The sequence below is a fragment of the Pantoea sp. MBD-2R genome (assembly GCF_039134845.1).
Taxonomy (GTDB): domain Bacteria; phylum Pseudomonadota; class Gammaproteobacteria; order Enterobacterales; family Enterobacteriaceae; genus Erwinia.
In genome coordinates, this window is sequence record NZ_CP152417.1 from 1717514 (window position 1) to 1773479 (window position 55966).

The 55966-nt window shown below is 51.6% G+C and carries 57 protein-coding genes and 7 pseudogenes (2 of these 64 cut by a window edge); 33 read left to right on the top strand and 31 right to left on the bottom strand.

The genetic code is table 11. The features are described from left to right. A protein-coding gene (locus tag AAGQ96_RS07975; RefSeq protein WP_147196960.1) for a hypothetical protein crosses the window boundary here: on the bottom strand, positions 1–96 show its 5' end (the start). Its footprint begins 114 nt before the window's first position; the window shows 96 of its 210 coding nt (coding positions 1–96); it begins with the start codon at positions 94–96; the stop codon falls past the left edge of the window. Positions 97–361: 265 nt separating this feature from the next. Here AAGQ96_RS07975 and lolC point away from each other — a divergent pair, with 265 nt between their 5' ends. From lolC to cobB, 5 genes are read left to right on the top strand one after another with little or no spacing between them, the layout of a single operon-like run. Continuing rightward, positions 362–1561, top strand: coding sequence for a lipoprotein-releasing ABC transporter permease subunit LolC (lolC, locus tag AAGQ96_RS07980; RefSeq protein ID WP_342755216.1), 1200 nt, complete (start codon positions 362–364; stop codon positions 1559–1561). Next, positions 1554–2258: a lipoprotein-releasing ABC transporter ATP-binding protein LolD gene (lolD, locus tag AAGQ96_RS07985; protein ID WP_147196965.1), complete on the top strand. Its 705-nt coding sequence runs from the start codon at positions 1554–1556 to the stop codon at positions 2256–2258. The genes lolC and lolD overlap by 8 nt, the downstream gene beginning before the upstream one ends. Next, positions 2258–3502: a lipoprotein-releasing ABC transporter permease subunit LolE gene (gene lolE / locus AAGQ96_RS07990; protein WP_342755217.1), complete on the top strand. Its 1245-nt coding sequence runs from the start codon at positions 2258–2260 to the stop codon at positions 3500–3502. Before lolD ends, lolE begins: the two co-directional genes overlap by 1 nt. 12 nt (positions 3503–3514) lie before the next feature. Next, the gene (gene nagK / locus AAGQ96_RS07995; RefSeq protein ID WP_342755218.1) at positions 3515–4426 is read left to right on the top strand and encodes an N-acetylglucosamine kinase; all 912 of its coding nucleotides are present in this window, start codon (positions 3515–3517) and stop codon (positions 4424–4426) included. Positions 4427–4429: 3 nt separating this feature from the next. Next, the gene (cobB, locus tag AAGQ96_RS08000) at positions 4430–5266 is read left to right on the top strand and encodes a Sir2 family NAD+-dependent deacetylase (RefSeq protein WP_147196971.1); all 837 of its coding nucleotides are present in this window, start codon (positions 4430–4432) and stop codon (positions 5264–5266) included. Positions 5267–5328: 62 nt separating this feature from the next. Here cobB and AAGQ96_RS08005 read toward each other — a convergent pair whose 3' ends face one another. Then, on the bottom strand, positions 5329–6543 hold the full coding sequence (locus AAGQ96_RS08005; RefSeq protein WP_342755219.1) for a benzoate/H(+) symporter BenE family transporter: 1215 nt from the start codon (positions 6541–6543) through the stop codon (positions 5329–5331). Between the two features lie 90 nt (positions 6544–6633). Here AAGQ96_RS08005 and AAGQ96_RS08010 point away from each other — a divergent pair, with 90 nt between their 5' ends. Together AAGQ96_RS08010 and pepT are read left to right on the top strand one after the other, a co-directional pair. Next, positions 6634–7206, top strand: a complete 573-nt coding sequence (locus AAGQ96_RS08010) for an XRE family transcriptional regulator (protein WP_342755220.1) — start codon at positions 6634–6636, stop codon at positions 7204–7206. A 98-nt stretch (positions 7207–7304) separates the two neighbouring features. After that, positions 7305–8537: a peptidase T gene (pepT, locus tag AAGQ96_RS08015; protein WP_342755221.1), complete on the top strand. Its 1233-nt coding sequence runs from the start codon at positions 7305–7307 to the stop codon at positions 8535–8537. A gap of 208 nt (positions 8538–8745) precedes the next feature. Here pepT and AAGQ96_RS08020 read toward each other — a convergent pair whose 3' ends face one another. From AAGQ96_RS08020 to rluE, 8 genes are all read right to left on the bottom strand, one after another. Beyond that, on the bottom strand, positions 8746–9873 hold the full coding sequence (locus tag AAGQ96_RS08020; protein ID WP_342755222.1) for a cupin domain-containing protein: 1128 nt from the start codon (positions 9871–9873) through the stop codon (positions 8746–8748). Positions 9874–9977: 104 nt separating this feature from the next. Next, positions 9978–11438: a two-component system sensor histidine kinase PhoQ gene (gene phoQ / locus AAGQ96_RS08025; protein WP_342755223.1), complete on the bottom strand. Its 1461-nt coding sequence runs from the start codon at positions 11436–11438 to the stop codon at positions 9978–9980. 3 nt (positions 11439–11441) lie between these two features. Continuing rightward, positions 11442–12110 (bottom strand): two-component system response regulator PhoP, encoded by a 669-nt coding sequence (phoP, locus tag AAGQ96_RS08030; RefSeq protein WP_147196983.1) that lies wholly within the window; start codon positions 12108–12110, stop codon positions 11442–11444. A gap of 122 nt (positions 12111–12232) precedes the next feature. After that, positions 12233–13603, bottom strand: coding sequence for an adenylosuccinate lyase (purB, locus tag AAGQ96_RS08035; RefSeq protein ID WP_342755224.1), 1371 nt, complete (start codon positions 13601–13603; stop codon positions 12233–12235). Between the two features lie 19 nt (positions 13604–13622). Beyond that, the gene (hflD, locus tag AAGQ96_RS08040; RefSeq protein ID WP_147196987.1) at positions 13623–14264 is read right to left on the bottom strand and encodes a high frequency lysogenization protein HflD; all 642 of its coding nucleotides are present in this window, start codon (positions 14262–14264) and stop codon (positions 13623–13625) included. Positions 14265–14324: 60 nt separating this feature from the next. Next, positions 14325–15428 carry a tRNA 2-thiouridine(34) synthase MnmA gene (gene mnmA / locus AAGQ96_RS08045; protein WP_342755225.1) on the bottom strand — a complete coding sequence of 368 codons (1104 nt, stop codon included), beginning with the start codon at positions 15426–15428 and terminating at the stop codon, positions 14325–14327. 58 nt (positions 15429–15486) lie between these two features. Then, positions 15487–15963, bottom strand: a complete 477-nt coding sequence (locus AAGQ96_RS08050; protein ID WP_147196991.1) for an NUDIX hydrolase — start codon at positions 15961–15963, stop codon at positions 15487–15489. A gap of 31 nt (positions 15964–15994) precedes the next feature. Continuing rightward, positions 15995–16627 carry a 23S rRNA pseudouridine(2457) synthase RluE gene (gene rluE, locus AAGQ96_RS08055; protein ID WP_147196993.1) on the bottom strand — a complete coding sequence of 211 codons (633 nt, stop codon included), beginning with the start codon at positions 16625–16627 and terminating at the stop codon, positions 15995–15997. 131 nt (positions 16628–16758) lie between these two features. On the opposite strand from rluE, the gene icd reads away from it, so the two are divergent. Continuing rightward, complete coding sequence (gene icd, locus AAGQ96_RS08060) at positions 16759–18009, top strand: NADP-dependent isocitrate dehydrogenase (RefSeq protein ID WP_147196995.1); 1251 nt, start codon at positions 16759–16761, stop codon at positions 18007–18009. A gap of 121 nt (positions 18010–18130) precedes the next feature. Here the strand turns inward: icd and AAGQ96_RS08065 are convergent. From AAGQ96_RS08065 to AAGQ96_RS08075, 3 genes and pseudogenes are all read right to left on the bottom strand, one after another. Next, positions 18131–18592 (bottom strand): annotated as a pseudogene (locus AAGQ96_RS08065) (integrase); the annotation flags it as partial. A 643-nt stretch (positions 18593–19235) separates the two neighbouring features. Then, positions 19236–19577, bottom strand: coding sequence for a hypothetical protein (locus AAGQ96_RS08070; protein WP_342755226.1), 342 nt, complete (start codon positions 19575–19577; stop codon positions 19236–19238). Next, on the bottom strand, positions 19578–19952 hold the full coding sequence (locus tag AAGQ96_RS08075; protein WP_342755532.1) for a glycoside hydrolase family 19 protein: 375 nt from the start codon (positions 19950–19952) through the stop codon (positions 19578–19580). It abuts the gene before it with no gap. 171 nt (positions 19953–20123) lie between these two features. On the opposite strand from AAGQ96_RS08075, the pseudogene AAGQ96_RS08080 reads away from it, so the two are divergent. Beyond that, positions 20124–20396, top strand: a pseudogene (locus AAGQ96_RS08080) (DNA methyltransferase); the annotation flags it as partial. On the opposite strand, the gene AAGQ96_RS08085 reads toward AAGQ96_RS08080, so the two are convergent. Next, on the bottom strand, positions 20354–20872 hold the full coding sequence (locus AAGQ96_RS08085; RefSeq protein ID WP_342755611.1) for a hypothetical protein: 519 nt from the start codon (positions 20870–20872) through the stop codon (positions 20354–20356). The pseudogene AAGQ96_RS08080 and the gene AAGQ96_RS08085 overlap by 43 nt on opposite strands. On the opposite strand from AAGQ96_RS08085, the gene fos reads away from it, so the two are divergent. The 3 genes from fos to AAGQ96_RS08100 all read left to right on the top strand — a co-directional run bounded on the left by fos (position 20865) and on the right by AAGQ96_RS08100 (position 22841). Further along, positions 20865–21266 carry a fosfomycin resistance glutathione transferase gene (fos, locus tag AAGQ96_RS08090; RefSeq protein ID WP_342755227.1) on the top strand — a complete coding sequence of 134 codons (402 nt, stop codon included), beginning with the start codon at positions 20865–20867 and terminating at the stop codon, positions 21264–21266. The genes AAGQ96_RS08085 and fos overlap by 8 nt on opposite strands. A gap of 67 nt (positions 21267–21333) precedes the next feature. Next, positions 21334–21576: a DNA polymerase V gene (locus AAGQ96_RS08095; RefSeq protein ID WP_342755228.1), complete on the top strand. Its 243-nt coding sequence runs from the start codon at positions 21334–21336 to the stop codon at positions 21574–21576. A 117-nt stretch (positions 21577–21693) separates the two neighbouring features. Next, a protein-coding gene (locus tag AAGQ96_RS08100; protein WP_342755229.1) for an IS3 family transposase occupies positions 21694–22841 on the top strand; the annotation gives its coding sequence in 2 pieces (ribosomal slippage) (positions 21694–21931 and positions 21931–22841; 1149 coding nt in all). A 188-nt stretch (positions 22842–23029) separates the two neighbouring features. Here the strand turns inward: AAGQ96_RS08100 and AAGQ96_RS08105 are convergent. After that, positions 23030–23266, bottom strand: a pseudogene (locus tag AAGQ96_RS08105) (transposase); the annotation flags it as partial. A 465-nt stretch (positions 23267–23731) separates the two neighbouring features. Here AAGQ96_RS08105 and AAGQ96_RS08110 point away from each other — a divergent pair. The 6 genes and pseudogenes from AAGQ96_RS08110 to AAGQ96_RS08135 all read left to right on the top strand — a co-directional run bounded on the left by AAGQ96_RS08110 (position 23732) and on the right by AAGQ96_RS08135 (position 27928). After that, positions 23732–24028, top strand: coding sequence for a hypothetical protein (locus AAGQ96_RS08110; protein ID WP_342755230.1), 297 nt, complete (start codon positions 23732–23734; stop codon positions 24026–24028). Positions 24029–24463: 435 nt separating this feature from the next. Further along, positions 24464–24649 (top strand): annotated as a pseudogene (locus AAGQ96_RS08115) (helix-turn-helix domain-containing protein); the annotation flags it as partial. A gap of 180 nt (positions 24650–24829) precedes the next feature. After that, positions 24830–25924, top strand: a complete 1095-nt coding sequence (locus tag AAGQ96_RS08120) for a DUF6883 domain-containing protein (RefSeq protein WP_342755231.1) — start codon at positions 24830–24832, stop codon at positions 25922–25924. A gap of 10 nt (positions 25925–25934) precedes the next feature. Beyond that, the gene (locus AAGQ96_RS08125; protein ID WP_147197005.1) at positions 25935–26141 is read left to right on the top strand and encodes a DUF4926 domain-containing protein; all 207 of its coding nucleotides are present in this window, start codon (positions 25935–25937) and stop codon (positions 26139–26141) included. Positions 26142–26229: 88 nt separating this feature from the next. After that, positions 26230–27441 (top strand): annotated as a pseudogene (locus AAGQ96_RS08130) (IS3 family transposase). Between the two features lie 58 nt (positions 27442–27499). Continuing rightward, positions 27500–27928, top strand: coding sequence for a hypothetical protein (locus AAGQ96_RS08135; protein ID WP_342755232.1), 429 nt, complete (start codon positions 27500–27502; stop codon positions 27926–27928). Here AAGQ96_RS08135 and AAGQ96_RS08140 read toward each other — a convergent pair. Beyond that, the gene (locus AAGQ96_RS08140) at positions 27912–28460 is read right to left on the bottom strand and encodes an RNA 2'-phosphotransferase (RefSeq protein ID WP_342755533.1); all 549 of its coding nucleotides are present in this window, start codon (positions 28458–28460) and stop codon (positions 27912–27914) included. The two genes, AAGQ96_RS08135 and AAGQ96_RS08140, sit on opposite strands and share 17 nt — an antisense overlap. Before the next feature lie 117 nt (positions 28461–28577). Next, a complete protein-coding gene (locus tag AAGQ96_RS08145; RefSeq protein ID WP_342755233.1) occupies positions 28578–28934 on the bottom strand; it encodes a helix-turn-helix domain-containing protein in 357 nt (118 codons plus the stop codon). 31 nt (positions 28935–28965) lie between these two features. Between AAGQ96_RS08145 and AAGQ96_RS08150 the strand changes: the two are divergent. From AAGQ96_RS08150 to AAGQ96_RS08160, 3 genes and pseudogenes are all read left to right on the top strand, one after another. Then, positions 28966–29055, top strand: a pseudogene (locus AAGQ96_RS08150) (integrase); the annotation flags it as partial. A gap of 115 nt (positions 29056–29170) precedes the next feature. After that, positions 29171–29878 (top strand): YoaK family protein, encoded by a 708-nt coding sequence (locus AAGQ96_RS08155; RefSeq protein ID WP_147197007.1) that lies wholly within the window; start codon positions 29171–29173, stop codon positions 29876–29878. Positions 29879–30172: 294 nt separating this feature from the next. Next, positions 30173–30358, top strand: coding sequence for a hypothetical protein (locus AAGQ96_RS08160; protein ID WP_147197009.1), 186 nt, complete (start codon positions 30173–30175; stop codon positions 30356–30358). A gap of 167 nt (positions 30359–30525) precedes the next feature. Here the strand turns inward: AAGQ96_RS08160 and AAGQ96_RS08165 are convergent, their stop codons facing one another. Then, positions 30526–30771, bottom strand: coding sequence for a YmjA family protein (locus AAGQ96_RS08165; protein WP_147197011.1), 246 nt, complete (start codon positions 30769–30771; stop codon positions 30526–30528). A gap of 424 nt (positions 30772–31195) precedes the next feature. On the opposite strand from AAGQ96_RS08165, the gene AAGQ96_RS08170 reads away from it, so the two are divergent. Next, on the top strand, positions 31196–31336 hold the full coding sequence (locus tag AAGQ96_RS08170) for a YnfU family zinc-binding protein (RefSeq protein ID WP_342755534.1): 141 nt from the start codon (positions 31196–31198) through the stop codon (positions 31334–31336). A gap of 76 nt (positions 31337–31412) precedes the next feature. Here the strand turns inward: AAGQ96_RS08170 and AAGQ96_RS08175 are convergent, their stop codons facing one another. Beyond that, a complete protein-coding gene (locus tag AAGQ96_RS08175; RefSeq protein ID WP_342755234.1) occupies positions 31413–31772 on the bottom strand; it encodes a DUF6404 family protein in 360 nt (119 codons plus the stop codon). A gap of 247 nt (positions 31773–32019) precedes the next feature. Here AAGQ96_RS08175 and AAGQ96_RS08180 point away from each other — a divergent pair, with 247 nt between their 5' ends. Both AAGQ96_RS08180 and AAGQ96_RS08185 read left to right on the top strand, forming a co-directional pair. Next, positions 32020–33264 carry an aromatic amino acid transporter gene (locus AAGQ96_RS08180; RefSeq protein ID WP_147197013.1) on the top strand — a complete coding sequence of 415 codons (1245 nt, stop codon included), beginning with the start codon at positions 32020–32022 and terminating at the stop codon, positions 33262–33264. A gap of 268 nt (positions 33265–33532) precedes the next feature. After that, the gene (locus AAGQ96_RS08185) at positions 33533–34318 is read left to right on the top strand and encodes a YoaK family protein (RefSeq protein WP_147197015.1); all 786 of its coding nucleotides are present in this window, start codon (positions 33533–33535) and stop codon (positions 34316–34318) included. Here the strand turns inward: AAGQ96_RS08185 and araC are convergent. The 7 genes from araC to AAGQ96_RS08220 all read right to left on the bottom strand — a co-directional run bounded on the left by araC (position 34290) and on the right by AAGQ96_RS08220 (position 41506). Continuing rightward, positions 34290–35147, bottom strand: coding sequence for an arabinose operon transcriptional regulator AraC (gene araC / locus AAGQ96_RS08190; RefSeq protein ID WP_147197017.1), 858 nt, complete (start codon positions 35145–35147; stop codon positions 34290–34292). The two genes, AAGQ96_RS08185 and araC, sit on opposite strands and share 29 nt — an antisense overlap. 92 nt (positions 35148–35239) lie before the next feature. Continuing rightward, complete coding sequence (locus AAGQ96_RS08195; RefSeq protein ID WP_147197019.1) at positions 35240–36649, bottom strand: glycoside-pentoside-hexuronide (GPH):cation symporter; 1410 nt, start codon at positions 36647–36649, stop codon at positions 35240–35242. Then, positions 36646–38673 carry a beta-galactosidase gene (locus AAGQ96_RS08200; RefSeq protein ID WP_342755235.1) on the bottom strand — a complete coding sequence of 676 codons (2028 nt, stop codon included), beginning with the start codon at positions 38671–38673 and terminating at the stop codon, positions 36646–36648. Before AAGQ96_RS08200 ends, AAGQ96_RS08195 begins: the two co-directional genes overlap by 4 nt. Positions 38674–38803: 130 nt before the next feature. After that, entirely contained in the window at positions 38804–39589 is a 786-nt protein-coding gene (gene map, locus AAGQ96_RS08205) for a type I methionyl aminopeptidase (RefSeq protein ID WP_342755236.1), read from the bottom strand. Further along, positions 39586–39828, bottom strand: a complete 243-nt coding sequence (locus AAGQ96_RS08210; RefSeq protein ID WP_147197025.1) for a ParD-like family protein — start codon at positions 39826–39828, stop codon at positions 39586–39588. The genes map and AAGQ96_RS08210 overlap by 4 nt, the downstream gene beginning before the upstream one ends. 71 nt (positions 39829–39899) lie before the next feature. After that, a complete protein-coding gene (locus AAGQ96_RS08215) occupies positions 39900–40964 on the bottom strand; it encodes a hypothetical protein (protein WP_342755237.1) in 1065 nt (354 codons plus the stop codon). Between the two features lie 182 nt (positions 40965–41146). After that, positions 41147–41506: a helix-turn-helix domain-containing protein gene (locus AAGQ96_RS08220; RefSeq protein WP_147197029.1), complete on the bottom strand. Its 360-nt coding sequence runs from the start codon at positions 41504–41506 to the stop codon at positions 41147–41149. Between the two features lie 139 nt (positions 41507–41645). Between AAGQ96_RS08220 and AAGQ96_RS08225 the strand changes: the two genes are divergently transcribed. Continuing rightward, positions 41646–43079, top strand: coding sequence for an MFS transporter (locus AAGQ96_RS08225; protein ID WP_342755238.1), 1434 nt, complete (start codon positions 41646–41648; stop codon positions 43077–43079). Positions 43080–43619: 540 nt separating this feature from the next. Then, positions 43620–43979, top strand: a pseudogene (locus AAGQ96_RS08230) (N-acetyltransferase family protein); the annotation flags it as partial. A gap of 258 nt (positions 43980–44237) precedes the next feature. Here the strand turns inward: AAGQ96_RS08230 and AAGQ96_RS08235 are convergent. Continuing rightward, a complete protein-coding gene (locus tag AAGQ96_RS08235) occupies positions 44238–44798 on the bottom strand; it encodes a hypothetical protein (RefSeq protein ID WP_342755239.1) in 561 nt (186 codons plus the stop codon). A gap of 309 nt (positions 44799–45107) precedes the next feature. Here AAGQ96_RS08235 and AAGQ96_RS08240 point away from each other — a divergent pair, with 309 nt between their 5' ends. The 3 genes from AAGQ96_RS08240 (at position 45108) to AAGQ96_RS08250 (ending at position 48631) form a co-directional block, all read left to right on the top strand. After that, positions 45108–45560 (top strand): GNAT family N-acetyltransferase, encoded by a 453-nt coding sequence (locus tag AAGQ96_RS08240; protein ID WP_342755240.1) that lies wholly within the window; start codon positions 45108–45110, stop codon positions 45558–45560. Between the two features lie 187 nt (positions 45561–45747). After that, the gene (locus AAGQ96_RS08245; RefSeq protein WP_342755241.1) at positions 45748–46167 is read left to right on the top strand and encodes an alpha/beta hydrolase; all 420 of its coding nucleotides are present in this window, start codon (positions 45748–45750) and stop codon (positions 46165–46167) included. 400 nt (positions 46168–46567) lie between these two features. After that, positions 46568–48631 (top strand): FUSC family protein, encoded by a 2064-nt coding sequence (locus AAGQ96_RS08250; protein ID WP_342755242.1) that lies wholly within the window; start codon positions 46568–46570, stop codon positions 48629–48631. Between the two features lie 44 nt (positions 48632–48675). Here the strand turns inward: AAGQ96_RS08250 and AAGQ96_RS08255 are convergent, their stop codons facing one another. Continuing rightward, positions 48676–49761 carry a hypothetical protein gene (locus AAGQ96_RS08255; RefSeq protein WP_342755243.1) on the bottom strand — a complete coding sequence of 362 codons (1086 nt, stop codon included), beginning with the start codon at positions 49759–49761 and terminating at the stop codon, positions 48676–48678. 373 nt (positions 49762–50134) lie between these two features. On the opposite strand from AAGQ96_RS08255, the gene fhuE reads away from it, so the two are divergent. After that, positions 50135–52312: a ferric-rhodotorulic acid/ferric-coprogen receptor FhuE gene (gene fhuE / locus AAGQ96_RS08260; RefSeq protein WP_342755244.1), complete on the top strand. Its 2178-nt coding sequence runs from the start codon at positions 50135–50137 to the stop codon at positions 52310–52312. A 40-nt stretch (positions 52313–52352) separates the two neighbouring features. Here fhuE and AAGQ96_RS08265 read toward each other — a convergent pair whose 3' ends face one another. After that, entirely contained in the window at positions 52353–53102 is a 750-nt protein-coding gene (locus AAGQ96_RS08265; RefSeq protein WP_147197044.1) for an SDR family oxidoreductase, read from the bottom strand. 166 nt (positions 53103–53268) lie between these two features. On the opposite strand from AAGQ96_RS08265, the gene AAGQ96_RS08270 reads away from it, so the two are divergent. After that, positions 53269–54183, top strand: coding sequence for a LysR family transcriptional regulator (locus AAGQ96_RS08270; RefSeq protein ID WP_342755245.1), 915 nt, complete (start codon positions 53269–53271; stop codon positions 54181–54183). Between the two features lie 194 nt (positions 54184–54377). Next, the gene (locus AAGQ96_RS08275; RefSeq protein ID WP_147197048.1) at positions 54378–54737 is read left to right on the top strand and encodes a hypothetical protein; all 360 of its coding nucleotides are present in this window, start codon (positions 54378–54380) and stop codon (positions 54735–54737) included. A 106-nt stretch (positions 54738–54843) separates the two neighbouring features. Here AAGQ96_RS08275 and AAGQ96_RS08280 read toward each other — a convergent pair whose 3' ends face one another. Continuing rightward, the gene (locus AAGQ96_RS08280; RefSeq protein WP_168199605.1) at positions 54844–55014 is read right to left on the bottom strand and encodes a hypothetical protein; all 171 of its coding nucleotides are present in this window, start codon (positions 55012–55014) and stop codon (positions 54844–54846) included. A 197-nt stretch (positions 55015–55211) separates the two neighbouring features. Here AAGQ96_RS08280 and AAGQ96_RS08285 point away from each other — a divergent pair, with 197 nt between their 5' ends. Beyond that, positions 55212–55517, top strand: a complete 306-nt coding sequence (locus AAGQ96_RS08285) for a hypothetical protein (RefSeq protein WP_147197050.1) — start codon at positions 55212–55214, stop codon at positions 55515–55517. A gap of 77 nt (positions 55518–55594) precedes the next feature. Here the strand turns inward: AAGQ96_RS08285 and AAGQ96_RS08290 are convergent, their stop codons facing one another. Continuing rightward, on the bottom strand, positions 55595–55966 hold the 3' portion of the coding sequence (locus AAGQ96_RS08290) for an SDR family oxidoreductase (protein ID WP_147197052.1). It continues 393 nt past the right edge of the window; the window shows 372 of its 765 coding nt (coding positions 394–765); its start codon lies beyond the right edge, outside the window; it ends in the stop codon at positions 55595–55597.

The window sequence follows — 55966 nt, forward strand, 5'->3', positions numbered from 1 at the left end:
CGCAGAGGAATCACCCTGTTCAAACACGTTTACCACCAGTCCTTTGATATGGCCTGTTTTGTGCCTGACAATACTGCCTTTAGGATATTTTGCCATAACCCTTTCTCCCGCCTGAATGCGATAACGCTTTTCGCTTTCCCCTCTTATCAGAAGGATTAATGTTCAGTTTACGCTTATTTCCGCGTAACAATCGGGTGATTAACAGACGTTTTTTGTCTGTTTTATCCACAATCGTGCGGGCTGACGCGATTGCTGACAAAACAAAGCAAAAGAGTCATTGGCTTAGAGGTTCCATAACGCCGGGCTAACCTTTATCATCTTTGGCAACTTTTTGCCTTATTACCGCCAGAAGACGGAATATATGTATCAACCTGTCGCGTTATTTATCGGCCTGCGTTATATGCGTGGGCGAGCATCAGACCGCTTCGGGCGGTTTGTTTCCTGGCTCTCCGCTATCGGCATTACGCTTGGCGTGCTGGCGCTGGTCACCGTGCTGTCGGTGATGAACGGCTTTGAGCACGAGCTGGAAAAAAATACCCTCAACCTGATGCCGCAGGCGCTGATCACCAGCGACAAAGGCTCAATCAATCCACAGCAGACGCCCGCCGACTCGCTAACCCTAAAAGGGATCAATCGCGTCACGCCGCTTACGACTGGCGACGTGGTGCTGCAAAGCGCGCGTAGCGTCGGCGTCGGCGTGATGCTGGGCATCAATCCTGATGAGCCCGATCCGCTGACGCCTTATCTGAGCAACGTGAAGCAGAGCGATCTGCAATCGGGTCAATATAACGTCATTCTTGGGGAACAGCTTGCTGAACAGCTTGGGCTGAAGCGCGGCGACCCGCTGCGCCTGATGGTGCCTTCAGCCAGCCAGTTCACGCCGATGGGGCGGCTGCCGAGCCAGCGCCTGTTTACCGTTATCGGCACCTTTGCCGCCAACAGCGAAGTGGATGGCTATCAGATCCTGGTGAACCAGCAGGATGCGTCGCGCCTGATGCGCTACCCGGCCGGCAACATCACCGGCTGGCGGCTCTGGCTGGATAAGCCGCTCCAGGTGGATACGCTTAGCGAGCAAAAACTGCCCGCCGGGCTGGTGTGGAAAGACTGGCGCGAGCGCAAGGGCGAGCTGTTCCAGGCCGTCAGGATGGAAAAGAACATGATGGGGCTGCTGCTCAGCCTGATCGTCGCCGTGGCGGCATTTAATATCATCACCTCGCTTGGCCTGCTGATTATGGAAAAGCAGGGCGAGGTGGCGATCCTGCAAACTCAGGGACTGACGCGCCGTCAAATTGTGCTGGTCTTTATGGTGCAGGGCGCGACGGCCGGTATAGTCGGCTCGGTGCTGGGCGCACTGCTCGGCGTACTGCTGGCCAGCCAGCTGAATAACCTGATGCCGCTGATTGGCGCTTTCCTGGATGGCGCCGCGCTGCCGGTAGAAATTTCTGTTCCGCAGGTACTGACCATTGTCATTACCGCGATGGTCGTGGCGCTGCTTTCCACGCTTTATCCTTCCTGGCGCGCGGCCGCCGTTCAACCCGCTGAGGCTTTACGTTATGAGTAATCCGATTTTGTTGCAGTGCGACAACCTGTGCAAACGCTATCAGGAAGGCAGCGTCCAGACTGATGTGCTGCGTAACGTCTCTTTCAGCGTGGCGCCAGGCGAAATGATGGCGATCGTCGGCAGCTCCGGCTCCGGCAAAAGTACCCTGATGCATCTGCTGGGCGGGCTGGATACGCCAACTTCCGGCGACGTGGTGTTTAACGGTAAATCGCTGAACGGCATGTCTTCGGCGGCCAAAGCCGAGCTGCGTAACCGCGAGCTGGGCTTTATCTATCAGTTCCACCATCTGCTGCCTGATTTCAGCGCGCTGGAAAACGTCGCGATGCCGTTACTGATTGGTAAAGCCAGCAAAGCAGAAGCCGAAGCAAAAGCGCTTGAGTTGCTCAATGCGGTCGGGCTGGCTAAGCGTGCCGCTCATCGCCCCTCCGAGCTGTCCGGCGGCGAGCGTCAGCGTGTGGCCATCGCTCGCGCGTTGGTCAACAACCCTCGCCTGGTATTGGCAGATGAACCGACCGGTAATCTGGATGCCCGCAATGCCGATGCGATTTTCGATCTGCTGGGCGAACTCAACGTTCGTCAGGGCACTGCGTTTCTGGTTGTCACGCACGATCTGCATCTGGCGAAGCGCATGAAGCGGCAGATGGAAATGCGCGACGGCGTGCTCAGTGAGGAACTGACGCTGGCAGGGATGGCGTAATGGCAGGCTCTCTCTCTTTTCTCCTTGGCCTGCGTTTTAGTCGCGGGCGTCGTCGCGGCGGGATGGTCTCGCTGATTTCAGTCATCTCTACCGTGGGCATCGCGCTGGGCGTGGCGGTACTGATTGTTGGTCTGAGCGCCATGAACGGTTTTGAGCGCGAGCTGAATGACCGCATTCTTGCCGTGGTACCGCACGGCGAAATAGAGCCAGTTAATCAGCCGTTCACCGGCTGGCAGCAGCTGCTGCCTAAAATTGAACAGGTGCAGGGCATTGCGGCGGCGGCACCTTACATCAACTTTACCGGCCTGATTGAAAGCGGAGCAAAGCTGCAAGCGATTCAGGTCAAAGGCGTGGATCCTCAGCAGGAAACGAAGCTCAGCGCGCTGCCTGCTTATGTACAGAACAACGCCTGGCAAAGCTTCAGCGCCGGCAAGCAGCAGATCGTGTTAGGGCAGGGCGTCGCCAACACGCTGAAGGTGAAGCAGGGCGACTGGCTGACGATCATGATCCCCAACAGCGATCCGGAACATAAGCTGTTGCAGCCTAAGCGCGTGCGCCTTCAGGTCAGCGGTATTCTGGCGCTAAGCGGGATGCTGGATCACAGCCTGGCGCTGGTGCCGCTCGCGGATGCGCAACAGTACCTGGCAATGGGTGACAACGTCACGGGCATCGCGATGAAGATGACCAATCCGTTTGCCGCACAAAAGCTGGTGCATGATGCCGGTGAGGTGACGAATTCTTACGTCTACGTTCGCAGCTGGATTGGCACTTACGGCTATATGTATCGCGATATTCAGATGATCCGCGCCATTATGTATCTGGCCATGGTGCTGGTGATTGGCGTCGCCTGTTTCAATATTGTTTCCACGCTGGTGATGGCCGTGAAAGATAAAAGCGGCGATATTGCGGTTTTACGCACGCTCGGTGCGAAAGACAGGCTAATCCGCGCTATCTTTGTCTGGTATGGCCTGATGGCCGGGCTGGTGGGCAGCGTTAGCGGCGTAATTGTCGGCGTGCTGGCGGCGTTTAATCTCACCCCGATCATTCGCGGAATTGAAACCTTAACCGGCTATCACTTCCTTTCAGGCGATATCTATTTTATCGACTTCCTGCCTTCGGAAGTGCACTGGCTGGATGTGGGCATCGTGCTGATCACCTCGCTGATATTGAGCCTGATTGCCAGCTGGTATCCGGCCAGACGAGCCAGCCGTATCGATCCGGCTCGCGTTCTTAGCGGTCAGTAAACGGGAACGGCGATGTATTACGGTTTTGACGTTGGCGGCAGCAAGATCGCGCTGGGCGTTTACGACGCGCAGCGCAAGCAGGTATGGACTAAACGCGTGGCGACGCCGAAGCACGATTATGCCGGGTTGCTGAATCAGCTGGTGATGCTAACTCACGAAGCCGATGCCTTTTGCGGTGAACAGGGTAGCGTGGGGGTTGGCGTGCCGGGATTGCCGGTACCGGATGACGGCACGGTCTTCACCGCCAATATTCCGGCAGCGCAGGGACAGCGGCTTCAGGCCGATCTTAGCGCGCGTTTAGGACGCGAAGTCCGCATCGATAACGATGCGAACTGCTTTGCGCTATCAGAAGCCTGGGACGATGAGTTTATGGCGTATCCGGTGGTGCTGGGACTGATTTTAGGAACCGGCGTCGGCGGCGGCCTGATCGTGAACGGTAAGCCAGTAACCGGGCGCAACTATATCGTTGGCGAATATGGTCACACGCGTCTGCCGATCGACGCGCTGGATGTGCTGGGTAAAGAGGTTGAACAGCCGCTTTGCGGCTGTGGCAAACGGGGCTGTATTGAGTCATGGCTCGCAGGACCCGGATTTTCCCGCCTTTTTCAACTGCATTATCAGCAGGTTCTCAGTGCTCCCGACATCATCACCCGTTATTATCAGGGAGATGCCGAAGCCGTTGCCCATACCGAACGTTATCAGGCGTTGCTGGCCGTTTGTTTTGGCAGCTTGTTAACGCTACTTGATCCTCATCTGGTGGTGCTGGGTGGCGGATTGTCTAATTTCGACGCGCTCTATGACGGACTCTCACTGCGGGTAGCGCAACACCTGCTGCCGGTGGCGAAGCCGCCCCGCTTTGTCAAAGCGCGTCACGGAGACGCAGGTGGAATGCGCGGCGCCGCATTCCTGCACGTTAAGGATTAAATTATGATGCGTACACCCCGTCGCCGATTAAGGCTGGCCCGTTACAAGAAAACCCGACGCCAGGTGCATCAGCGTTTTCGCCAGCGCATTTTTGAGCGCGACCGCAATATTGAGATTGCCCGCCATCCGCTGCCTCGCGTGGTGGTGCTAACCGGCGCAGGCATTTCTGCCGAGTCGGGTATTCGGACCTTCCGTGCGGCAGATGGTCTGTGGGAAGAGCATAAAGTTGAAGACGTGGCGACGCCGGAAGGCTTTGCCCGCGACCCGCAAAAGGTGCAGGCATTTTATAACGCCCGCCGTCGTCAGCTCCAGGACGCTGCGATCCAGCCCAATGCCGCTCACGACGCGCTGGCCGAGCTGGAAGCGGCACTGGGCGACCATTTTCTGCTGGTCACGCAGAATATCGACAACCTTCACGAGCGCGCAGGCAACCGAAACATTATTCATATGCACGGCGAGCTGCTAAAAGTGCGCTGTGTCAGCAGCGGTCAGGTGCTGTACTGGCAGGAAGATCTGAAAGAAGACGACCGCTGCCACTGCTGTCAGTTTCCTTCCGTGCTGCGGCCGCATATCGTCTGGTTTGGCGAAATGCCGCTGCAAATGGATGAAATTTACCAGGCAATCAGCGAAGCCGATTACTTTATTGCTATCGGGACATCTGGCCACGTCTACCCGGCGGCGGGCTTTGTGCATGAAGCCAAACTCCAGGGCGCACATACCGTTGAGCTGAATCTTGAGCCGAGCCAGGTGGGCAGCGAGTTCGAAGAGAAAGAATACGGGCTGGCCAGCGAGGTGGTGCCGAAATTTGTCCATCAGCTGCTGGAGAAAGTGGGTAAATAAGGCTGGCAGGGCGACAGCGTGTCGCCCTTAAACCTCTGATTACCGATCTAAAGGGCGTACTGTTAACGCGTTTTCGGTGGTGAAGCGGCGGAGGCAGACGCCTTACGCGATGGCAGACTCAACATCAGATGCGCCACAATTCCGCCCACCAGCCCCCAGAACGCCGCGCCAATGCCCAGCAAGGACAGACCCGAAGCGGTGATCAAAAAGGTTATCACCGCCGCTTCCCGCTGTTGCTCTTCAGCCAGCGAACGTTGCAGGCTGCCAGCAAGGGTTCCCAGCAGCGCCAGTCCGGCAATCGTATGGATCAATGCTGGTGGCAACGCGCTGAACAGTTGTCCAATCGCACCGCCAAATAAACCCGCAATCAGATAGAAAAACCCCGCACAGGCCGCGCCCCAATAGCGTCGTTGTGGATTGGGGTGCACATCCGATCCCATACAGATCGCGGCGGTAATGGCTGCGATACATACAGAAAACCCGCCGAAAGGCGAAAGCAGCAGCGAAGTGAAGCCGGTCCAGCTCATCAGCGGCGAAACGGGTACCTGATAACCGGCGGCTTTTAGCGTGGCAATGCCGGGCGCGTTTTGTGAGGCCATGGTCACCAGGAAAAAAGGCATGCCGATACCAAGTAAACTCGAAAGCGAAAAGTGCGGCGCGATAAACTCCGGCAGCGTGAACGCCAGCGGCTGGCGCGCCAAATGGATTTCGCCTTTCAGTGCCGCCACCAGCAGTCCGGTGAGCAGGGTGACCACAATGGCGTAACGCGGCAGATAGCGACGCATCAGCAGGTAAGCCAGGCACATGCTGGCGGTAAGCGCAAAATCCAGCTTAAACGCGCCGAACGCATCAAGGCCAAAGCGCAGCAAAATGCCCGCCAGCATGGCAGCAGAAATCGCCTGAGGGAGATAGTTCATCACACGGGCAAACAGCCCGGTTACGCCGCACAAAAAAATCAGCGCCGAAGCAAAGATAAATACCCCAATCGTCTCAGGCATGGAGGTGCCAGGCAGACTGGTGACCAGCAGCGCCGCACCAGGCGTTGACCAGGCGGTAAGGATCGGCGCACGATACCAGAGCGACAACCCCAGAGAAGTGATCCCCATTGCCAGGCCCAGCATGCTCAGCCAGCCGCCAATTTGCGACGGTGTTGCGCCCGCTGCCGCCGCGGCCTGAAAAATAATCGCCGCAGAGCTGGTATAGCCTACCAGGACGGCCACGAAACCGGCCACCACGGCAGGGAACGTCAGGTGTCGGAATGAAAAATTCGGGCGCATGGCTTGTCTCTTATTGACCGTTATAACGCACAAACTAGCACTGTGCGTTATAACGCACAAGCGCTATACTGCCTTTTTCAAGGAGAATTTATGAGCGAAACTCGCCCTGCGCCCGGCAGGATATTAAAATCGCTGAGGCTGGCCCGTGAATGGAGCCTGAGTCAGGCCGCGCTGGAGACCGGCGTCAGTAAAGCAATGCTGGGTCAGATCGAACGGGAAGAGTCCAGCCCCACCATTGCGCTGCTGTGGAAAATCGCGACCGGTTTTAACGTCCCTTTTTCCCTTTTTCTCAACGACCCCGAGCCGGATCAAACAACCTTACGCCGTGGCGAAGCGCTACGTTTTCGTCAGTCGAATGCGGCGATGCAGGTCAGTTCACTTTTTCCTTTTGACAGTCAGTTAGGATTCGACATGCTACAAGTCGAACTGGCTGCGGGTGCACTAAGTGAATCTTCTGCGCATGAACCGGGCGTGATTGAGCATGTGGTGGTCATTGATGGCGTATTAAGGCTGGCGATCGGGGCAGAATGGCATACGCTGAAGGCGGGAGAAGGTTTACGTTTTCAGGCTGACTGTGCGCACAGCTACCAAAACCCGGGAAAGGTAAGCGCAAAATTTCACAGTCTCATCCACTATCCGCTAAGCCGCACAGCAAGGCGTTAGCCAGGATGGCAGGAAGACTGGACGTTGAACTGACCTGACGCAATAAACTCCCCGGTAAAGTTATTAATAATAAACGTTCGCATTCAGAGGGAAGGCAGATGACTAATTTACTCGATCGCTTCTTGCACTATGTATCAATCGATACGCAATCCAAAGCCCATGCGCGGCAGGTTCCCAGTACGGAAGGGCAGTGGCAGCTGGCGCGGGTGCTGAAGGAAGAGTTAGAAACGCTGGGCCTGAGCGATATCACGCTCAGCGAACACGGGATCGTTATGGCGACGCTGCCAGCGACGGTTCCCTGGCCGGTACCGACCATCGGTTTTATTGCCCACGTAGACACTTCGCCGGATTTCACGGGAAAAAACGTTAATCCACAAATCGTGGAAAATTATCGCGGTGGAGACATTGCGCTGGGAATGGGCGATGAAATCCTTTCGCCGGTAATGTTCCCTGTCCTGCACAGCCTGACCGGTCACACGCTGATCACCACCGACGGCAAAACGCTGTTAGGTGCCGATGATAAAGCGGGCGTTGCGGAAATCATGACGGCAATCGCGCGGTTGAAAAGCGAAAATATTCCCCACGGCGACATTCGCATTGCCTTCACGCCCGACGAAGAGATTGGTAAAGGCACCAGCTGTTTTGACGTTACAGCATTTGGCGCGCAGTGGGGCTATACCATTGACGGCAGCGGCGTGGGTGAATTCGAATATGAAAACTTCAATGCCGCCTCGGCGACGGTAAAAATCACCGGCAACAATGTGCATCCAGGCACGGCGAAAGGCGTGATGGTTAACGCGCTCGATTTGGCGATGCGTTTTCACGCGGCCATGCCGGAAAAAGAGGTGCCGGAACAGACGGCCGGCTTTGAAGGTTTTTACCATCTGCATGGTATTAAGGGCAGCGTGGATAAAGCCGAACTGCATTACATCATTCGCGATTTTGACCCTGATAATTTTGCCGCGCGTAAGCAGGTCATGCGTGATATCGCCGCTTCTCTTGCCAGTAACCAACAGGCGGGCGTGGCGATCGAAGTGACTGTCGAAGACAGCTATTACAATATGCGCGAAAAAGTGATGGCGCATCCTCACATTATCGATCTTGCGCTACAGGCGATGCGGGACTGCGGTATCGAGCCGGAAGTGAAGCCGATAAGAGGGGGAACGGATGGGGCGGCGCTGTCGTTTAAGGGCCTGCCTTGTCCAAACATTTTCACCGGCGGCTACAACTATCACGGCAAGCACGAGTTTGCTTCGCTGGATAATATGGAAAAAGCGGTGACGGTGATTATGCGTATTGCGGCCCTGACGGCTGAACAGGCCAGAAAATAGCGTGCCCGAACGGGGCTGAGACACGCAAAGCAGGGGAACACGTTTCTTCAGGAAAGCGTCCTGGGCCACAGAAGGCCCAGGTCCAACAGGTATGAACGCGGCTTTCGCCTCTTTCCGGACGGCTTATGTCGCGCCTGCTGGCATCCCCACAACCCCCTCATGGGCGCGTCCCAATTTTACGGCTGGGCGGGATGCGCAGACTTTGCGATTATTCTTCTTCGCTAAAATACCAGTAGCCGCAGTTTACCAGCGCTGCCAGCTGTGCGAGGAAGGATGGGTCGTCCAGCGCGGTTGTCAGATCTTCTGCGCTAATAGCATGCTGATTAGCCAGAACGGTCAATGCGTGACGATGTGGCGACTCAATCTGCTCGCCGTTCACAAACACGGCATCACCGACCGACAGCACACGCAGCCCGCCCAGACGCAGTAACTTATCGCCCTGTTGCAGCGCATCGTAAATTTCATCCGGCTGATAAGGCGGCTCCGGCGGCGCGACATCCAGCTCGTGGCGTGACTGAGAGATAAACTCGCCAAACCACTGAGTGAAGTGTTCCGGCTGATTAATCACATCCAGCATCATGGCGCGAATACCGTCGAGTTCCTGCGGCAGGATTTCCGCCGTGTTTTCACGAGCAGGCACGTCCGGATCGGTAAAGCGATAGCTGCCCAGCTCGCGGGAGAGCACATAGTCGGCAAAGCTGCTGATCAGCTCACGGCCGCTTGGCGCACGGAAGCCCACGGAATAGTTGATGGCGCTTTCCAGCGAATACCCTTCGTGCGGGAACCCTGGTGGAATATAGAGAATATCGCCCGGTTCCATCTCTTCATCGATGATGGCATCGAAAGGTTCGACCTGAAGCAGGTCCGGATGCGGACAATGCTGTTTCATCGCCACTTTCTCGCCCACGCGCCAGCGACGGCGGCCCGTGCCCTGAATGATAAACACATCATACTGATCCAGATGAGGGCCAACGCCGCCGCCTGGCACAGAGAAAGAGATCATCAGATCGTCGGTACGCCAGTCAGGCAAAAAGCGGAAAGGGCGCATCAGCGCGGCGGAAGGTTCATGCCAGTGATCGACGGCCTGAACCAGTAGCGACCAGTTGTTCTCACCAAGGTGATCGTAGCTTTCAAACGGGCCGTGAGCGACCTGCCATTTGCCCTCTTCATGGCTCACTAAGCGGCTGTCGACTTCGTTTTCCATTGCCAGACCCGCCAGCTCATCAGGTGAGATCGGGTCGACAAAGTTTTTAAAGCCGCGCTTAAGCACCACGGGCCGTTTCTGCCAGTAGCGCTGGATAAAATCGGGCCAGTTAAGATCGAGCTGATAGTCCATGATGAGAGTTCCTGAGACGCTGAATTTACCCGATTATAACAGCGCTGGCGGCGTCCCGGGTAAAGCATTTAGCGTTCGGCTGCTTAAGCTTGCAGCGGTCGTAATTATTCTTCGCCATGCAGCATTTCCTGGCGCTTAAAAATCACTTCCATTTTCGCGCCGCCCAGCTCGCTGGTGGAGGCGATAATATCGCCAGTGTATTGCTCCAGAATGTCTCTGGCGACCGCCAGCCCCAGTCCCTGACCGGGACGGAGCGTATCGGCGCGCTGACCACGGATAAAGACCAAATCGCGTTTGCTCTCCGGAATGCCGGGCCCATCATCTTCAACAATCAAATGCAGTTCGTTATCGGTTTGCCGTGCGGTAATTTCCACAAACTCCAGACAATATTTGCAGGCGTTATCCAGCACGTTACCCATCACTTCCATAAAGTCGTTTTGCTCACCGATAAAGCTCAGTTCCGGCGAAATATCCAGCGTCAGCACCACGCCTTTGCGCTGATACACTTTGTTCAGCGCCGAGCAGAGTTTATCCAGCAGGCCGGATACGGAATGCAGCTCGCGTTTCAGCACATTATGATCGGCCTGCATGCTGGCGCGATGCAGATAATAGCCAATCTGCTGCGAAATACGGCCAATCTGCTCCAGCATGATCGGCTCTGCTTCTTCCACCGACAGATTTTGCCCGCCACGCAGCGACCGCAGCGTGCTTTGCAGCACCGCCAGCGGCGTTTTCAGGCTATGAGTCAAATCACTCAGCGTGGTGCGATAGCGGGTGTAACGCTGGCGCTCGTTATCCAGCAGCAAATTGAGGTTGCGTACCACGCTGGTGAGCTCCTGCGGTGGCTCATCCGTCAGCGTTTCCAGCGTGCCGTTTTCCAACTCCCTTAACTGCCGGGCCAGCGATCCGATAGGCCGCAGGCTCCAGTGCGCTGCCAGCCACAGCAGCGGGATCACCAGCAGCAGATTGACCAGCAGCACGTAGCTGAACCATGACCAGACCACATCAGAATGCTGAAGCTCCTGCGGGATAGAATCCACCACCACCACGGTCAGTGCGGGCAGAGAGGGGGTGGCGGCATAGCGGTTAACCGCCACGGAGTGAGTAAAGGTATCGTTGTTATCATCATCGTAGGCGGTCAGCTTGTTTTGCGCGTCCGGGTTATTACCCAGCGCCTGACGGCTGGTGCTGTTATCCGCATCGATTTCATAAAAGTCCGCACGCCTGAGCCATTCACGTTTTATTTTGCTGCGGATCTCCGGCACGTTGCGCAGTTGCCAGAGCAACTGACCATCTTCATTGTAGATATAGACCAGCGTCGGGAAATTGAGCGTAACCCGTTCTGGCTGGGCAATCGTCAGCTGATTGTTCTGCCACTGGGCGAGCGTAAAGAACAGGTTACTTTCGGCGCGCATGACCCGATACGTGTTTTTATCGAAACTGACGACATAGCCCACCACGGCCACCATACCGTAAGAAAGCGACAGGATCAGCACGATCGCTGCGGTAGCCAGCAGAAAGCGGGCGCGCAGCGAAAATGGTTTTTCAGGACGAAATAGCGGCATCCGTTACAAATCGAACCGGTAGCCTTGCCCACGGACGGTAGTAATCACATCCTTAGGGTGTATGGCCTGGATTTTTTTGCGCAGCCGTCCCATCAGCACGTCGATGGTATGACTTTCACGCAGCTCGGCGTCGGGATAGAGCTGTAACATCAGCGAATCTTTACTGACGACTTTGCTCGCGTTGCGGATAAGCGTTTCCATAATGGTGTATTCAAACGCGGTTAGCTTGATTTGCCGATCGTCGATGGTCAGCTCACGGCGTGAAAGATCGACCAGGAAAGGCGGAAGAGAAATAATCTGCGAGGCCAGCCCGCTATTGCGGCGCATCAGCGCCTGCATACGCGCGACCACCTCTTCGATATGAAACGGCTTGGTGACGTAGTCGTCGGCACCGGCTTCCAGCGCTTCAACCTTGGCCTGCCAGCCTTCGCGGGCGGTTAACACCAGGATAGGCTGCTTCACTTCCTGACCCCGCCAGCGGCGGATCATCGTCATGCCATCTTCATCAGGCAGGCCTAAATCGACAATGGTAATGTCAGGCGTGTGTTCATTAAGAAAGTAATCAGCTTCTTTTGCATCTTCAGCGGCATCAACCTGATGCCCCATTTCTCGCAGCTGAACGGCCAGATGATGACGCAACAGGGGGTTATCTTCCACAATCAATACGCGCATATCATGATCCTTTCTGTAGATTTTATCGTTGGCGGACGCCTGAATTTAATCAAAGAAAAGTATAGGTTAAAGCAGGTAAACAAGAGGTTAACACGGGCCGGGTAGATCCGGCCCGAAAAGATTTACGGCAGTTCGTCAACCATCTGCACTGCGCGACCCAGATAATTTGCCGGGGTCATCAGTTTCAGACGGCTTTTTTCTTCTTCCGGCAGTGCCAGACTGTCGATAAAAGCTTTCATGCCGGCCGCATCAACACGTTTACCGCGGGTCAGCTCCTTGAGCTTCTCATACGGCTTCTCAATGCCGTAACGGCGCATCACGGTCTGAATCGGTTCCGCCAGCACTTCCCAGTTATGATCCAGCTCGTCGAGCAGGCGTTCGCGGTTCACTTCCAGTTTGGAAACGCCTTTCAGCGTGGCCTGATAAGCGATCAGCGCATAGCCCATGCCCACGCCAAGGTTACGCAACACGGTGGAGTCAGTCAGATCGCGCTGCCAGCGCGAAACCGGCAGTTTGCTGGCCAGATGCTGCATTACGGCGTTAGCCAGACCCAGATTGCCTTCTGAATTTTCAAAGTCGATGGGGTTAACTTTGTGCGGCATGGTGGAAGAGCCGATTTCACCGGCGATGGTTTTTTGCTTGAAGTGGTTCAGAGCAATGTAGCCCCACACGTCGCGGTCGAAGTCGATCAGGATGGTATTGAAGCGCGCCATGCAGTCGAACAGTTCAGCAATATAGTCATGCGGTTCGATTTGCGTGGTGTACGGGTTCCAGGTAATGCCCAGCGAGGTGACAAAGCTTTCGCTCAGGCCGTGCCAGTCCACTTCCGGATAGGCTGCAATATGGGCGTTATAGTTACCCACGGCACCGTTAATTTTACCGAGAACGTCAATACGCTCCAGCTGGCGCAGCTGGCGTTCAAAGCGGTAAGCGACGTTAGCCATCTCTTTGCCCAGCGTGGAAGGCGTGGCGGGCTGACCATGAGTACGGGAAAGCAGTGGAATATCACGATACTGCACCGCCAGATCTTTTACCGCTGCGATGATTTTGTTCCAGTAAGGAACAATCACGTCGCGACGTGCAGTTTCCAGCATCAGCGCGTGCGACAGGTTATTGATATCTTCTGAGGTACAGGCGAAGTGAATAAATTCAGAAACGGCATGCAGCGCGGCGACCGGTTCCACTTTCTCTTTCAGAAAATATTCAACGGCTTTCACATCATGGTTAGTCGTGCGCTCAATCGTTTTGATGCGTGCGGCGTCTTCTTCGCTGAAATTAGCAACAATTGCATCAAGGTAAGCGTTTGCGTCGGCGTCAAATGCAGGAACTTCCTTGATCTCTGCGCAGGCGGCCAGTTTTTGCAGCCAGCGCACTTCGACCTCAACGCGGAATTTCAGCAGGCCATATTCGCTGAAGATATCGCGCAGTGGGCTGACTTTGTCGCCATAACGGCCATCAATCGGGGAGACGGCAGTCAGAGAGGATAATTCCATCAGTGTAACTCCTGGAAGGTTAATGAGTTTGGGGAATACGAGATAATATTTGCTTCGCCTCGTTAACGAGACGATTGCGGGAAAACATCAGCTGCAGGCGGCCACCGCCAACCTGATGCCACAGCACGGCCGAACGAATGCCCGCCAGCAGCGTGGCGCGAACTTTGCTCTGAACCTGTGAGTTTTGCAGAACGGCAGGCGAGCCTGTCACCTGAATCCGTGGGCCGAGCGGGCTGATAACATCAACATAGATGGCGGCCATCGCGCCCAGCAGCGTATCGGAATGTAAGTCATAGTGCGCCAGCTGGCGATCTAACTGGCTGATGCGCTGCGCTAAGTCATCCAGCGCTTTGCTATTCGCGCTCAGCTTGCGCTCCAGCACCATCATGCTCAGCGTATAGCGCGTCAGCTCTGCCCCCGCGCCCTGACGGCTGCCGGTATTGAGCACGGCTAACAGGGTTTCCAGGCCGAAGCGCAGATGGGCTTCGTCACCGCCAAACACCGCCAGCGTGGAAGAGGGATTTAAATCTACCAGGCTTTTCAGCGACACCTGTAGGGCTTCCGCCTGACAATGCCCCTGATGCGCCAGCTGCTGCACCAGATGAGCCGACTGGCAGATGCCCGCGAGGGCCAGCGTAATATCGTAATAATTTTTCGCCAAGGTAACTCCTGTAACGCCAGAGGAATAAACCGGGCAGCGTTTTGCCACCCGGAACAGCGGTTAAAGCAGCGGCAGGCGCTCTTCAATAATGCCGCCACCCAGGCAGACTTCATTCAGATAAAACACCGCGGACTGACCTGGCGTAACGGCGGCGACCGGCTCGTCGAAGCGAACCTCCAGGCGATCGGCACCTAAAGGCGTTACCGTGCACGGGATATCCGTCTGGCGATAGCGGGTTTTTACCGTACAGCGCAGCGGGGTAGTCAATGTTTCGCGATCCACCAGATGCAGCTGTTGGGCTATCAGGCCGACCGACATCAGGCGAGGGTGCTCGTGACCCTGCGCTACCACCAGCAGATTCTTCGCGACGTCTTTATCCACCACGTACCAGGGTTCTTCGCTGCCTTCTTTCGTTCCGCCAATGCCCAGCCCTTTACGCTGGCCAAGGGTATGATACATCAGCCCCTGATGCTCGCCGACCACGTCGCCTTCCGTACTGACGATGGTACCGGGTTGGGCAGGCAGATAGCGGCCCAGGAAGTCACGGAATTTGCGCTCGCCGATAAAACAGATGCCGGTGGAATCTTTCTTCTTCGCCGTAACCAGCTCCAGCTCTTCCGCAATGCGACGCACTTCTGGCTTGGCCAGTTCGCCTACCGGGAACAGGCTTTGTGCAATCTGCTCGTGGCTGAGTGTATAGAGGAAATAGCTTTGATCTTTGTTGTCGTCCAGGCCGCGCAGCAGCTGGCTCTTACCGTTAACATCCTGACGACGTACGTAATGGCCGGTAGCGATGAAATCTGCTCCCAGGTCTTCCGCGGCGAACTCAAGAAACGCTTTAAATTTAATTTCTTTGTTGCAAAGAATATCCGGGTTCGGCGTGCGGCCCGCCTTGTATTCTTCCAGGAAATGCTCAAACACATTATCCCAGTATTCCGCAGCAAAGTTTACCGTGTGCAGATGGATGCCTAATTTGTCGCAAACCGCCTGCGCATCGGCCAGATCTTCCGCAGCTGTACAGTATTCCTCACCGTCATCCTCTTCCCAGTTTTTCATAAACAGGCCTTCTACCTGGTAGCCCTGCTGTTGCAGTAACCAGGCGGAAACGGAGGAATCTACGCCGCCGGACATTCCGACGATCACTTTTTTCTGACTTAACGACATGAGAAATACCCGACTTTGAGTTGCAGTTAAAGGCTGCACTTTAAAATTGCGGCATATTCTACCACGCGTCAGCGGCGGGCGCATCCTCGCTAAATGGCCACTGGAAGGCGCTCAGGATATCGAGCGGGTAGCGCGTTCCCTGCTGATAAATCCGCAGGCTTTCGGCAACCAGTGGAGAACGCAGCTTTTTCGCGGTGACGATCTCTTCCGGCGGTAGCCACAGCGCCCGATCGATATCCCGATCCTGAGGGTAAGTCGGCAGCACTTTCGGTAAATCCAGCGCAAAAAGGAAACGTAAAAAAGGCGTGTTATCCGGCGCGATCCACTGATGCAGCTTTAAAAAGGCTTCGGGTACGGCCTCAATGCCGGTCTCTTCATACAGCTCGCGCGCGGCGGCCTGTAACAAGGTCTCGTTGGCTTCCAGATGGCCCGCTGGCTGATTCCATGTCGCGCGTCCACGCACCATCTCTTCCACTACCAGAAACTGCCCTTCGGCCTGAACTACGGTGGCAACCGTAACGTGTGGTTTAAACATGCCTGACTCCTTGTGGCCATTGAATAGTGAGTTATAGCGGAAACTCGTCGGTAACATCACGCCATTCGCCCGGCGGCAGTTCCTGGAGTTCCAGCTTGCCCATCGCAAAGCGGATTAACCGCAGGGTAGGAAAGCCGATATGCGCCGTCATGCGGCGAACCTGGCGGTTACGTCCTTCATAAAGCGTGATCTTCAGCCAGCTGGTGGGGATGGCTTTACGCTCACGGATCGGCGGATTACGCGGCCAGATCCACGCGGGCTCGGCGACCCGATCCACCCCTGCGGGCAATGTGGCGCCATCTTTCAGATTAACGCCATCCCGCAGCGGCTGAATATCGCTCTCCGAGGGCTGTCCTTCAACCTGAACGTAATAGATTTTTCCGGTACGTTTGCCCGGCTGGGTCAGGGTCGCCTGGAGCACACCATCATTGGTCAGCACCATCAGGCCTTCGCTGTCCCGATCGAGCCGCCCGGCGGCATACACATCGGCAACAGGAATAAAATCTTTTAACGTGCTGCGCCCGGCTTCATCACTGAATTGCGGCAGCACATCAAAGGGTTTGTTAAAAACAATAACACGGCGCGGCCCCTTTACTGCCGGACGGGCGGCTTTCTTCGGGCTGAATCGGTTAAGGCGGTGATTAATAACGGGAGATTTACGCATGATATTTGCACTTGTTCACAATGAGCGCATTATAACGCAAAGCGGTGAGGATTGGCGCGGACTGAATATTCAAGTAGTATTGACGCGCATCTTACAAATCATTAACAAAAAAGCGCTCGAAGGAGAGGTTAATGGAAAGCAAAGTAGTTGTTCCGGCGGAAGGTCAGAAAATCACCCTGGACCAGGGTAAGTTGAACGTACCCAACAACCCGATTATCCCTTTTATTGAAGGCGATGGAATCGGTGTTGATGTTTCTCCAGTGATGATTAAAGTCGTCGACGCCGCTGTACAGAAAGCTTATAACGGTGAGCGTAAAATTTCCTGGATGGAGATTTATACCGGTGAGAAATCAGTAGAGCTTTACGGCCAGGATGTCTGGCTACCAGAAGAAACCCTCGATTTAATTAAAGAGTATCGCGTGGCTATCAAAGGCCCACTGACTACCCCAGTTGGCGGCGGTATTCGTTCCCTCAACGTGGCTCTGCGCCAGCAGCTTGATCTCTACATCTGCCTGCGCCCGGTACGTTACTACACCGGCACCCCAAGCCCGGTAAAACGCCCTGAAGATACCGACATGGTGATCTTCCGCGAAAACTCCGAAGATATCTATGCGGGTATCGAGTGGAAAGCCGGTACGCCGGAAGCGGATAAAGTGATCAAATTCCTGCGCGACGAAATGGGCGTGAAAAAAATTCGCTTCCCTGAGCAGTGCGGTATTGGTGTGAAACCTTGTTCAGAAGCAGGCACCAAACGCCTGGTTCGTGCTGCTATCGAATACGCAATCACTAACGACCGTGATTCCGTAACGCTGGTTCACAAAGGCAACATCATGAAGTTCACCGAAGGCGCTTTCAAAGACTGGGGATACCAGCTGGCGAAAGAAGAGTTCGGCGGCGAGCTGATTGATGGCGGCCCATGGCTGAAAATTAAGAACCCGAACACCGGCAAAGAGATCGTTGTTAAAGACGTTATCGCGGATGCGTTCCTGCAACAAATCCTGCTGCGTCCGGCCGAGTACGATGTTATCGCCTGTATGAACCTGAACGGTGACTACATTTCCGACGCCCTGGCGGCGCAGGTTGGCGGTATCGGTATCGCACCAGGCGCTAACATTGGCGACGAATGCGCGCTGTTCGAAGCCACCCACGGCACCGCGCCTAAGTACGCTGGTCAGGATAAAGTGAACCCAGGTTCCGTGATCCTTTCCGCAGAAATGATGCTGCGTCATATGGAGTGGTTCGAAGCCGCAGACCTGATTGTTAAAGGTATGGAAGGCGCTATCGCTGCCAAGACCGTTACCTATGACTTTGAACGTCTGATGGACGGCGCTAAACTGCTGAAATCTTCAGAGTTCGGCGAAGCAATTATTAAAAATATGTAATCGCTTTCTGTAACATATAGCCAACATAAGATGTTAATTTTATGTTGGCTTTTAAATTCAAATGCCTTTCCCCAAAATCTCCCCAAAAGCCCTCCCCAAAACTGGCTACGAAATACGCTGTTCAAACGGCTATCACCGCCCACTCTTTCCCTCGGTCATTATTATAACGGTCCGTCATTTTTTGCGATTTATGTCCCAGCAGCTTTTGCGTCCCCAGCCCCTGTTCCCGATACAGGCGTTCGGATAGGGAGCGTTGCTTATGGAACGCTGGTGCAATTCCTTCCGGCCAGGTTAAACCACAATGGTTTTTGGCTTTTTTGAAAGTTGTAATAATGGAGCTGGCCACAGCTTCCCGCAGCGACATATTTATCGCTTCACAGGTCAACCCCAGCGCAATAGCCAGTCGAGAACCGGTTTTCTCCTGTGTGATGTGAAGCATGTCATCCCAGATATCCGAAAACTGCATGTCAGAAATGTCTCCGATTCTTTGTCCCGTAATTATGGCCAGCAGCATTGCACATTGCAGGTATGGCGGATGCTGTTCTGTAGCGGTATATATCGCTTGCCACTTATTCAGAGACACCTCACCCGCTCAGGCGCGTGGCGACGGCGTGCGTTGACCGATGCCGGGCCGGCAACAGCTGGCCGCCGGATTTTGCTGAATTCATGCAGCTGGTGGCCGACTCCGATCCGTGCTCAGCTGCAAGCACCTGTCAATCCGCCCGGCCCGACGCCAGCGCAGCTGCTACACGCCGAATATTAGCAGCGTAAAGCCGCCGGTTGGTTTAATAAATAGAGTGAATATTAAATAATTGATACGAGTATAAATAAACACAAACCAGTATTCATGACCGGATAATCAAATGTTCAGTTATTTCCAGAGAATGATATGATACGACAATCTTATTTAATAGTAATGTCATTGTTTAACAACAGTCGGTGTTCACGGATGATGATGTTTAAATAATATCTTGTTATGAATCAATTTAATCCGTGAGGCTCGAGATATGCTAAATTTATTCAGTCACCAGCGTGAATTTGATATCGATATGGGTTGCTGCATTCAGCAACAGCTGATGATGTTTGATGATTAAATTTTTACATAGGCACTGATAAATAAAAATAATCCGAACTTTTTTGCTGACGTTGAGTTTAGAAAGATAACCCGGTAGTTGTTCGTTATTAAGGAGGGGAGGCACCCCCCTCCTGGCTTCATAGCGTCCTGATTATAAATCAGCATATTCCAAAATTTCTTCGCCCATCAACGTGCAGTCTAATTCAGGTGAGTAAATGAGACGCATTCGGTATTTCCCCTTATAAATTGATCCCCATGTCTCCAGGACATCGAATATCTGCGAAGGATTTTGAGGATTCTTCATTTTATGCAAAGGTGTTACTTTTTCATCAATAGTAATTCTGTCGTCATTGTCTCGATAAAAAGACAACAATTTTTTTGCATCCTGAAGTGCATTTTTTTCGCAGGTCATAGACGAGTTGGTAACTGCCGCATATGAATTGAATGCAGACAACATAATCGCAAGTGAGACTGCTATCTTAAGTTTAGACATTTAAATACCCATTATTTTCTTAATTCGATCAAGTGCCTGTTTTCTGCGCAAAAGACCGTTATACCCACCGTTAACGACGTAAGTTACGCACCGGTAATCATCTTTATCTGCATAAGGATTAACATGTCTTATACGCCAAAACTCACAAGCCGTTCTTACTGCAATATCCGGGTTTGCAGCTACTTCACCCGGATGATTGACAAGATCTGCGTGTAAAATCTTACCGTAATGATCATAATTCTCACGTCCGGTTAAATGGAGCATTCCCCGTCCGATATACCTGGGTCCGTCGCCTGGAAATTTATTACCTACGTTATGGCCAGTGCGCGTATTGTACTCATACTCTTTACCACCATCGCGTGCGTTTTCAATCAGAGCGGTAAAGCTTGCCGTCTCAACACAAGATTGAGCTAAGAAATGGGCGACTGGTGTTTGCTACAAACATCCACCAGTCGTTCGCCTGTTGTTGAAGTCACGGGCGAACCATGGCCCAACGCTTTAGCGCTAAAGCATCGTGAGCCTATAAAATAAAGGCCCATCTGATTGCTGAAAGACGCTGACTGTTTATCAAATGTTCAGCTTGTGAATGCTGATTCACTAAAATTTATTAAAACACTCCCTGATAATTCCATCGATCTCGTTGTTACAGACCCGCCGTACTACCGTGTAAAAGCGTGCGGTTGGGATAGGCATTGGACGAGCCAGGCTGAATATCTGGCCTGGCTGGACGAGTTCCTGGCTGAATTTTGGCGAATTCTGAAACCCGCAGGAAGCTTTTATCTTTTCTGTATTTCGCGCCTGTCCGCTGATACCGAGTTACCAACTTTTGGGGTGCAGTTCACATAATTTCCGACAGTTTTCAAAGACGCTTTTGAGCGTTCTCCCTGCTTTGATATACCATCATGAAAGTTATCAGCTAATTTGTATACGACATAGGCTACAACGAATCCAAAACATGATACGCCTGCCATGACGTATTTGTGGTTTGATTCAGACATGAAGACAAACCAGAATAAAAAAACAAGCGTGGCGAGAATTATACAGTCACTGATGCCTGCGATGCCTGCGATGCCTGCGATGCCTGCGATGCCTGCGATGCCTGCGATGCCACGTGCCAAATAGCAATGCTGAAGCACTGAACAGCAAAATAAGGCTGTTGAGGATAAAAGCCGGGAGGATACCGAAACCAAGAGCGTTTTAAACTGGGTGTAATGTTCCACTCCGGTAAACTGGATATGATATTCCAGGATTCCCATCAAATCATTTACAAAAAATAGGTTAAAAAACATGCTCACGGGTGTAAACCATATAACTCTCGCAGTCAGAAATGTTGACGTCAGTTTTAATTTTTATGTTGAAATACTTGGATTTACTCCACATGCAAAATGGAAATATGGAGCATATTTGTCTTTGGGAGAGCTTTGGTTTTGCTTATCTGTCGATCATGTCGCTCCGAAACAAGACTATACACATTACGCATTCACCATCACAGAAGACGCCATGTCGGCATTTAGGATGAAACTGCAAAAATCTGGAGTAGCTGAATGGAAGAACAACCATAGCGAGGGGGAGTCAATTTACTTTTTAGATCCCGATGGTCATAAACTTGAAGTTCATTGCGGCAGTCTGAAATCCAGACTGACGTCCTGCCTGGAAACTCCTTACGATGACATGATGTTTTTTGAATAGCTGAACATTGACCCACCATGATCGGGGGGAGACCCCTGTAAAAACAGTAGAATGACAGGCGGGACGTATGGCGCGCTACGATGACATCGCAGCAGCATACAGAAACAGCATCAAAATTAGCCCGCCTGGAAGACGCACGGTTACAACCGTGGATTTTGTACAGAATTTGGCTAAGTACAATCATAACTGGACGCTCAAGGGAGCCAACATCTGGATTGAACACTACCAGTGCAGCTTCAAAGACGTATCAATAGAAGAAGGCGAGCGGCGTACGTTTCAGCTGTTCAACCCAAATAATGGTGGGTTGTAATGGTCCACCGCGCAATCAGTGGAAGTTGCTAAGCAGATGCATGCTCAGATATAGTGAATCGCCACGTGTTTAACAGACACCTCCGAGTCATTTAAGATGGCTTAAAGAGAGGTGCCCATGAGCGGTAAGCGTTATCCCGAAGAGTTTAAAATTGAAGCAGTCAAACAGGTTGTTGATCGCGGTTATTCTGTTGCCAGCGTTGCAACACGTCTCGATATCACCACCCACAGCCTTTACGCCTGGATAAAGAAGTACGGTCCGGATTCTTCCACTAATAAAGAACAGTCAGATGCTCAGGCCGAGATCCGCCGGCTCCAGAAGGAGCTGAAGCGGGTTACCGACGAACGGGACATATTAAAAAAAGCCGCGGCGTACTTCGCAAAGCTGTCCGACTGAGGTACGCCTTTATCCGTGACAACAGCAGTTGCTGGCCTGTTCGTCTGCTCTGTCGGGTGCTGGATGTTCATCCCAGTGGCTTTTACGCCTGGCTTCAGCAGCCGCATTCTAAGCGCCACCAGGTAGATCTGAGACTGACGGGAAAGATCAAACAGTTCTGGCTGGAGTCCGGTTGCGTTTATGGTTATCGCAAGATCCATATGGACTTGCGGGATAGCGGGCAACAGTGCGGAGTGAACAGAGTCTGGCGACTGATGAAGCGTGTCGGGATAAAGGCCCAGGTCGGGTACCGGAGCCCGCGGGCACGCAAAGGCGAGGCCAGTATCGTATCGCCCAACAAGCTCCAGCGACAGTTCAATCCGGATGCTCCGGATGAGCGTTGGGTAACGGACATAACCTACATCAGGACTCACGAGGGCTGGCTGTATCTGGCCGTGGTTGTTGACCTGTTCTCACGCAAAATTATCGGCTGGTCAATGCAATCCCGGATGACAAAGGACATTGTCCTGAACGCACTGCTGATGGCTGTATGGCGGCGTAATCCGCAAAGAAAGGTGCTGGTCCACTCGGACCAGGGCAGTCAGTATACAAGCCATGAGTGGCAGTTATTCCTGAAATCACACGGCCTGGAAGGGAGTATGAGCCGTCGCGGTAACTGTCACGATAACGCGGTTGCAGAAAGCTTTTTCCAGTTACTGAAACGAGAGCGCATAAAGAAAAAGATCTACGGAACGCGGGAAGAAGCCCGCAGCGATATTTTTGATTACATCGAAATGTTTTATAACAGTAAGCGTCGGCATGGGTCGAGCAATCAGATGTCACCGACAGAATATGAAAACCAGTATTATCAACGGCTCGGAAGTGTCTAGATTATCCGTGGCGATTCATAAATTTTTTTCGAAGCTTTTTTAAGACAAGGTTAGCTAAGGTAAATCCAAATAATAACGGTAACTGTTTCTATCTAATGCTTCGTCACTGTTATTAAAAAAAGCCGTTAAATAAGCGGCATAAAACGCTTTTGCCTGTTCTGTTGCATTTTTCCTGCCGTCTGCAGCGGTTTTTTTTGCATGTCTCTCTTATCAGTAACCCTTTTCAGTTTTTTCTGAAGTCGCCGGATCTCAGACTGGGCATCGGAATGCGTTTTAATGGCTGATGAATCAGGGCCGTACTTCTTTGCCCTGACATAGAGGTGGTGTGTGGTTATATCAACGCGGGTGGCAACACTTGCAATGGAATGGCCGCGATCAATAATCTGTCTGACCGCTTCGGGACAACGTTTACCGCTCATGGGCATCTCTCTGTTAAGTCATCTGAAATGACTCTGAGGTGTGTGTTTAAATGCGTAACAATTCAAAAAGCTATCGTTGTAGAGTTTGAGGAAGCACGCTTTGAGCAGACCAAAGCTGAAATGAACCATCTCGAATTTAGCCTTGGGCAGACGTACCTGGAAGTTAACGCTGATGGCGTCAGGAGTTTATTGAGGATCCAGTTTTACTTATGGATTAATTGTGATCAACTTCAATATAAATTGTCTGTTTTATCACCCGCACTCCCATTATCAGCCAATTTTATTTAACATGATAAGTTAACCCCTTGTAAGGGTATGCTTTTTTTGACAATTAAATATAATTACTTTTTTTGACAGCAGTCATACACAGGTGTAGATATATATTTGTCCTGTTTAAGGAGTACAGGCTAAAAAACATATAGGTTGATATAACAAGGAGTTGATGATGGCTATTCAAGAAAGTAATCCTGAGTGTTGGGTTTAGTATTTGGGAGTAATGCTAATGGAAATTATGAAGGGATTTCTCAAAATAAGAATAAATCAAGGCAATCGACTATACAGCATGGTGCTGCCGTTGATATTTACAAAGATGTTGACACTCAGTGCGTGCTGGATATAGGAGATGGAATAATTGGTGGGTTAAAAGGCGGGCCCGGTGGATTGTTATCTGGTGTTGTTGCTAACGCTTACAACTCTTGTGTTCGTGATTCTGGAAGTCGAAACGCAAATGGAGGAGGGAGTATTTCCCCAGGACAATGCACTTGGTAAAACAGAAAAGGTTAATCAAATTTGGATATGTAGTAGTTGTTGTTGTGGGTTTTCAGTTTTCAGCTTCTATATTAAGCGGGGCCGATATAATATCTGGTTGGTGGGAAATGCCAGAAAATTTTTCGCATCGGGCAGTAGTAGTAATTACATCATTGGGCTGTGTCCGATTTTTAAATGATATCTATAGCTGGCTTCTAAAGAAATTTGATAAATCCAACAACCATTGTGATTAATTTACAATAATATCAGTGAATTAGGTTACAACTCTAAAGGTCGCTTCGATAAGCGGCCTTTTTCTTATCAAGGGCTTCATATGGCAGAACCTTTAGGTGCTAAATAGCTGCACCGAATAGTAGATCACTTTAAGGGAACTCAGTCCAGATTATGTGATCTGATCAATCGCCAAATATCCCACATCACCAACCGGACTGAGCGATGCCGCTCATAGCACCCATTCCTCGCGACGAGCGACGCCTGATGCAGAAAGCTATCCATAAAACGCGTGACAAAAATCATGCCCGCAGACTGATCGTCATCCTGATGTTACACCGGGGCGAATGCGTCAGCGATGTCGCCAGAACGCTCTGCTGCGCCCGTTCATCCGTCGGACGCTGGATTAACTAGTTGACGCTGTCGGGTATTGAAGGCCTGAAATTACTCCCCGTCGGACGTTCCCATCGCCGACCCTCATTTTTTGGTATACCCAACGCAGGAACATTAGGTATTTATTGCCTGCATGTTTGATTTGCATACAAATAAGCGCGAGGATACATATGGATAATGTGGAAAACAGGATGTTTGATGCTCAGACTCTACACACTGTGGGAACTCGAACGGGAGCTATCTCCCGATGAATTCCAGCACATACTGACACCCGATGCAGCACTGGAAAAAGCCGCGTTTACTTATGACCTGGACTACCGTAATTACGTATCGCCTCCGGTCAACGAAGTCCCTAGCCTATTGCCACTCCCGAAGGACAAATACTATATCCGCTCAGCACACGACCCTGTTTATGACGCTCTTGAAGTCAACCTGATGGAAGGCTGGGTCATCGGACTGGATACCGATGAGTATTGGGACGATACAGTAAATCCTTTTCACATCAACGCCGATGGCAAACTGGTTTTTGATGGTGTTGATCCTTTTTGCTGGGTAGTCAGTGATTTCCAGCGGGCTTACCAATTCGCTATCAATAACCAAAACGGCAAAAAAAGCTTACCTACAGAGACGTTTCGCCCTTCAGGTGAGCCAGTGCAACATGCCCAGGCTGCAAAAACCATCAACAGCAAAGCGGTGGGCAGACTTCTGGCTGCTGGCGGCATCTACAACGGAAATGTAGAAGGATTCCATCAGACCGCACAACAGCTCGGCGGCGATGCGTCTGCGGGTTATGATCAGGTTATGGATAACAAGGGATTGCTGATTACCGCCGCTTCAGTAGCCGCCGGGCTGACAATGGGAAGAGTTAACGTTACTGGAGAACTGGAAGAATTATCGTCATTAAGCAAAATCCCAACGTTTGAATCTCCTGCTTTAAAGGGATTTACCTCAGAGTCAGGGGCATTACTGAATGCTGAACACGCGGTTGTAGATTACAGAAAATTATCGACTTACTCTTTAGATGTTACCCACCCGAAAGGGGGACATAAGGCTAGAGTATTCCAGTCAGCGCTGGGTTATAACCCGACAAATTCTGATGTGTTAGCGAGTAAAGTCCAAGAGGGCATATTAACTGCCCCAGCTAAGGTTTTGGACGCAAACCAGCACGGGCAGCGAATGGCCGTAGACATGCCGATATTAGGCGCTAACGGTGAGACTGTGATAGTACGCACCGGTTGGATATATGAACCTGATGCCGTCGTTCCACGCATGACGACGATTTTTGTTAAGTGAGATACAGGCCATGAGAAGAGAAGAGTTTGAAGTGGTTGTGTTAGCGGAAGATTTACCGAATGATGGGTTAACTAAAGGCATGGTGGGCGCCATCGTATTCATTCATGAAAAACCATATCTGGCTTACATGGTTGAATTTGTTGATGACGAAGGGCGAACTATTGCGATGCCTGATCTTTTACCTGAGCAGGTAACGGATTATGTCCCGCCAGAATAATTACGGGATAGCCGATTTACTATAACATCCGAGAATCGCTTAACAGACATACTGTAGTGGCATAGTGAATTTGGCCACCTGAATAGAGGTGATATCATCACCTCACAGTCAAAACAGGTGACATTATGACCGGACGTAACAGACGCAATTTTAGCCCTGAGTTTCGCCTCGAGGCTGCCCAGCTTGTACTCGATCAGCATTACACCGTTGCCGCCGCTGCTACGGCGATGAATGTCGGCAAATCCACGATGGATAAATGGGTTCGACAACTGAAAGAAAAGCGAGCGGGAAAATCACCCATAGCTTCACCCATGACACCTGAGCAGATTGAGATACGTGAGTTGAAGAAGAAACTTCAACGCGTTGAAATGGAAAGGGATATATTAAAAAAGGCTACCGCGCTCTTGATGTCAGACTCCCTGAACAATTCTCATTAGTTGAGAAACTCAGGGCGCGGTTTCCTGTTGCCGTTGTGTGCAACGTGTTTGGGGTTCATCGCAGCAGTTATAAATACTGGCGGCAGCCCAGGAAGCCTGACGCCACGAGAGTGGCATTACTGAGCCTTGTGCGTGAAGTTTATTGCGAAAGTAACGGTTCAGCAGGAGCGCGAAGCATTGCCGCAATGGTCACCACCAAAGGTATAAAACTGAGCCGCTGGCGGGCAACAAAGCTGATGAAAGCGCTCAATATTATCAGCTGTCAGCAACCTTGCCATCGTTATAAGAAGGCGTCTAAGGAACACATTGAGATCCCTAATTATCTGGATCGCCAGTTTGCTGTTACCGAGCCTAATCAGGCCTGATGCGGTGATGTGACTTATATCTGGACGGGAAAACGCTGGGCTTATCTGGCTGTTGTACTCGATTTGTTTTCCCGTAAACCGGTTGGCTGGGCGATGTCATTTTTCCCTGATTCCGCACTGACAGGTAAAGCCCTGTCGATGGCCTGGGAAGCACGGGGAAAACCGGCTAATTTACTGTATCACTCGGATCAAGGCAGTCACTATACCAGCAGGAATTTCAGACAGTTACTGTGGAGATATCAGATAAAGCAAAGCCTGAGTCGCCGGGGAAATTGCCGGGATAACAGCCCAATGGAACGGTTCTTCAGAAGCCTGAAAACAGAGTGGGTACCGGATAATGGCTACGCGAATTTTAGCGAAGCCAGCACGGCAATAACGAATTACATCACAGGATATTACAGCCAGCTCAGACCTCATCAATATAATGGTGGTTTGACGCCGAATGAATCAGAAAGATTGTTCTGGAAAAACTCTAAAGCTGTGGCCAGTTTTTGTTGACCACTACAAACAAACTTCCAGAAACAGGAAGTCCGGAATTACCGCGAGGAAGAAAATAATGAAAGCCGGTGATGCAGTTTTACTTCTGGATATTTACGACTGGCTACCCCCCTATGGGGAGAATGCCCTCTCTCTTGAATCCAGAGGTTTAGATCTGGCCGTTAAGGTCGACTATGACGCGGAAAATGAAGGTGAGAACGTTCTTTACCGTGAGCTTCTCTTTAATGGAGTGTGCGCTTTTTATAAGTCTGCGTTTCCTGGCGTACCCATGCTGGATATCGATTATGAAAGCAGTAAAAAATCGCCAGCAACCGGCACTTTGGTTGAATATCCTGACTCTGAAGTTGCACAGGCCTGGACAGCACATTTCGGCGGATTACGGGCGGTAAAACACTACAGGATCGCTTTCCTCAGTGAAAATGTGCTGCTGGAAGTCTTTGCCGAGAATGTCACTTTGAGCGACGAACAGACTATTCCAGCACTCTGAAAAAAGCTGGAGGAACAGAGTGGGTCAACCAGACGCCATTATCAGCCTGATAAAAGGGAAAGGCCTGCTGATGCATTGCTAAAGCATCAATGCCCAGCACCACGGGTTTCCCGTGGCGCTGGCCCACCTGTTGCGCAGTGGCAATGTCGGTGGATAAATGAACGTATTGCCGATCTTTGGCCACCAGACCACTTTTATCTATTAAAGGAATGAAACGTGTTGCTGTTCCATGATAGAGCACGTCAGGCGGTGTTGCAGCGATGAAGGTTATATTAACCTGAGACGTAGAGTGCCCCTGCGCTGCGCGTATAAAAAGATCGTCACTGGAGAGTTGGAAACGCTTTTTTTCACTCTCATTAACGAGATTTTTAATTAACGTCAAATCGAGAACATAACCTTCAGAGGCGGCTTTCGCAATCAGCTCGCTTATGTTAGCCCAGCCTTCCGGGTGCAAGGATAATCCTATCGTTTCAGGCTGGTGGCGCAGAACGAAGCTGAGAAATTTACTGATTTCAGTGGCGTTATTTTTGATTTTTTTATTCCTTTTTAAGTTTTTTTACCAGTGCGTTGTAATAACTTGTTCTGACTTAGCAAAACCGAGGTTATGCCATTATCAGCCAGCCATTGGCTGCCTTACCGATCTCCATACTTACCCGGCTTCATCGGCAGCGCGCCGCTCGTCGTAAATGCCCTGTGCCTGCGCCATCTCCGCACCATATTGCCTTGCCCAGCTCACCAGCGCTACAAAAGGATCCTGCAACGTCCGCCCCAGCGGCGTAATCGCATATTCAACCGCCACGGGTGACGATGCGATTACGCGACGGCTGACCATACCGTTGCGCTCAAGTCGGCTTAGTGCTTCCGTCAGGGCTTTATGCGTGATCGGATCGAGTCTGCGCTTGAGGGCGTTAAAGCGCGCGGGTTGGGTACAAAGCACGGTCAGGATCAATACCGACCATTTGTTTGCTGGAGTGCCCCCGGGTCCGTAGACAAATTCTGTCCTCACGACGAGGCCTGTTCAAAGGCCTCCGGACTGACGCCCCCACGAATCCCTGAATAACCTGACACCGGAAGCGCACCGGCTGATGGCTGAAACCCCGGAAATCTCAAAAAGTATGTGGAACTAAAACGGGTGCGCTTACAGTTTGAATCAACAGTTGAAGCTTTGCCTGACTTACCGTCTTGTTTGTTATTAGAAATAAGCGGATCATGGGTCCTTCCAGGTTGAGCACGGTAGGTTCCATGTTAATCAGCACTGAAAATTTTCGTAGCAGCATTGCGGATACTCGTCTCGCCTGCACTCTGGCGGCCGTTGCCGGAGCTCTGAACACTGCCGCTTTTGAAATCGTTGGTTTTTTTTCTGCAAATATGACGGGTAACGTCTCTTCACTGTCAGATCACCTTGCTAAAGCAAACTTCGCTCCAGGCATTTTTTTTCTGTCTGTCGTCTGTATCTTTATTGCTGGCTCTGCCTTCTCCACACTTATTATAAATGCAGGACGCCGAAAGAATATTCGCTCGGTGTACGCCTTAAACATTATCATCGAAGGTGTGGGGCTGGTTTTACTGGGAATTGTTGAACGCTGGCTTACTCCATTTTCGCCTGGCGTATTACTTATTTTGTGCCTGAGCTTTTTAATGGGTCTACAGAATGCTGTGGTAACCCGCATATCGAATGCGCGTGTCAGGACAACACACATATCAGGAACATCGACGGATATCGGTATAGAGTTGGCCATGCTCTTTGATGTGCTGCGGCGTAAGGAGTCTCCAAAAGACGCACCGATTTATCTTGAGAGGCTCAGGCTACACGCGTTCACCTTACTGTCATTTCTGACTGGCGGGATAGCCGGGATCTGGTTGTTCCATTTGCTTGGGTATGGATTTCTCATATTCATAGGGGTCGGTGTAATTTTTCTGGCGCTGCATAACATGTTAAAAAAGCATTAAAATGCAGAGCAGAATCTCACCGCCTGACCAAACAGTCACCGGCGGTGCCAACGTCGTATTCCGCCACACAGCCCGTTACCCCGATGCGGCTGGCTATCCTCCGAGCCTGACACCTGCGCAGCAGCCAAAACAAAGGCGCGATAGCGCGATTTAAATCATTTTTGGAAAAATTGAGGCATTACGCTCAACTTTTGTCATTTGTACATTTATGAATGAAAATTTTGTATAACAGATCACGTTATGTAAACGGAGTCTGGCGTTAAATTAATTTGTCAATTACGACAGGAGGCTATTATGGATAAGGATTCTGTAGTAAGAGAACACGAAGCGGTGTGCATGTTGCTTGGCGAAGCGGCTTATTTGTTGGTGGCAGAGGGAAGGGCTGTCACTAATATAAGCCTGAAAGAAATGATTGCTGAACTATCGGTTGGAGAACCGAACAAAGCAGAGGATTTTGCGTTACAGGTACTGCTAAATTAAACCTGTAACCTAACGAATGGATTATTTCATCGTTATTTTTTACTGCCGGGCTGGCAAATAGCCAGCCCAACGTTATCGGCAGAAGAATATCTCCTGCGTACTCTATATCTCAGAATATATTAAGCAGAGCAGCCTCCCGGCTCGTAGCCGGATAAATAGCTGCCCGGCTATTCATTGCCCCATTGATTCAAAAATGTCGCTATATCATCAATTCGAAGCGCATTGATACCGGCTTCACTGGCCATCTCTTCCTGGGCATTCTCACTGATTTCTTCATTATTTGTTAAGCGAGTAATCAACAGCTGGAAATAGCGTGCCAGAGCGTCACGTTCTGACTCACTCACCGGCTTTGCACACTCCGTCGAATACTCATCTACGATGTCATAAAATTTAAGCGGTACTTCTTCGTTCATAAGTCAGATCCATCGGTTAAGGTTTATGTCGGTTGCGGCGAACTTAAGGTAACAGAAGCCTTCTTCAGGACGTTCATATACGCATTTAAAACCCAGTATATAACAGTAAAAGTGTTTGGAGATAGGCTGGTCAAAGCGGCAAGCGCAGAAATTGATACATCTCCCTGGTTAACTATTTGATTTTATTTATTATTATATCAATAAAGCCGACAGGGTGAATTATATAAGCAGGCTAAGAATCTTACACGCTAAGGTTTTGTTGCATGCGATGGAGTCAAAGGCAGTTACAACGGGCGGCTACCCTGCGGTTATTCCTATAGTGGCAGGTAGTACGTGAGACGACAGTATAAAAAATAACCAGCGGTGGTACAATTAATTTCATTCACCGGAAAGGTCGAATATTATGTCCTACTTCAATCGCGTGATGGATCAGATTTCAAAAATTACTTCAGATGCCACCTGTCCCGTTTGTGGAAAAAAGTCTAAGCAATCAATCAGTAAAATTTCTCTTGAACTGACGATGACCTGTCCGCACTGCAAGTCATTATTTGTGATGCATCGATAAATGGCGCCGCCTGATTTTGTTGTCAAAAAATCAGCCGGAAAAGCCGCAACAGCGGTTTTTCCGGCTGTTTGACACGTCATACCTGTTCCCATTCCGGCAGATGGTTAGCCTGTTTTCGCCATTTTTGAAAAGCCGCCATCGCCACGCCAAAAAGCACTCCTGACGTGATCGCTGTGGTAAACGCAGCAAACACACCCGCGCCCTGATCTCGCCATAAGATGAACCACATTACGATGCCCCAAAATGGTGTATAAACAACGGCAAAGCTAAAAAAATTAGTCAGAAAATGAGAAAAAGGTGGTGGCGGTATACTCACGCCCATTTTCCACAAAAACAGGTGGCAGGGTGGAGCATAAATACTGCGCCACATGCCTTTTTTGGCCATGATTTCGATGGCTCGATTTTTCTTCCGCTCAAAAATCAGGTCCTTTTTCATTTGAAAAACCCCCCATGCTTTTTTGCCTGTCTGTTAATTATAACGGGGTGGTACAAAATAATGTTGTTTTTAAGATTTTTTCGGAAACCTGATAAGCGGTAACGAATTGAAACTGCATGATACCCGTCCAGCAACCCTGTTTTGACCGCGACAATCAAAACCTGTGCAATTTCTCCTGCTGTCAGCCTGCCAAAAACCCCGCGTCAGTGATAAAGTCCGCAGCGGAATGAATACTCAGGATAAAAAAATGACGCAATCAGCAATTGCCGGACGCAGCCCATCCGTATGGTGGGGCGCAATGATTATCTGCGGAACGGTAGTCGGGGCAGGGATGTTCACCCTGCCAGTGGTGATGGCAGGCGCCTGGTATGGCTGGTCGTTACTGATATTACTGATCGGCTGGGGAAGTATGCTGTTCTCCGGGCTGCTGTTTTTACATGCCAGCCGCCACTACCCCCTCGGTGCAGGTTACGACACCGTCACAAAAGATCTGTTGGGAAACGGTTGGGCCACACTGACAGGGTTAAGCATTTTGTTCGTACTGGGCATTCTGACTTATGCCTATATCTCGGCCAGCGGGCCGGTTTACCAGCATTCTCTGGCGGCGGCAGGACTGCCTGTCTCAACGGCGGGGGCAAAAATTTTACTGACGCTCTGTGTCGCGGTAATCGTCTGGTTAGGGACTAAAGGCGTGAGTCGGCTGATGACGGTCTCGCTCGTTGCCAAGATTGTGCTGCTGCTGGCGCTTTTCGGGGGGTTATTGATGCAGGTCGATTTGCCCACGCTCACTAACAGCCAGGCATCAGGCGTGACCTACTGGCCGTATACGCTGGCCGTCCTGCCTTTCTGCCTCGCCTCCTTTGGCTATCACGGCAATATTACCGGGCTGATTAGCTACTATGGCGGCGAGCAAAAACCGGTTAAAAAAGCGCTGATCCTGGGAACGCTGTTGGCTCTGTTCCTTTATCTGTTCTGGATCACCAGCACCATGGGCAACCTCCCTCGCTCATCTTTCCCGGCGATCATTGCGCAGGGTGGCGACGTGGCGGCGCTGCTGGATGCACTGCGCAACCAGCTTCATGTCAATGCGCTGACGCTGCTGATGGAGATCTTTTCACATTTCGCCATTCTTTGCTCTTTCCTGGGCGTGACGGCAGGCCTGTTTGATTTTATCGCTGACCGGCTGGGCATGGGCAATACGCCAGCATCACGATTGAAGGTCGCCTGCCTGACCTTTCTGCCTCCGTTGAGTGCCTCACTGTGGTGGCCAAATGGATTTGTCGCGGCCATCGGCTATGCCGGGCTGTGCGCGACCTTATGGGCGGTGATCATCCCTGCCATGCTGGTATTAAAAGCCCGGAAAAAGTTTTCAGCCGGCGAGCCAGTAAGCTGGCAGCAAAATCTGATGATATTAGCCGTGCTGGCTTTTGGCGTGATGAATATCATCGCCTGGACACTGAGCGAATTTAATTTGCTGCCGGTGTATCGTTAGCTTTTTGGCCGAAAATGATTAACCGGCGTTTTGGCCTCAGAAAATGCCGGTTATCTTTCCTGCCATGCACGGCACCTCACGTCTCGCAGGTTAATATTTACCTTTATTTAACAAACCAAACATTACCAGAGAAATGACAGCAAAATTAACAAAGTAAATGGCTTAACCTGCTGAATTTCGCTGCGCTTCTGCTGAAATCGCTTATCCTGATATTGTTACGACTGGTTTCATATTGTTGCCGGTTGGTTAAATCAGAGGGGTAAACGACGTGCTGATAAAAAAGAAGAAAGCGAGATCGCATACTGAAGATCGCTATCTGGCCTTGGTGCTGGCGACCGCTGCGGGTATTTTGAACGCCATGGCGCTGGGTGCCTTCGGCTTTTTCCCATCACATATGACCGGTAACGCGTCACAAATTTCCACGGAGATCTCCAGTGCAGATATCAATACGCTGATTTTTCTCAGCGTCATGCTGCTGGCGTTTATTATCGGCTCGACAACCGCTCGCTTTGTGGTGATTGCCGGATTAAAGAAGCGGATCAGAACGGTGTTCTGCCTGCTGCTGCTGGCGGAAGGGATAGCGCTGTTCTTTACGTCGTTATTTGAAACGCATTTTTACTCGTCTGAGAACAACCGGGAAGTGCTGGTGATCCTCGGTTTTTTAATGGGTATCCACAACTCTACTTCGACGCAGCTTTCTAACGGTCGGGTACGATCCACCCATGTTACCGGTACGCTGACGGATGTCGGCATTGCGCTGGGGTCCTTCATCTGTTCATTTACTCACAACTATGAGGCTGGCAGTCGACAGGCCTCAAGAAAACAGTTGTATACGCATCTGACCACCATTTTTTCCTTCCTGTCAGGCTGTATTGCCGGTTTTCTGCTTTATCAGGCCTTTGGTTTTAAAGCGATGACCGTATTGGGTATCAGCCTTGTTTCGGTTGCGCTTTGCGGCATCGTCGTTACGCTGGTAACCAGCAGACGATTGCAGTTGGGGACGCAGAAGCGCAACGGCACTGCGGCTAATTTTTCCGGTAGCCGCGAGGACTGACGCCCATATGATGGCGAAAGATACGTGAGAAATAGAGCGGGTCGTTATAGCCCACGGTCAGCGCGACGTGGGTGATGGAGAAACTGGTTTTTTGCAGTAATTCACAGGCCCGCGCTACCCGCTGTTTTTCACGCCAGGCAAAGATGGTGAGGCCGGTCTCTTCTTTAAACAAATGCGCCAGACGTGAAGGGGAGAGACAGGTTTTACGGGCCAGCCGTTCAATGCTGGTTTCCTGGGCCATGTGTTCGTTCAGATACTGGCAAAGCGTTTTAATCCGCGGATCGATAACCGGCTGGTGCAGATCGGGCTGGGCCCGATAGCATTCCAGCACGATCTTCTCCACGGCGTTCATCGCCAGCGCTTCTGCCAGCGGTTCATCGCTGACGCTCAGCTGGATCACTTCCAGAAAGCGCGATCGCATGATGTCGGATTCGCTGGTGGCAGCCAGCGTCAGCCGGCCAATACCCTCGACGCAGTGCTTCCAGTTAAGCCACGTCATCCAGTAAGTGCGTGGAATAAAATAGATCCACAGATGATCCCACTCTTCGCAGGCCTCATCACGACTATAGTGATGCGGTACGCCTGCCGGAAACAGCAAAATTTCGCCGGGCTGGCAAACAAAGCTGCCTTTTGACGTGGAAATTCTTCCCCGTCCGCGCAGCGTAAGATTGAGGACATGCCCTTTCATGCCGCCAGCACGGTTAATGGCAAAGTCGAGTTTGCTGCCGCGAGTGATGGGGGTAAAGCCAGCAACCATCCAGGCATTAAAAGTGAAACGCCTGACCAGTGGAGTAAAACCTGACATCGCCGCCTCTTCGTTATGCACCATCGTTACGCTTCCCGGAGTTCTGAAAAAACAGCAGCATAGCGCAATGGCAGTTCGCCGCTGCGCTGCGGCTCCCATCCTGTATAAATTCAGACTTAGCTGCTCAATTTACCTTGCGCAGTCACCACGGGTGCAGCTTCTGGCGAACGAAATTTCCCTTCGGCCAGGTCGGCAGCAACCTGCGGATAAATGGCATCCAGCCGGTAAAAGCTGAGCAGTAAAATGTTGACCAGTGCGAGGATCACCGGGAAGAAGATAAAGAGAAACTGGATCATCTGTATGGCACTTGCAGGCTGAGCGCCGCCGCCGCTGGTAAAGCCGGCGGCGCTTAGCATCCAGCCTACGCTGGCCGTGCCAAAGCCCATGCCTACCGTCTGGCCCAGCGTACCGGCGCTGAATAAAATGCCTTCAATGCGCAGCCCGCTGGTCCATTCGCCATAGTCGATGGTATCGGCAAGAAAGGCGAACATGGTTGCGCCAATGCCGCAAAAGCCGATGCTGCGCACCACCGTTGCGGCGATCACAAACAGCGCATCCTGTCTGCCCAGCAGCGGCAGCAGATAACCCATCGTACAAACCGTTAAACCCAACAGCGCCAGATTGCGTTTGCCGATGCGCTTAATCAGCATGGGTATGATCAGCAGCGTCAGTAATCCAGGCAAATACTGCGCCACGCTGATCCACGACATCAGCGTGATGTCCTGCAAAATATATTTGGAGTAGTAGACGCTGATGGTGCTCAGGGCAGTCAGGCTGGTAAACGTGATCATCAGGTAGAGGAAGATCATCATCCAGTACTTGTTTGCCAGCATCGATCGCCAGATGCGCTGAAAGGCGATCTGCTGGCGATTATCATCACGCACGGGCTTGATACGCTCTCGCGTACCGAGGGCCGTGAGCATCAGAAAGAGGGCGGTAAAGAAGCCGTAAAGGGCAAAGACAATCAGCCATGCGCTGCGGTTATCGCCCAGCCAGGCGATCAGCGGCAGCGTGATAACGCCCACGGTAAGCGAGCCGCAGGTGGAAAGCCCCTTGCGGAAAACGCTCAGCACGCCACGCTCCACCACATCGCGCGTAATCAACGCCAGCAGTGAGCCATAGGCAATGTTGTTTGCCGTAAACAGGATGTTCGCCAGCAAATAGGTGACGCAAACCCAGCTAACCTTGAGGGTATAGCTACCGTCCGGCACGCAGGCCAGTAAAAAGGTCGAGGCACCAAACGGGATGGCGGTCCATAAAACCCAGGGGCGCGCTTTACCGTAGCGGGTTTGGGTTTTATCGATGCGGATGCCTACCCAAATGCACAACAGACCGTCCAGCACGCGGGCAAGGAACATCAGCGATCCCACCAGAAATGCCGGCACACCGACCACGTCGGTATAGTACCAGGCGAGAAACGTCACCATTAAGGTGTAAGTCAGGTTAGTGCCGTAATCGCCCAGCCCAAAAGAGAGCCGTTCGCGCAGACCGATAGCGGGCACCACTTCAGTATCCGATCGTTTCATTGCGCCTCCTCCCCACACAAAATCACCACGTCCCAGCCCGCGATCTCCAGCATCTCGCCCGTTTCTGTCTGGCGGTTGTTCAGCAACGATCTTGCCTGCCGCAGCGGATTGCGCACTTTTTGCGGCGTAGCCGAATAGTTCAGCAGAAACAACAGCGTTTGCTGCGTACGGGTTTGCGCTTTACGTACGACCAGCGGGAAAGTGGCACCGACTGTCAGCGACGCGCTGGCAAACAAAGAGGAGAAGATCTGCTCCATCCCCTGAGAGGAAAGGTGGCAGCCGATATAGGTTGCCGATCCTTTACCGTAACGGTGACGGGTAATCGCCGCGTATTTTCCCCAATAAGGATGTTGATAGCGTGCCAGCACTTCTGTCTCCGGCGAGGAGGGTTCAAGCAGTTCCATCCAGTCACTCACCTGGCCGGTCTCGTCGGGGAACGCGAAGGTATCGGCGGTTAAACTGACGTTATCCGGCTCTACGAACAGCTGGTAAGTCACGCCGCAGGCTTCACTGATAATACCAGGCTGAAGCGTGGTACGGACCTTGAGATTCTCATCGGCGAAAGCGGATTTAAACGAGTAAATAATTTGCCCGCCGTCGGCAACGAAGCGGTTCAGACGATGCAGTAAAGCATCTGAAGCGGCATAAAGTAGCGGCACGATCAATATGTCGTAACGCATGGCTCGCGGATCGTCAGCATCAAGAATATCCAGTTCAATATTCAGGCGATACAGCGCGTCGTACCAGTCACGAAACTGATCGTTGTACTGATGTTGTTTGTAGCCGCCGAACTGATGACCGCGCCACGGATGCCAGTCGATCGCCGTCAGGCAGCGATTACTGACCAGCATGGCAACGCGGTTAGTTTTGGTTAATCCCACCAGCTCGGGCAGCTTAGCCAGTTCGTTACCCAGCGTGCAGGCTTCCTGATAAACCGGATTGGGCAACAGATCGTGACTGAGCAGGCCTTTCCAGTAGGTTTCCCATGAGTTATGAAGGGAATGCCAGTGCCAGTAGCCGATAAGTCCGGCACCGCTGGCGACGTGGCTGAATGCCTGTAACCGCAGCTGTCCCGGATAGGGCGTCCAGTCCTTAAACGCCTGCGCCTGCGTTTCCAGTACGAAATAGTTTTTGTCTTTAGTGGTGCGCGCCAAATCTCCCGCAAAGGCGATCTCCGCGCCGGTCAGACGGGACTGGCTGGGGTGATAAATATCCACGCCGGTAATGTCCAGCAGGCGCGAAGTCGCAAAATGGTCCACTTCGCTACGAATGCCAAACGACCAGTTGCGCCACTCGAAATCAAAATTGTGGGTGATAAATTGCGAAGCGGAGCGGTATTCCCTGACCAGATCCGCCTGCCAGCCGAGGAAATCAATTACCAGCTGACGCTGAAAAGCCTGAAACTCGGCACCCAGGCTGGCATTAATTGTGCCTTCAACCGACGGGAAATCTTCCCAGGCATCCACGCGATTGCTCCAGTAATCCAGCCCGAATGCCTGATTAAGCGCATTGAGATCGTTGCTGAATTTTTTGCGCAGATATTTAACGAACGCGACCTGCACAGAATGGCCGCTGGTTTCGTAATACTTAGTTTCGTTATCAATCTGAAAGCCGATCACTGCCGGATGCGCGGCGGTAACCGCCAGCAGCTGGCGAATAATACGTTCGGCGTAATAGCGGTAAACCGGGCTGGTAATATCCATCTTTTGCCGCGGGCCATACTTATTCAGGCCTTTTGGCGTGGTAGCCATGACGTCCGGATATTTTTTTACCAGCCAGGCGGGGACGGCATAGGTCGGGGTGCCGATAATCACGCTGATGCCGTTGGCGTGCATACGATCGAGCACGATGAGAACGGAGGAAAAATCAAACTCGCCTTCCTGAGGCTCGAAAGTGCTCCAGGTACTTTCGGCAATGCGAACGTAATTGATGCCCGCCGCTTTCATCATCGCAATATCTTCTTCCAGCCTTTCCTGCGGCAGGTATTCACGATAATAGGCCGTGCCAAACCAGATCTTATCCATTACAACTCCAGCGTTATCGCCAATCGGGAAGCTAACTTAGCTGAAAGGCTTTACGTGAAGCTGTAATGGGCTGTTGCTAACATAAAGAAATCTGCTGCGTGAAACGGGTTTCGATCCCGATCACAAAACCTCAGATGGCTTCGTACTCGCCGGTGCCTTCCGGCCACGGCGTCAGTAAGTCAAAGCCTGTCGCGGTAACGGCAACGGTGTGTTCCCACTGTGCGGAGAGCGAGCGGTCTTTCGTCACCACCGTCCAGCCGTCGGAGAGCACGCTGGTGGCGGCTTTACCGGCATTAATCATCGGCTCAATGGTAAAAATCATCCCTTCTTCAAGAACCAGGCCCGTGCCGCGCTGCCCATAATGCAGTACCTGTGGCGTGGTGTGATATTCCTGACCGACACCGTGACCGCAATACTCACGCACGACTGAGAAACCCGCATTTTCGGCTACCTGCTGGATAGCGGCACCGATATCACCCAGCGTGGCGCCGGGACGCACGGTTTTGATACCGGCAACCATCGACTGATAAGTGATATCGACCAGGCGGCGCGCACGCACGGAAGGTTCGCCGACGTAATACATTCTGCTGGTATCGCCGTACCAGCCATCTTTGATCACCGCCACGTCGATATTAATAATATCGCCATCTTTCAGCTTCTTATCGGCCGGAATCCCGTGGCAAACCACATGGTTGATTGAGGTACACACCGTACGGGTAAAGCCGTGATAGCCGATGTTGGCCGGGATCAGCTTTAGCTCGTTAACGATAAAATCATGACAAATTTGGTCAAGCTCATCGGTAGTTACCCCTACCCGAACATGGGGTTTGATCATTTCCAGCACTTTGGCTGCCGCATGACCCGCCGCGCGCGCCATTTCAACTTCCTGCTGATTGTGAAGTTTTACCTTGCTCATTGCGCTCTTTCCTCCATAGCTGACGCTTTTTGAATAATCCTGGTAATGTCCGTACCGCCTTCAAGCTCAGCCTGAACCAGCGCGCGCGCAATCTCATGATGGGTAAGATCGGGATAAAGCTCGCTGAGCATGCCCACTTTCAGCCAGTGTTCGGCCTGTGAATTCATCGACCGGCTGAGCGCGTTGCAGGCAATGCGCAGGTTTTCATGCATCACATCGGAAATTTTAACGATGCCCATCTTGTCCCCCGTAAGATTTATACGAAACATATATGAAACGTATATTACCACGGGCGACGAAGAGCGCAAATTTATCCCTGATAGTGGAACAGAACCGAGGCGTCAGCGCCTTTATCGGTGCTGATGGCGCGTAAAAGCTGGCTGCTGGCGATATCCACCAGGGTTAACTTATCGTCTTCGGTTGAGGTTAATACCTGGCCGGCATTTTTCGTAAGCGTGATAGCGGTAGGGCTGGCCGGGAGGAAAATTTCTTTTTGAAACGTTAAATCGGGACTGAACAATAACAGGCTTTTCCGCGCCGCATTTGCCAGCAGGATTTTGCCATCCTGTAGCGCGGCAGCCCGCACGCTCTCTCCCTGCGTTTTTGCAGAATAACGTGTTTTCAACGTCTCTGAATCATACGCTTTGATGGCGTCACCATAGCGATCCACGACGTAAACCGTCTTCTCATCGGGACTTAAACAGCTTCCTTCCGGTGCTTTACCGGCCAAAAGCTTTTGTACCGGAACCGAAGGATCTTCCGTATTTACTGCAATGACCAGACCGCTTAGCGTATCCGTTATCCAGGCGCGGCTACCCTCATCATTCAATACAAAATAGTGGCTGCGAACGCCGTTCACCGGGATTGCCGCGTCAGGTTCATCCTTATCGACAGGATTATCAAAGCGGATCAGTACCGAGCTGCTTTCACTGAGCACAAATAACCGTCCATGCTTATCCATCCGAATGCCGTGCAGGCGGTGCCAGGGCGTCAGATCCAGCGTTTTCACCACCTTCAACTTTTGCATGTCCACCATGGTAATCAGGTTGCCGCCAACGCCCGGTGCGGCCCATTTTTTGGCGCCGTATTGCGCAACAAAGGCATAACGCCGATCGGGCGTCATAACCAGCTCGTGGCTCTGTTCGGGTAACGGGATTTGCGCCAGGCTTTTGCCGGAAACAAAATCATAAACCCCAAGGCTACAGACGGCCTTCTGTACCACGGCAACGGCGTTGGCATAGGTTTCGCGGGTGGCGACGGGGGCAGCGGGTTGTTGCTGCGTTGCAGCTCGTGCGGTCAACGCGGGAACGGCCACTGCAACAGCACTCAAAGAGGACAGGGCGAGGAATCGACGGCGGGTAAATTGATGAGTCACGTTTTTCTCCCTTTTGCAGATTTCCTTTTCACTATAGCAATGAAAAAGGCTGAAATGCCGGAGAGGAAAAGGGAGCGTGCGGAATGTATCTTGTCAAACAATCCAGCCGTACAGGCGGCTTTGAGGGAGGTCCTGACTGTCGGAGGCCGGTTGTTCACTTATTTTAGCTTTACATAACGTCTTTATTCGTTAGCTGAACGTGGTGGCAAATTTTTTGTGGTCGCATCCAGCGTTAGCGCATCATTTTCAACAGCACCTAATAGTGCCTCAAGTAATCCCGGAAAACGGGTATCTAAGTCTTCCCGACGCAGCGAGAGTAAATTTTCGCGCCCAAAAGGACGCTGCCAGATAACCCCACTGTCGCGTAATACACGCCAGTGGTGAGTTAGCGTGGATTTTGGAATACCGCTCAAAACGGCGCTACAGGCATGCTCACCTCCACCGGCCAGTACACGCAACACTGTCAGGCGGAGCGGATGTCCGAAAGCGGTCAGCACGTTTTCAAGACGTATGTTTTCCCTTTCAGGGTGGTTAGGAATCATCAGGCTTCTCATCTGGTAATCAACATATCGGTACTCTACTTTAAATTTTATCAGTTGACTATTGTACGAGTATATACATACTTTAATTGTACGTATGTATGCGTACAATAGCCAATTAAATTGATACGGAGATTCCTCTATGGCCATATCCTCACCGGACTCAGGTGCCCCTCGTTTACAGCACTGGAGCCTTGCGCTACTTGCGTTTGCGCAGCTTATTTACTCACTGGATATCAACATCGTGTTTGTGGCATTGCCGGAAATTGGCGCGGGACTGGGGTTTTCAGATCAGACACTCCAGTGGGTGGTCAGTGCTTACACGGTGTGCTGCGGGGGTTTTTTACTGTTTGGTGGACGCGCTGCTGATCTTCTGGGACAACGTCGTGTCTTCATCTGCGCGTTATGGCTGTATGCGTTTTCTTCGCTTGCCGGTGGCTTAGCGTGGAGTCCGGTTGTTATCGTTATTGCCCGGGCTGTGCAGGGCATAGGTGCTGCGTTGCTCTTCCCGTCCACGCTTTCACTTATAAACAGACTGTTTGAGGAGGGGCCTTCACGCAACCGGGCATTGGCGGTTTGGGGCGGCGCGGGAGCAAGCGGCCTGACGCTGGGATCGCTTGCCGGAGGCATACTTACCAGTGTATATGGCTGGCCGTCGGTTTTTTTTGTCAACGTTGTACTGGCAGCCGTCGCTATTTTTGCTGCATTTTATGTCTTACCGAAAGACAGTCTCCAGAACAAGCGTCGCAGTTTCGATTTGCCGGGTGCTCTGACGGTAACGGTGGGCGCAACTCTGCTGGTTTATGCCCTGGTCCAGGGGCCTGAAGATGGCTGGCTGTCAGGGTATATTCTTGCATCACTGATTCTGGCCGCTGTATTTCTGCTGATGTTCGCCGTCATTGAGTCCCGCAGTCACGATCCGCTGATGCCGGTACGTTTATTCAGAAACCGCAGTCTTGTTACAGGCATGGTGATTACATTCATCTATATGGGAACCTTTGGCGCCCTGCCTTACTTTCTGACTGTTTTGTTTCAGGCTGTGATGGGGTACAGCGCGTTGCAGACTGGCCTGGCATTTATTATTCCCTCACTGGCAATCTTTGCCGGGACGCAGTTCGGAGCCCGGCTGTCAAATCGCCTGCCGGTACGAACAACACTGCTGATCGGTTTTTTAACCGGGATCGCGGGCACGGTGGCACTGGCTTTGGCAGCCTGCTCGGGGACGTCTTATGCGAACTTTATGCCCGGACTGGTGATTTCAGGAGCAGGACAGGGGATTATCTGGACGGCAATGTGGATAGCAGCGGGTTCAGGAGTAACGGACAGCGAGCAGGGGATCGCTTCAGGTATGGCTTCTACGACACTGAATGTGGGGAATGCCATCGGTATCGCTTTGCTGATAGCGTTATCCGGGAGCGGGGCTGAGAGCCTGTCGCTGGAAGCATCCGGGGGTGATCTCGCAAATGCCTTACAGCTCGCTTTTTATCTTGCCGCGGCTGGACAGATTACGGGGCTTCTTATTTCCCGCCTGTTACCTCATAAAGCGATAACTGATTTATCAGTAGCATCAACATAATCGAAAATCATGCTTAACTTATTTCCGCGCTGAAATGTAAGCATGATCATTTTATACCCGCTACCAGGTGGGTCTCTCTCCATTTTAGCCGGACATTGTACTGTTTGAAACCAGTGGGCATGTTCCTGATCATCAGTCTCTTTTAGTGCAGTTTTCTGAAACAGGAACCGTTTTGCTCGCCGCTGACGCTGTTATGCATCACTTGATGGCAGCTGCGGCTACACGTCAGATGTTTGTCACTGATAGGGAGGATAAACCGTGTATCAGGCGGAGCATGCAAAAATTGCAGACCTGGCTGAAAGCAAAAAAGCGGCGTTCGTGGTTTACGGGCATGGCACTGAGCAGTGGGCTTCATTACGTCCGTCGCCGGATATTTATGGATAATTTTAAGGTCACGAGCTGCTAATCGTTCAGGGATGCACCTTACGTTTTAAAGCCAGATTCTGACACAAGGCTGTCCGCTAAGAGCGAACAGTAGATATTAAAAAATGAATACCCAAATAGTATAGTGATCGGCTATGGAAGGCTGGCATGGTGTGTTTCCCGGTCATCGTGGCAGTGGATGAAACGGACGCAGTACTGGGATATGCTTCTTATGGTGACTGGCGTTCCTGGGACGGATACCGGCACACCGTGGAACACTCCGTCTACGTTCATAAAGATACGCGGGGTGCAGGAGCAGGCACCAGGTTAATGCAAGAACTTATCAGACTGGCTGCAAAACAAGGTAAGCACATCATGGTGGCAGGCATTGAATCTGAAAACGCTGCATCAATTGCACTGCACAAAAAGCCAGGATCCTCTGAAGCTGGCCGAATGTCAGAGGTTGGCACCAAGTTCGGCCGCTGGCTTGACCTGACGTTTTTGCAGTTGTGTCTGGATAAGCGCGAACTATCCTGAAACAGTCTGGTTGGTCGTTTAGCATCTAAGTCAAAATCTAAAAGTTAGTGAGCAACCCTCTGTTGATTAGCATCCCTGTGTAAGTAATGTCCGCTTCTGGCACAGAACGGCTGTTAAATCACGTTCGATCTTATGCCCCGGTTCCTCGGGGGAACGATGATATTGTTGCTGGATATACTCAAGTAAAATGCAAAAGGGAAGTCAAATCTGATGGAATTATGCACACAGAAAATACATCTTTCAGGATGATGGGAAAAACTACCGAACTAGCAGATCCAGCCAATCTGGGTCCTCAATTTTACGTGAATAGGGCAGCATTGCACGATTAATCAGCTCAAAGAATTCTGACTCCTCCATCCTTGCTGCTTCGCTTGTGCCTGGTCCCTCCCATTCATCAAAGAGATGCCAGTATAGCGATTTCAGGGTATCGACGATCGCAGCGAAAATCTTTACGTCAGGTTCAAACCAATGACACACCAGAAAATACATTTTTTGTTCTGCATCATGGATGGACGCGCACTGGGAAAGTTGACGTACAAACAGCTTGATCCAGACTAATGCTGCTGCTTTTAGCGGTGGCAGGTCTATCCGCTGCTCTGCCATGTACCGTGACATAAATAATTCAACCTCTGTCCGCTCAGATTTTTTATCAAGCCCCAGTGAAGCGAGAATTAAAAGAGTCTCTGAATCATTTCCTTCGGTGATTTGATCTTCAGCCCATGCAATGAATAGGCGGTCCAGATCATTGTGGAGAAAGTGATATTTCCGGGAAAAAACAAGCAACCCGAGTAGGTCATTGAGTGTGTATAGAGACGGCATCTGATAATCCCTTACCTGTATTTTTTTCATGAACTCTGACAGTGATTATTTCTGAGTAAATCATGAACTGAACGGTGAGTCTGTTTAGGATGAAACTCCAGTTAACCTTCATTTTATCTTACCTCCTGATATAAATTCTATAAAGTGTAGTGAAATACCGATTTGGCCACGTAAGCAGAAGTGTGAAATGTCCGCTTCTGGCACTCAGGGGACATTTATGACCATAAAGGCAAGCGCAGTACCACGGTCATACTGGACATTCAGGTAATCCTGTCCAGACTATGCAGACTGAAATCATTGGAACGACTCATGGATATCCAATTCGCAAACCTCACCCCGAACAGCCCAGGATTTGTTGAGCTAAGATCGCAGAGCATGGCTGAAGGATTTAATATGCTACGTCGGCTGGAAGAAAATTGGCTTAGCGGAGATAACCGCTTTGACAGGCCCGGAGAAAAACTGATTGGGGCTTATGTTGATGGTTTAATTGTTGGCGTGTGCGGACTTAACATCGATCCTTTTACGCAAGCAACTGGCACCGGACGTCTGCGACATTTTTATGTAGACACTGGATGGCGAAATAGACGGGTTGGCAGCGGCCTGCTCAGTGAAATTCTAAAGGATGCTGGCCGCTGGTTTGATTTTATCAACACGAACGCCCCCTCTTCGGCATTCACTTTCTATGAACGAGCTGGCTTTGTTGCTTTATCTGGTATGGATAAAGTCACACACCAATTATGCCTGAGAAACCCAGTACGGTAGTGAAGTCATGAATGGGACAGACAACCGACTCGGTTCATGCATACACAACGGCTGCCGAAATACCTTCAGGAGTTCTTAGTATCTGACTGGCAGCTATGGGCGAGCAGCGGACATAAAAATCGCTTCTTAAACAGTTTCGCCCAAGGTGTGCATGCTTACATACATAAGATAAATAAAAGGGAAATATATGCTCCATACATCAGGAATACCCCGGTTGTCTTATCATGCAGAGGGAAAAGGCCCCCTGGTAATAATGCTTCATGGCCTTCTGATGGACAGAAAGTCCTGGAAAGACAGCGGCTTAATATCCGTCCTTAGTCCGTTTTTTCACATTGTTTGTCCGGATCTTATAGGTCATGGAGAAAGCGAAAAAACAAATGTAGAAGAATTCTATACCCAACAAAAACAGGCTTTATCCATTGTTAAAATTATGGATGAGTTGGGATACAAAAAAGCGCATGTTATCGGTTACTCCGCTGGAGCGTGGGTGGCTTTGGGCAGTCCTGAGCGGCACGAAGATGCAGACAAAAAATCTTGCCAGCGCCAGCAAAAAAGAATGAGTTGGGAGTGGGCAGAAGGGGGCAGTACGGAAAGCCATCGGCACTGAAAAGCAGTCGCAATCCCTTCTGGCAGCGCTGAAGGAAGAAATAGTTAAGCTGCTCGTATCACGAAAAATTTTGACGGCGAGAACCCCAGCAGATTTTCCCGACCGCATCCCGCAGGTTACCTCCGTCTGCGTTGGCGACGCATATCGAGGTGTAAAACTCACCGACAGCGGGCTGAATGAAATTTCAGCAGTAAAGCCAAGGTGCCGCAGGGAATAAAAGCTGTAAAAACTTTGCAATGCGTGCGCAACTTATTGTAAAAACTAAATAAATATCAATTTCCTTAGTATTCAAACACTCCCGCACTGTTGTAATAACTTGTAGTAAAAATCTGAGAGCGTGAAACTACACCTTCTGTCAGGATACGCGCCACGCAGCGTGCAATGGTACGATCTTTTCATCATGAAGTGGTTTTCTAAAAACGCAGTTCTGTTCTCAACTAAAACCTGTCTGGCCGCATTCCTGGCACTTTTTATTGCTCTTGAACTTAATTTCGAAAAACCGGCCTGGTCACTGACCACCGTTTATGTCACCTCACAGCTTTACTCCGCCTCCACGATGTCGAAAGCGGTATTCCGTCTGTTGGGCACATTGCTGGGCGGCGTATTTATTTTCCTGATCTATCCCGAAACCGTTCAGGATCCGATGCTGTTCAGCCTGTGCGTGTCGCTGTGGGTCGGGGTCTGCTTATACCTTTCTCTGCACGAGCGGACGCCAAAAAGCTACGTGTTTATGCTGGCAGGCTACAGTGCGGCGATCATGGGCTTTCCCAACGTGTTTTCGCCTTCGTCGATCACCGAAACGGTGATTTCCAGGATTGAAGAGATCACCTTAGGCATTGTTTGCAGTACGCTGGTACACCAGCTGATCCTGCCGGTATCCATGCGCAGCCTGCTTGAGCAGAGCGTCAGCGTCTGGTATCAGAATGCCCGCAAGCTGTGCAGCGAGCTGATTACCGTGATGCCAAAGGATAAATCGCTGGAGCGCGAAGATATTCTTATTCAGATGGCGAATTTTCCGCTGAACGTTGAAACACTGATTACCCACTATGTCTACGAAGGCGATGCGGCACGGAAGCTGATCCGGCTGGTCAGCGTGCAGTATCAGCATCTTTCCTATCTGATCCCGACGCTAACCGCTATCGAAGTGCGGCTGAATCTTTTAGGCATGCAGCAGATCCGCTTCCCCGAATACGTCGCGCAGGCGTTTCAACAGTTTTTGCTGTGGCTGAATACCGGTGACAAAATTAATGATACAGCTGAAATTCAGGCAATCCTCGCCGAAAGCCTGCGTCAGCTGCGGGCGGCCTGGCATCACGGCGTGTTGAACACGGAAGAGAGCCTGCTGCTGATGGGTCTGCTGGAGCGGCTGGTGGATTTCGTGCGCATTGCCGGGGCTTATCAAAGCGTCAGTACCCTGGTCAGCGATGTGTCCGGCGATTCACGGCTGAATAAAAGCGCGCGCGCCAGCAGGCATATTGATAAAGGGCTGGTGCTGCTGTCGGCATTTACCGCCTTTCTGGCAACGTTTCTCTCCTGTCTGTTTTGGATCGGCAGCGGCTGGGTGGATGGGGCAACCGCGCCGATGATGGCGGCGATCACCAGCTCGTTTTTCGCCAGTATGGACAGCCCGATTACCCCAATGAAGCGCTTTATTAAAGGGGTGCTGATCGCGCTGGTGATTAGCATACTCTACGTGGTGGTGCTGATCCCTCAGGCTATCACCTTTGAAGCGCTGATCATTTGCCTCGCACCGGTACTGTTTGCGCTTGGGCTGGTGATTGCGCGGCCTTCAACCAATCTGATTGGCCTGAGTGTCGCTATTCAAATCCCGGGTTTTATCGGCATGAGCCACCACTTTAAGCCCAGCTATACCTCGGTACCTAATGCGGCGATGTCTTCATTAATCGGGATCCTGTTTGCGGTCATCATCACCGCAATTATTCGCAACAAGCGTCCTGCCTGGACCGCGAAACGCGCATTGCGAAAAGGCCTGCGAGACCTGCTGAGGTTTATCAAAGAGGTGGAGCGCAACGCCGCATCGCTGCTGGCGCGACAGCATTTTGTTTCCAGCCAGCTGGATAAAGTGAATATTATCCTGCCGCGAAAAAAACTCGATCCCGATCCGGATTTAGACGCGGGCGGCAATCTGATTACTGAAGCCTGGCTTGGCGCATACTGCTACGACTTCTATGCGCGTCACCGTGAAGTGCTGGACTATTACCATATCGACAGTGGAGCGATGTTTCACGAGCTGGGGCTGTATCTGAAACGGCGGATGAAATCGTTACAGGTCAGGCCGCATCAGGATTTGCTCGACGAGCTGGACCTGCTGTTATTCAGGCTGGAAGCGCTGGCGACGCTGGACAAAAGCGCCTTTATGCCAATGTTTTTCATCTTTAATATTCGTCTGCTGCTGTTTCCACAACAGCGCTGGGTAACGCAAGATCGGCTGAAAACAGGATAAGCACGGCACCCGCGGGCACCGTGCTGATAGCAAAATCCAGCAAATTATTTCAGCGAGATGCGTGCCACGCTGTCCAGACCTTTGGTGGAATTGTCCTTGTTGAAATCTTGCTTCAACGTGACATACAGCGTCTGACCGTCGTCTGAAACCAGCAGGCTGTTAGGATGACTGTCGAACGACCAGCTGTTTTTCACCGCATAGCTGGTGGCATCGAGCTGCAAGACTTTCTTCGATTCACGCTGGCTGATGTAAATTTCATTGCGTTTGGCATTGAATTTAATACCCAGCGCGTCGCCTTCAATGCGCTTAATGACCTTGCCGCTGCGTTCGTCAAATACCAGAGTAGTTTTCGCTTTGGAATCATCGGTCACGAACAGCCGTCCGGTAGCCGGATCGGACGCCAGGTTGAGGAACAGATAAGCTTTGCCATCGCCTGCGGTCAGGCGCTTCTCGATTTTATGCGTATGCGGATTGATGACGAGGATCTCGCCGCCGCCGTTTGCCGCATAAATCCGATCGGTTGTCGCAGACCAGATGATGCCCGTAACCCACTTCCCGGCATTGCGAATGCGCGTTTTCAGCTTCATAGTTTTGGCATCGACCACCCAAATCAATCCTGGATCGCCCACGCCGCCGATATAGAGCATTCCCTCATGCCAGAAAACTTCACGCGCGCCTAACGCATCGCCATCCGGGCCTTTCTCGCTGAACATCAGGCGCTGTAAAACCTTGCCGCTTTTAGCCTCTACCTTGGAGACGCCGCCATCCAGCGTATTGGTGGTGTAGAACACGCTGCCGTCAGGATCGGTCGCCATGGCAAAGTTTTTCAGATCGGTATGGGTTTCACCTTTATCAGCCAGTGAAGTCGGATCAAGACGGTAGATCACGCCGCCGTTAACGTCCTTAAACGATTGTGCACTGGCAACATACAGCGCATTAGCCGCGGGAACCGCCGCCATTTCATACAGGCCATTGCCGATAAGGCGCTGAGAAACCTGAGTCGCTGCGGGTTCTGACGCCGCCGTTGGCGCGGCGGTTTTGCCTGCTGGTGCCTGACAGGCGGTCAGGCTGAAAGCGGCAACAACCGCGAGCGCAACCACAGCTTTACGCTGACTGAGCAAAGATTTCATGTAAACCCCGATAATAAAAACTAACGCTGGCAAGGCGTTGCCAGCCTTTGCGTGATAAAAAGAATGAGAATCATACGCATTAACAAAATCTAAGTAAATGCAACATTCGGCGTTGGATGACTATTTTGTTGTTAGCTCGCTGCCCGTCACACGGCGGCGTAACGGTCAGAGAAGGCTGTAATAACAAATTGTTACATCTTAAGTGCATAACGCTGGCGACGTCTGTAAAGCAAATAATTATCATTCTGATTCTCATCAGTCGCCTGTTACCTGACCGATACCCAAGCGTGCGGGTGTGCGCGGGATGCTGGTGGCAGGACAATAACAAAAGAAGCGCCTTGGGCTGCGTATAACAAACAATCAAAGGGTTTTTATGTCTTTTAAAAGCAGGGAAGGCGACGCGGCGGGACGCACGTTGACCATTAAACAGACCTTCACCGTTTCGTTACTGACGCTGGCCATTCAAACCGTTATCCATCCCGCACACGCTGCGGCGATTGATACCACGACAGCAGCACAGCAAGATATGGTCGTGAGCGCCAGTGCGGATAACAGTGCTGAGCAGCAGGACTATGCGGTTCAAACCACCCGTGCAGGAACCAAAATGCTGCTCACGCCACGCGATGTCCCGCAGTCTCTCAGCGTGGTAACGAAACAGCGTATGCAGGATCAGAATTTACAATCGGTAGGCGAGGTGCTGGATAACACCACCGGCATAGCCACCGAGGTGATTGACAGCGAACGCTCTTCCTACTTTTCACGCGGTTTCCAGATAACGAACTTTACCTTCGATGATATCCCGACCTCGGTCAGCGATACGTGGAACTTTGGCGATGCGGGTTCGGATACCGCCATTTATGACCGTATTGAGGTGGTGCGCGGCGCAACCGGGCTGATGACCGGCGCAGGCAGCCCGGCGGCTTCCGTCAATATGGTGCGCAAGCAGGCGGACAGCAAAACGTTTACCGGCAATCTGGATGCCAGCTACGGCAGCTGGAACAAACAGCGCTACGTGGCGGATGTTTCCGGGCCGCTGAATGAAGAGGGCACCGTGCGTGGCCGCGTGGTTGCCGGTTATCAGGATCAGGACAGCAAGCTGGACCGTTATCACAAAGGCAAAAAATTTCTGTATGGCGTGGTGGATGCGGATATTACTGACAACACCACGGCCTCACTGGGCTACGACTATCAGGAAAGCAATACCGGCAACCCGACCTGGGGCGGGCTGCCCACCTGGTATAGCGACGGCACGCGCACCCATTTCAACCGCAACACCAGCGTTGCCGCCGACTGGACGCATTACAATCTGAATTCGCGTAAAGTTTTTGCCACTCTTTCCCATAATTTTGATAACGGCTGGAATTTCCGCCTCAACGGTACGCATGCGGAAGAAACGTTCAACGACAAACTGCTTTATATCGAAGGCTTCCCGGACGCCGAGACGGGTGAAGGCACCACCGGTTTTGGCAGCCGTGACCGGGGAACGCGCAAGCTCGATTCTGTTGATACTTACGCCAGCGGCCCGTTTGAACTCTTTGGGCGTCAGCATCAGCTGATGGCGGGCGTCAGTTACAGCCGTCAGCACAACCAAACCTACAGTGAAGATGGCGAGCTGGACAGCGAACAAATGGGCAGCGTGAACAACAGCTGGAGCGGCGAAGTCGTTGAGCCACAGTGGGGCGACTGGTATCAGAACGCCGATGACGTAGTCCGGCAGAAATCGGCTTATACCGCAGCACGTCTCTCGCTGGCCGATTCGCTCTCTTTAATTGCAGGCGTACGCTATACCCAGTGGAGCACGACCGGCAGCAGCGGCGACATGCGGAAAAATAATCTGACCCCTTACGGCGGTCTGGTTTATGACCTTAACGACACCTTATCGGCTTACGCCAGCTACACCTCTATTTTCCAGCCGCAAACGAAGCGCGACAGCAGCGGCGGCTACCTCTCGCCGGTGACCGGAAAGAACTATGAAACCGGTTTGAAAGCCGACTGGTTCGATGGCCGTCTGACGTCAAATTTCGCCGTGTTCCGCATTGAACAAGAGAATGCTGCCCAGACGGATGGCAATAATTTTGTTAACAACAGCAGTGAACAGGCCTACGTGGCCACAAAAGGCGCGGTGAGCAAAGGGGCAGAATTTGAGTTAAACGGAGCCGTAACCGATAACCTGCAAATGACGTTTGGCGCGACCCGCTACGTGGCGAGAGATTCTGCAGGCCGCTTTAACAGCAATATGCCGCAAACCTCATTCAAGCTGTTTGGCCGTTACCGTCTGCCGGGGCTGCCAGATCTGACCATTGGCGGCGGTATGAACTGGCAAAACCGCACCTTCCAGGACGTCACCGGCCCTGATGGCGAGACGCAGCGTGTTTACCAGAGCAGCTATCCGCTGGCTAACCTGTTTGCCCGTTATCAGGTTACTAAACAGCTGGCGGTGCAGGCTAACGTCAACAACCTGTTCGATCGCACCTACTATTCCTGGCTGAGCGACTACGCGGTCTATGGCGAAGCGCGTAACTATTCTGTGAATCTTTCTTATTCGTTCTGAGCCAGCTCCCCGACCGGCGTCGGGGAGTCCTTTCAGCAGCTTAAATCTGTGCCAGACCACCATCGACGAAAAGCTCTGCTGCGTTGATAAAACTGGCGGCATCAGAGGCGAGAAACGCCACAACCGTGCCAACTTCCTTCGGTTCGCCCAGGCGACCAAGCGGAACCTGAGCCGTCAGCGCATCGAACAGACCCTGTCGGCTCTCTTCGGCGACCAGCCCTTCCAGACCCGGCGTACGAATCGGACCGGGACTGACCACATTGACGCGGATCCCACGATCTTTTAAATCCAGCGCCCAGCTGCGGGCAAAGTTGCGGACGGCAGCCTTGCTGGCACTGTAGACGCTAAAACCTGCGGTACCCTTAACGGAAACGGTCGAGCCGGTAAGAATTACCGAGGCGTTATCGACAAGCAATGGCAGCGCTTTCTGCACGGTAAAAACCAGGCCGCGCACATTGGTGGCAAAAATCGTGTCAAAATGCTCTTCGGTAATGGCACCCAGCGGCGACAGATCCCCGCCGCCCGCGTTGGCAACCAGAATGTCAAAGTGGCCGACGCTTTTGGCAATCTGCGCGTACATTGCGTCCAAATCACCGAGCTTAGAGACATCAGCACGAATGCCGGTTGCTGCGGAGCCAAGAAGGGCGACTGCCTTATCGAGTTCCTGCGGACGACGACCGGTGATAAAGACTTTTGCGCCCTGAGCAATCAGCTCTTTAGCCGCTGCCAGACCAATACCGGTGGTGCCGCCGGTAACCAGAGCAACTTTTCCACTTAATGGATTATTCATTTTCATTTCCTCGTCATTAAACGTTGATTTCAACCCCTGAAAGACATTGCCACGCTCTACAGGGCATGAAAGAACAGTAGTCCTGAAACCGATGCGGAAAAACGGTGTAAAATGAAAATGACTATTCACACAGGTGGATAATCGAATCTCTAACCCGGAGTGAGATATGGATCAGTTAATGGCGATACGGGCTTTTGCCCGCGTAGTGGAAGCGGGAAATTTTACGCGAGCCGCAGATTCACTCACCATGCCTAACGCTACCCTGAGTAAGCTGGTTCAGGAGCTGGAAGCGCATCTTGGCGTCCGACTGTTGCAACGGACAACCCGGCGCGTCACGGTTACGCCGGAAGGGCAGGAATATTATGAGAAAACCTCGCGTATTCTGCGGGATTTGGAGGATATCGACGGCTGCTTTGATATTGCGCGGAATAAGCCGAGCGGGCAGCTACGCATCGATGTGGGCGGATCGATGATGCGCGACGTGCTTATTCCCGCGCTGCCTGAGTTTGTTGCGCGCTACCCTGATATTTATCTCACGCTTGGCGTCTCCGATCGTGCCGTCGATTTGATTGGCGACAATATCGACTGTGTGATCCGTGGCGGCCCGCTAAATGATTCTTCGCTGATCGCTCGGCATATTGGTTTCGCTACGTTGATAACCTGTGCTTCGCCCGCCTATCTGAAGCTTTATGGTATTCCGGCTTATCCGGAAGAGCTTAAAAACGGCCACCGGCTGGTTAGCTATCTTTCACCGCACAACGGCAAAGCCTTTCCGTTTAGGTTTGAACGTGACGGCATCAAAACTGAAATCAAAATCGATCAGCGTATGGGCGTTAACGAGAGCAATGCGCATCTGGCGACAGCGATTGCCGGCCTGGGGATTATTCAGACGTTTACTTATGCAGCTAATGCCGCATTGCGTGACGGCCTGCTGGTGGAAGTGATGCCGCAATGGCGGCCTGCCGCTTATCCTTTTCACGTGGTTTATCCACAAAATCGACACGTAACGCAGCGTCTGCGGGTATTTATTGCCTGGCTGCTGGAGGCTTTTCCAAAAAAGCTGGCAGGAGATAATCAGTAAAACAAATTTTGTGCCGAAGAAATCTGATAACGTGACGGGCAGTCAGCATTATCTGGTAAATAACCCCATTCTATTTAATAATAAACGCCGTTCATTTTTCAAAACATTGTTATTTATTGGTCAAGGATGCTCATTCGTTGAAAAAAACCGATGTTAAACGACTACATTTTTTGCAGCAGGTCAAAAGAGACCCGTTGAAACTGATATTTTGCCTGGGGACGGTTTTTTTCTTCGCGATATTCATCACCAACATTTTGCCGCTCTTCTCCCGCGGCAATGGTCATGGCGGGCTGATTGGGATCGTTGTCGGCATAGTTTTTACTTATCGCTACAGCAGTATTTCGCAGATAAAACTGACGGAAAACCAGCAGGCGTTTATACCCGTACTAAAGAAATACCGTTATCAAAAAACAGACAGTGGCTATTACCAACCGCCGGGACTGAAAATCCTGCAATTTCGTTCCCAACGTATTTACCTCGACAGGCAGGGGGAAAACGTTGTGGTAACCGGCCCCTGGTATGTTCTGCAAAAAATACAAAAAGCACATCCCTGATGGTGGATCGGGTGGGTTGAAGCGGGTTATCTGATGATTACTGGCAGGCTAAAGGCCGGATATTTAACTGACCTTTAGCCTGAAAAAAGCGCAAAGATTTGGTCAGTTACGACTGCGGCTGTCCTACCGGACCCGCGCCTAAGGTGCCGCCGGGTGCCTGCTGACCGCCTGGCGCATGAGGACGTCCATCGTTACCGACGGCGCTACTACGATGCATACAGCCTGATAAGGCAACAACGGCTAAAACAGCAATAAGACCTTTAGTGTAATGCTTCATACGATATCCCCCGGATTGAAAGTGAAGTAACGAAATAAAGCGTAGTCAAAATTTCATTTAATTCAAGGCTGAAGCATTCGTTCATTAGCAGCAAGCGCGTTACGCATCCACTATTAAGACGAATGTCTCATTAGCAAAAGGTTATAAATTCATCTATACAAAGAAAGCGTACTTCACTTTTCTTATTTGAGGCCGATATGGTACACGCGAAAAACGGATTTTATGCTGGATTAGCGGTTTGTTATTTTCTTACTGCGGGACTGGCGGTGGCTAAAGAGCCAGCAGAATTAACCGATGCCGCAGTAAAGCAGCAAATTATCGATGAGTCAGTAGCGGATTATTCCGGCGCCTGCGCCTGTCCCTATAATTCAGCGAGAAACGGCAGTCGCTGCGGTGGACGCAGCGCATGGAGTAAGCCTGGCGGCGCATCACCCATTTGTTATAAAAATGAGGTGACGGCTGAAATGGTTAAGGCATGGCGCGAAAATCATCGTAATGAATAGGGCGGTATAAAAGCCCCGGTTGACTTCGCGCCGGTTGCCCGGTCAGAACAACAGTAGCGTTGTCCTGACCGGTGGGATCAGGCCTGCTTCGGCTGACCGTTAGAGGCGGTAATTCCGCCATCGACCGGCAGATTCACGCCGGTAATATAACGCGCATCGTCACTGGCGATAAAAGCGATGGCATCAGCAATATCTTCTGGTTGGCCTGCTCGCGCCAGCGGGATCCGCTCATAGAATTTGTTCAGCAATGGCTGATTATCCTTCATCTCTTCCGTTAAATCGGTAAGCGTAAAGCCCGGGCACACTGCATTAACGCGAACGCCATCGGCGCCGTAATCCATTGCCAGCGAACGGGTAAAGTTAGTGATAGCCCCCTTCGCTGCGTTGTAGACGCTCATTCCCCAGTCGCCACCCAGCCCGGAAACAGAAGAGATGTTCACGACGTTGCC

Excerpts from the sequence above, each read along its gene's own strand:
- AAGQ96_RS08180 (WP_147197013.1), top strand. The coding sequence starts at position 32,020 with ATGACGCAATCAGCAATTGCCGGACGCAGCCCATCCGTATGGTGGGGC.
- AAGQ96_RS08285 (WP_147197050.1), top strand. The coding sequence starts at position 55,212 with ATGGTACACGCGAAAAACGGATTTTATGCTGGATTAGCGGTTTGTTAT.
- mnmA (WP_342755225.1), bottom strand. The coding sequence starts at position 15,428 with ATGTCGTTAAGTCAGAAAAAAGTGATCGTCGGAATGTCCGGCGGCGTA.
- AAGQ96_RS08070 (WP_342755226.1), bottom strand. The coding sequence starts at position 19,577 with ATGTCTAAACTTAAGATAGCAGTCTCACTTGCGATTATGTTGTCTGCA.
- purB (WP_342755224.1), bottom strand. The coding sequence starts at position 13,603 with ATGGAATTATCCTCTCTGACTGCCGTCTCCCCGATTGATGGCCGTTAT.
- AAGQ96_RS08195 (WP_147197019.1), bottom strand. The coding sequence starts at position 36,649 with ATGAAACGATCGGATACTGAAGTGGTGCCCGCTATCGGTCTGCGCGAA.
- AAGQ96_RS08225 (WP_342755238.1), top strand. The coding sequence starts at position 41,646 with ATGGCCATATCCTCACCGGACTCAGGTGCCCCTCGTTTACAGCACTGG.
- lolE (WP_342755217.1), top strand. The coding sequence starts at position 2,258 with ATGGCAGGCTCTCTCTCTTTTCTCCTTGGCCTGCGTTTTAGTCGCGGG.
- phoQ (WP_342755223.1), bottom strand. The coding sequence starts at position 11,438 with ATGCCGCTATTTCGTCCTGAAAAACCATTTTCGCTGCGCGCCCGCTTT.
- map (WP_342755236.1), bottom strand. The coding sequence starts at position 39,589 with ATGAGCAAGGTAAAACTTCACAATCAGCAGGAAGTTGAAATGGCGCGC.
- AAGQ96_RS08175 (WP_342755234.1), bottom strand. The coding sequence starts at position 31,772 with ATGAAAAAGGACCTGATTTTTGAGCGGAAGAAAAATCGAGCCATCGAA.
- AAGQ96_RS08280 (WP_168199605.1), bottom strand. The coding sequence starts at position 55,014 with ATGAAGCATTACACTAAAGGTCTTATTGCTGTTTTAGCCGTTGTTGCC.
- AAGQ96_RS08135 (WP_342755232.1), top strand. The coding sequence starts at position 27,500 with ATGAAAGCCGGTGATGCAGTTTTACTTCTGGATATTTACGACTGGCTA.
- AAGQ96_RS08005 (WP_342755219.1), bottom strand. The coding sequence starts at position 6,543 with ATGCGCCCGAATTTTTCATTCCGACACCTGACGTTCCCTGCCGTGGTG.
- AAGQ96_RS08235 (WP_342755239.1), bottom strand. The coding sequence starts at position 44,798 with ATGCCGTCTCTATACACACTCAATGACCTACTCGGGTTGCTTGTTTTT.
- nagK (WP_342755218.1), top strand. The coding sequence starts at position 3,515 with ATGTATTACGGTTTTGACGTTGGCGGCAGCAAGATCGCGCTGGGCGTT.
- AAGQ96_RS08240 (WP_342755240.1), top strand. The coding sequence starts at position 45,108 with ATGGATATCCAATTCGCAAACCTCACCCCGAACAGCCCAGGATTTGTT.
- AAGQ96_RS08245 (WP_342755241.1), top strand. The coding sequence starts at position 45,748 with ATGCTCCATACATCAGGAATACCCCGGTTGTCTTATCATGCAGAGGGA.
- AAGQ96_RS08160 (WP_147197009.1), top strand. The coding sequence starts at position 30,173 with ATGGATAAGGATTCTGTAGTAAGAGAACACGAAGCGGTGTGCATGTTG.
- lolD (WP_147196965.1), top strand. The coding sequence starts at position 1,554 with ATGAGTAATCCGATTTTGTTGCAGTGCGACAACCTGTGCAAACGCTAT.
- rluE (WP_147196993.1), bottom strand. The coding sequence starts at position 16,627 with ATGCGTAAATCTCCCGTTATTAATCACCGCCTTAACCGATTCAGCCCG.
- AAGQ96_RS08020 (WP_342755222.1), bottom strand. The coding sequence starts at position 9,873 with ATGGACTATCAGCTCGATCTTAACTGGCCCGATTTTATCCAGCGCTAC.
- AAGQ96_RS08095 (WP_342755228.1), top strand. The coding sequence starts at position 21,334 with ATGGCGCGCTACGATGACATCGCAGCAGCATACAGAAACAGCATCAAA.
- AAGQ96_RS08210 (WP_147197025.1), bottom strand. The coding sequence starts at position 39,828 with ATGGGCATCGTTAAAATTTCCGATGTGATGCATGAAAACCTGCGCATT.
- fhuE (WP_342755244.1), top strand. The coding sequence starts at position 50,135 with ATGTCTTTTAAAAGCAGGGAAGGCGACGCGGCGGGACGCACGTTGACC.
- phoP (WP_147196983.1), bottom strand. The coding sequence starts at position 12,110 with ATGCGCGTATTGATTGTGGAAGATAACCCCCTGTTGCGTCATCATCTG.
- cobB (WP_147196971.1), top strand. The coding sequence starts at position 4,430 with ATGATGCGTACACCCCGTCGCCGATTAAGGCTGGCCCGTTACAAGAAA.
- AAGQ96_RS08200 (WP_342755235.1), bottom strand. The coding sequence starts at position 38,673 with ATGGATAAGATCTGGTTTGGCACGGCCTATTATCGTGAATACCTGCCG.
- AAGQ96_RS08010 (WP_342755220.1), top strand. The coding sequence starts at position 6,634 with ATGAGCGAAACTCGCCCTGCGCCCGGCAGGATATTAAAATCGCTGAGG.
- AAGQ96_RS08255 (WP_342755243.1), bottom strand. The coding sequence starts at position 49,761 with ATGAAATCTTTGCTCAGTCAGCGTAAAGCTGTGGTTGCGCTCGCGGTT.
- AAGQ96_RS08165 (WP_147197011.1), bottom strand. The coding sequence starts at position 30,771 with ATGAACGAAGAAGTACCGCTTAAATTTTATGACATCGTAGATGAGTAT.
- AAGQ96_RS08125 (WP_147197005.1), top strand. The coding sequence starts at position 25,935 with ATGAGAAGAGAAGAGTTTGAAGTGGTTGTGTTAGCGGAAGATTTACCG.
- AAGQ96_RS08250 (WP_342755242.1), top strand. The coding sequence starts at position 46,568 with ATGAAGTGGTTTTCTAAAAACGCAGTTCTGTTCTCAACTAAAACCTGT.
- fos (WP_342755227.1), top strand. The coding sequence starts at position 20,865 with ATGCTCACGGGTGTAAACCATATAACTCTCGCAGTCAGAAATGTTGAC.
- lolC (WP_342755216.1), top strand. The coding sequence starts at position 362 with ATGTATCAACCTGTCGCGTTATTTATCGGCCTGCGTTATATGCGTGGG.
- AAGQ96_RS08220 (WP_147197029.1), bottom strand. The coding sequence starts at position 41,506 with ATGATTCCTAACCACCCTGAAAGGGAAAACATACGTCTTGAAAACGTG.
- AAGQ96_RS08050 (WP_147196991.1), bottom strand. The coding sequence starts at position 15,963 with ATGTTTAAACCACACGTTACGGTTGCCACCGTAGTTCAGGCCGAAGGG.
- AAGQ96_RS08170 (WP_342755534.1), top strand. The coding sequence starts at position 31,196 with ATGGATCAGATTTCAAAAATTACTTCAGATGCCACCTGTCCCGTTTGT.
- AAGQ96_RS08120 (WP_342755231.1), top strand. The coding sequence starts at position 24,830 with ATGCTCAGACTCTACACACTGTGGGAACTCGAACGGGAGCTATCTCCC.
- icd (WP_147196995.1), top strand. The coding sequence starts at position 16,759 with ATGGAAAGCAAAGTAGTTGTTCCGGCGGAAGGTCAGAAAATCACCCTG.
- AAGQ96_RS08155 (WP_147197007.1), top strand. The coding sequence starts at position 29,171 with ATGTTAATCAGCACTGAAAATTTTCGTAGCAGCATTGCGGATACTCGT.
- pepT (WP_342755221.1), top strand. The coding sequence starts at position 7,305 with ATGACTAATTTACTCGATCGCTTCTTGCACTATGTATCAATCGATACG.
- AAGQ96_RS08270 (WP_342755245.1), top strand. The coding sequence starts at position 53,269 with ATGGATCAGTTAATGGCGATACGGGCTTTTGCCCGCGTAGTGGAAGCG.
- araC (WP_147197017.1), bottom strand. The coding sequence starts at position 35,147 with ATGGTGCATAACGAAGAGGCGGCGATGTCAGGTTTTACTCCACTGGTC.
- AAGQ96_RS08265 (WP_147197044.1), bottom strand. The coding sequence starts at position 53,102 with ATGAATAATCCATTAAGTGGAAAAGTTGCTCTGGTTACCGGCGGCACC.